We start from the raw sequence: 55,782 nt of genomic DNA on the forward strand, positions 1-55,782 counted from the left end.
ACCTCCACCGGACCCCCGGCATCGGGCCGGGGGTGCCCCTTGAAGGGGATCTTGTCGGTGAGGCTGTTGATGCCGCGGCCGACGCCGGCCCGGCCGATCGCGCCGACGCCGAGTTTCGAAGCCGAGTTGGCGATCTCGCCGGCAGCGACCTCGTTTGGGTCACCGCCCTGGTGGATGCCGACGCCGATCTTCGCTCCGAGGGTGGCGCCCTCTTCGATGATGCTGCCCAGTTGGTCCGATGCCTGCTTGCCGAGGGAGTCGCCGATCGAAGGCTCCTCGGTGTCGCCGAACTGACCGCTCGGATTGCCCCGTGCCTTGCCGACGGCGCCCACCGCGCCCTTGAAGATCGCTCCGGCCACAGCGCCCGCTGCGGCTCCGGCGAACACGCCTTCAGCCGTGACCTTGTCGTGGTTGGCGGCCTTGGCAAGTGCTTCCTGTGCGGAGTCGCCGAGGAACTTTCCCACGACCTCTGTTGCGGTCTTGCCCACGGGATGGCTGAGGAAGCCTCCGACGACCTTGTTGTTGGTGAGGGACTCGCCGATCTTCGCGATGGTGCCGGTGGTCTGCTTGATCAGGCCGGAGTTCTTCACCGCGGACACGAGGGCGGGGCTGATCGCCTCGGCTGCCCGACCGCCCAGCTTGAGCAGCGAGCCGCCGGGGATGATGCCCAGCAGGCCGGTGATGAAGTCGCCAACTTTGATCCCGCCCGTTTGGCTGGCCACGACTTGGTTGAAGACGAACAGCAGTCCGCCCAGCAGGGCGCCGACCACTGGGAAGAACACGGCCACCACCGCGATGAGCAGGGACAGCAGGATCTGCACGAACGGGAAGTCCTTGAAGAAGTCGCCGATCTTCTGGAAGACGTTCCGCTCCGGGATCGCCTCCTCCGCCGCCCGGTCCAGCACCTCGGCGCACCGACGCTGCGCGCTCTCGCGCAGTGTTCTCGCCTGCTCCGCGAGACTTCTGGCCGCGCTCAACTCGGCCTGGCCCGTGTCGATGGCGTCCTGGGTCGCTCGCGCCTGTGCCCGTTCGTCGTCGGTCGGGGTCGCGCTCAGCTGCTTCGGGGTCTGGTTCGCCTGCGGTGCGGCGGCCCGCGCCCGGTCCACGGCCTGGTCGAAGGAGCCCTGCGCCTCCAACAGCCGCGGTATGTACTCGTTGTAGGCCTGGGCCGCGTCGTGGTACGACGTCCTCGTCTTGGTCAGCTTGTCCGGCAGATCGTCACCGATCTTCGAATTGAGCTGGTCCATCGCGTCACCGGAGCCCTTGGATATGGCTCCGTCCTTCTTCACGACGTTGAACGCCCTCTCGGCGGCGTCGCCGATGTCTTGGTAGCGCTTGACGATGCCCTGGATGAGTTCCGGGTCGCCGGGCGTCGGGTCAGAGTCCATGCCCAGGAGCCGGAAGTCCTCTGGACTCGAGTGCCGACGTGCCATGGCGATCCCCCCGGTCCTGTGCGTGTGGCGTGCGATCCCGAGGTACACGGCACCGGGCTCACGAAGGGTTCAATGAATTTCGCGTCCGCGTCGAACGTTTCTGCCCGGCGGCCCCGTGTAGTCGGTGCAAGCAACGACGGACGACAGGGTGGACACGATGAGCAACGGCGCGGGCCGAGTGCCCGAGCACCGGGCGAGAACTGCCGCGGGGCACCGCATCCCGCAGACGCTGTTGTACGCCCTGACAGCTCTGCTGGCGGCGTGCCTTGTCGTCCTCGGCACAACCCGCTCCGCCGAGGCGGCGCCGTCCGCCGACGATCTCATCAAGGTGTTCGTGGTCCAGGACCCCGCGCAGACCGGCGGGCAGCTCGCCACCCTGCAGTCGATCGCCGCCGCGACGCTGGGCGGCGCGGGACGGGCCGACGAGATCTTCGAACTCAACCGCGGGCAGGCACAGAAGGACGGGGCCGTCCTCAACAGCCTCGGCGACCAACTGCATCCGGGCTGGATCCTGCGCCTGCCGCAGGACGCGTCCGGCCCCGGCGTTCAACTGGCCAGAGACACCGGAGGCGGAAACAGCGCCTCCGCTCCCCCGGCCTCGGGGACGGCCTCGTCGGGGACGGGCGATGCGCAGTCCACAGTGCTCACCATCCCCCTGACCGCGGCGGTCGCGCTGTTCGGTGCGGTCCTGCTCGCCCTGATCACCGCGGGCATCGTGGGCCGTCGTAAGGTGCGGGCCGCATCCGGCGCCGTCGGGCGGGGGGTCCGCGCGCTCGGCGCGCCCATACGCCGGCGCCGGCGGCTGGCGCAGCGGCAGGAGACGAGTCGCCGCTTCGAGGCGGACGGCGATTCGGTGCAGCGGGCCTACAACACCCTCGGCGAGTTCGCGGGGACGGACCGGGAACCGGAGAAGCCGGTGCACGCGCTCAGCGTGGACGACGCCGGTGTGACGGTGTGGCTGTCCGCCTCCGATGCTGCCGACGCCCCGTGGGCGAGCGTCGACAGCACTCGCTGGCGTCGTACCGCCGGTGCACCTGGTCTCCGGGCGGCGGGCGGCGATGACGGCGTGACCTCACGGTCCGCACTCACCACCGCGTGCCTGGTCCGGGCGGGCACGGACGAGGCGGACCGGCCCGTGTTCGTGGACCTCAGCCGCCTGGACGGCGTCCTGAGTGTCAGCGGCGATCGGGGCGTTGCCCGTGACGTCGTGCAGAACCTGCTGGCGGAGATCGCCCGCTCTCGGCCGAACATGCCGGTGACGGTGCTGCGCGGCTCGGCCGACGCGCCGCCGCTCGCCGTGCCGCCGAACCTCCGGCAGATGCCGCAGGCCGCCACATCCTCGGTGACGAAGCCGTTCGCGTCGCACGGCACGGTGCGCGCGGCCGCGTCACGCCGACCTGTGCGAGGGCTGGTGGTGGTGTCGGGCACGCCGGGTCCGCAGGAGGAGGCCGAACTGGCCGCTCTGTGCAGTGTGGGCTGGACGGGGCTTGTCTGCGGCGAGACGCAGGAGGCCCACTGGCGCTGGTACACCGACGGTGAAGGCCGCGTCGGCATCCCGGTGCTGGACTTGCGGTTGACGGTTCCGGCCTGAGTTCCGTGCCTGACGCTGCCGGAGGGATCCTGTGGTTCTTCCGGCAGCTGCTCTACATCGATGTACGGACTCGGCCGTGACCGCAACGAACGGAGGCCCGCTCCACAGGCACCAGCACTGCCCGGGGAGCGGGCCCTCCTTCACCTTCCGCCGAGAGGGAAGAAAGGAAGAGAACCCGGCACGCTGGGGCCAAGATGCCGGGTCCCGTCCTGCTCACGGGTCTTGCCCCCAGGGCGAAAGCGGGAGCGCGAGGTCTGCGGGCGGCAGTCCGTGCGCATCGGCATCGCTGCCCACTCGTGTCCCGGCGTCGTCCAGCGGTACGGCGACGGGTTTTCTCGTCACGCCGGAGGGGTCGTCGGTGTGGCGGCCCGCAGCGCCCCAAGTCTCCGCGGGGGAGCAAAGAGTCGGAGAACGCTACGGGGAACTGACTCGCACGATCAGCTGCTCCGCCTGTCCCCCCGACCGGCGTCTCCACTCGCTGCCGATCGGGCGGGCTCATGGAGCCTCGCAGCGGAACAGCCGCACCGGCAAAGCCGGGTCGGTGGATCTTGCCCTCTGATGCCGTGCATGACCGGTCAGGCAAGCGGGGCCCTCAATGAGGGGCAGTCAGGCCGGCAGTCGGCCAGGTGACTCGCGGGTCAAGGCCCTCGTCTACGTCGACGCATTCGCGCCGGACAAGGGCGAGAGCCTCGCCGAGCTGGTGTCGAGGCCGGAGCCCGACCGGATCCCGCCGTTGCCTGTCCAGACGCTGACCTACCCGAAGCCCGACGGTTCCCAGGGGATCGATCTCTGTCTGGATCCGGCGCAGTACCCGAGCGTCTTCCTGGACAACCGGCTACCCAGGGCGCAGGCGGACGCCATGGCCGCTGAGCAACGACCGGTTCACCGAGGAGATCATCAAGGTTGCCCGGAAGAAGAAGATTCCTTCGTGACATCTGGTCGTCAAGAACGACCGGGCAATCGGTCCCGGATCTCGAGCGCTTCACGGCCGCCCGGGCGCACGGCCGCACCGTCGAGGTGAACGCCCCGCACCTGGCGATGGTGACCGACCCGAAGCCGGTGACGGCCTTGATCGAGCGCGCCGTGCGGGCCACGCACTGAGCGCCGAGCACGGTCGGTGGTCCCCCGGTGGGCCGGCTACGGATGATGTCGTCCGTAGCCGACCGGTCCGCTTTGCTGCTGCGCCTTCCCGTGCAACGGGCGTCGTCCGGCGCCGCCCCGGGGGCGCGGGATGCCGCGGAGGTTTCCGCCGGGCGACGGTTTCAGGGAATCTTGTCTGTGATTGTGCATCTCACAGGCCCGCGCGAACGTCCCCGGAATCGTCGTCCCCAAGTCCGGTCACTGGATCCGGGAGGCGCAGCCCGCCTACATGATCAATCACTTCGAGAGCTTCCTCGGCATCTGACCGGCGCCCCCACCACGCGGTGCCACGGCCGGACCGGATCACTCCGACCGTGGCACCGCCCCCTACCCCTACGCGGCAGGCCCCATAGTTGATTGACTACTCCATAAAGCGCGCTACCCTGTCGGCATGGCTCGCACCAGGGAGTTCGACATCGACCAGGCGGTCGACCGCGCCATGGACCTGTTCTGGCGCCGCGGCTACGCAGAGACGTCACTGCCGGACCTGCTGAAGGAGCTGTCGATCGGCAGCGGCAGCTTCTACGCGGCCTTCGGCTCCAAGGAACAGCTCTATCTCCGCTCCCTCGAGCGCTACACCACTCTCCAGGGCAGCGGCCTGGAGAAGATCTTCGAGGAGACCGCCGAGCTCAGGCCCGCGGTCCGCCTGATGCTCGCCTCCATGATCGAGGCGGACCTGGCCGAGCCCACGCGCGGCTGTCTGGTGGTCAATGCCTCCACGCAGTGCGGCGACCAGCCCGCGGCGGCCGAGCGCGTCAACACCGCGATCCGGCAGATCGAGTCCTTCCTGGCCGACGCCCTCGAACGGGCACAGGTGCGGGGCGAACTTCCTCCCGAGAAGGACCCGCGGGAGCTGGCCCGGTTCTTGACCACGTTCATCCAAGGCATCCGCATCGTCGGCCAGGCCCGCATGGGACGGCAGTTCGTCGAAGACGCCCTGACCGCCGCGCTGCGAGTACTGGACTGAGCACCGCACCAGCGCCTGCGCTCCACCGCGCCTCCGCCCCAGGCTCGGCCTATCACAATTTTGTATCGATCACTCCAGAAAGGACCCGTTCCTCACCTCGCCCGTGTCCGCCAACATCACGGGAACACAGAACGGCGGCGGCCGGACGAAGACTCTCTGGCCCCACCCCGGCGGGGGCCTCACGCCGAGGCATCACGACACACGCTCCGTGACGCCACGAAGGCACGAGCCGGTACGTCGGCCGCGCGCCCACAACCTCCGCCAAGCGGCGTGAGGCGCGCGAGAGGTCTGCCCGTTCGGGCACGCGCGACCGACCGATCGCGCAAGAGGGCACCACAGACGGCCGGACCGGGAACGCCTACGGCTCCCCCGGTGTCATACGACATGGCGCCTGACATCCGTCCGGCCCCACTCGCTCGAATCGCCCCTCCAAGGCGGCACCTTCACAGCAGCCGCCCAGACAGGCACGCTCTAAAAAATGTTTATGCTTCAACTTCCAGAATCAAGTGGAGAACACAACATGTCGGTCGACGACCCGATCACCCCCGAGCCGCTCCTCCAGCTCGGCCTGGGCTTCATGGCCTCCAAGACCCTTCTGAGCGCGGTGGAGCTGGGAGTCTTCACCGTGCTGGCCCAGGGCGGCCGCGACCGCGCCTCTCTCGCCGCCAAGGTGGGCCTGCACTCCCGGTCCGCCGCGGACTTCCTCGATTCGCTCGTGTCGCTCGGGGTGCTGACCCGTGACGAGGCCGGCGCCTACGCCAACACCCCCGCCGCGGACCTCTTCCTGGACCGCGCCAAGTCGTCGTACGTCGGCGGAATCCTGGAGATGGCCAACGCCCGTCTCTTCGGCTTCTGGAACAACCTCACCGACGCCCTGAAGACCGGCGCCCTCCAGAACGAGGTCGCCCACAGCGGCGCCCCGTTCTTCGCCACCCTCAGCCAGGACCCGGTCGCCTGGCGCAACTTCCTCAACGGCATGAACGGCGTCAGCACCCCGCTGGCCGGCGCCCTCGCGGCCGACTTCGACTGGACCGGCCGCCGCCACGTCATCGACCTCGGCGGAGCCCTCGGCGCCGTCCCGGCCGCCGTGCTGCGCAGCAACCCGGACATCACCGGCGCCGTCTTCGAACTCCCCCCCCGTCCAGCCCGTGTTCGAGGAGTTCGTCGCCGCACACGGCCTGGCCGACCGCCTCGCCTTCCACGGCGGCGACTTCTTCGCCGACCCGCTACCCGAGGCCGACGTCTACGTCATGGGCCAGATCCTCCACGACTGGAACCTGGAGCAGCGCCTGTTCCTGCTCCAGAAGGCCTACGATGCCCTGCCCGAGGGCGGCACCCTGATCGTCTACGACGCCATGATCGACGACGAGCGCCGCCAGAACTCCTACGGCCTGCTGCTGTCGCTGAACATGCTCATCGACACCGAGGGCGGCTCCGAATACACCGTCGCCGACGCCACCCAGTGGCTCCAGTCGGTCGGCTTCGCCAAGGTGGAGGCACACCACCTCATCGGCGGCTACTCCGCCGTGTACGCCACCAAGTGAGCGCAATGACCGGCACCTTGCGGTGATACGGGGTATGGGGAGCCGCTCGGCCGGGCCACTCCCCATACCTTCCGCCGGGCCGTGGGCGACTCATGCCCTGCCGCGGCGGACCGCCTTACCTTCGGAGGCGAGGCCGTGAGCGCGCCGTGAGTACGGCACTCCGGCCGCTGGCAGCCCGGCGCGGAGCGCCCGGCGAACGAGAACGCCAGCACCGCTCCGACGACGAGCGCCCCCGCGCAGATCGGCATGGCCTTGCGGCACGACGCGTTGAAGGCATCCTCGTTCTGATAGGCGTCCGAGCCCATCCCGGTCAGCACGGGCAGCGCCGCCATCGCGATCAGACCCGCCCGCGACACGTCGACAGACCCGAGCACGCCCCCGCGAACACCGGCCGGCACCCTGCCGACAACCGCTCGGCCTCGCCCTCGGCGGGCCGCCGAGTCCCCACCGACTGTCAGGGCGCCCGCTCGGCCTTCGCCAAGACGGGCCCCGGCCCCTGAGGGTATGTCAACTTAACCGCTGATCTTGGTTGTTGAGTGGTCAGTTATCGCTCGGTGTCAGACGGCCCTCGAAAGCGATCTGGAACGCGTTGAGAGGGGCTTTCCCATGCATGGTCCACCGCTTGCGGCCCTTCCGGTCTGGTCCAGTCTCATCAGTGCGATGTAGATGCACTTGAGGACGGCGGCTTCGTTGGGGAAGCGCCCACGGGCACGAACAGCCCTGCGGATGCGGGCGTTGACGCTCTCGATCGCGTTGGTGCTGCAGATGACCCTGCGGATCTCGACGTCGAAGGAGAGGAAGGGCACGAACTCGGCCCAGGCGTCCGACCACAGCTTCACGATCGCCGGATACTTCCGGCCCCGCACTTCCTGGAACTCCAGGAACCGCTCCGTCGCCGCGTCCTCGCTGGGCAGTTCCGTATGCGGGCAGAGCCCAACGACGACATGGTCGGCACCGGCGACGGGCCGCTCGACATGACCATCACCTTCCTCGACATCAATCAGCTGTGACCATCAAAGCGCCGCCGCCGTTGGACGAGCACACCGTCACCGTTCCGGCCACCGAGGCCACCGCGCTGATCGTCCCGACCCTGGCCGGATCCCTGACCGCAGTCCTTGACCAGCGAAGTTCTGGCCGGGCGGATCGAGGAACTCCTGGAGGCCCAGCCTCTTTCGAAGGTCCTGACGTCCATGCCGGGAATCGGCGTCAGGACCGGAGCCAGGATCCTGATCGAGGTCGGTGATGGCAGCACCTTCCGGGGGCGAGGGCCGTCCGAGCGTCCCTGGCCCCGCAGGCGGCGGCCGGCAGCGTGTCGGCCGCCGCCTGGCGGAAGGGATTCAGGTTCCCGTGCGTAAGTGGGGTGGCGTCAATTGGATGCGCTGCCCGAGACCCACTTGCTCCACGGCATGTTCCAGTCGCTGAGGCCGTTGTCCGGGGCCACCGTGGACTTGCCTCCGGAGTTCTTGACGATCACGACGTCACCGGTCATCGAGTGGTCGAAGAACCACGCGGCGGGCTGCTTGCCGTCGTCTGCGTTCCTGACGTCCTTCAGGCCCACGCAGCCGTGGCTGGTGTTGACCTTGCCGAAGACGGAGTCGGCACCCCAGTAGTTGCCGTGGATGAACGTGCCCGAGTCGGTCAGACGCATGGCGTGCGGTACGGCCTTGATGTCGTATGAAGGCTTGCCGTTCTTCTCCGTGAGGCCGACGGTCGCACCGTTCATGTGGATGTGCCTGAACTTCTCCGAAATGACCATCCGACCGTTGTACGTCGGGTGCTCAAGGCTGCCGGACGAGATCGGGATGGTCTTGATCGTCTTGCCGTCCCGTACGACGGTCATCTGCTTCGTCCTGGCGTCCACGGTGCTGATCTGGCTTCGGCCGATCTTGAACGTGGCCGTCTTCTGGATGCCGTGCAATCTGACCTTGACGGTGATGGTGGAGCCGGGCTTCCAGTAGTGCTCGGGACGGAAGTCCAGGCGGCTGTTGTTGAGCCAATGACCGACAACCTGCTCGCCACTGCTGGCGCTGACCTGGATCTTCGACGCCACGGCGGCCTTGTCGCCGATCGCCTTGTCGAAGGTGAAGGACACCGGCATACCCACACCGACGGTCGAGCCGTCCTCAGGGGAGAGGTGCCCGAGGAAGTCGTTGGCCGGGGAGACCGTGGAGATCGCGGCGTTCACGATGGCGGAGCGCCCCTGTGCGTCCTCGGCCTCTGCGGCAACCTGATATCTGGTGGCCCGCTCCAGCGGGCCGTTCGGCTTCCAGGACGTGCCGTCCGCGGAGGCGGTGCCCGGAATCTCGGTACCCGTCGCGACGGCGGTCATGGTGACCTTGGTGAGCCTGCCGTTGCTGACAGTGACCTTTACGGGGTCGTTGATCCCGACGCCGTGGACTCCTTGCCCAGGCGTGATGTCTATTCGGGCGTCGGAAGCGTCTTGGACGCCCGCCTGGGGCGTCTGTGCCTGCGTTCCCGGGTGAGCCCCGGTGTCGTTGGTGGCGGCGTAGCTGGTGCCGCCCAGCGCCGTGAGTGCGAGTGCGCCGGCCGTAGCCATCAGCCCGACGTGTCGCTTGCGTACGGTGATCAAACGCTTCTCCCATGCCGCTGGTCATCGAATCCCTGGAGCTGGTTACCGGAAGGGGTAATCGGCCCCAAGGAAGCATTTTTACGCTTTAGTCCGTTTCAGGGGTCGGTTTGTGGCGGGTTTCACGCGTAATGGCCCTACCTGTCGGCGATCCCGGAGAGCCATGCCGTGCGCTCCGGGCCGGGCGCTTCGCGGCCGGGTGCGGCGAGCCGGCGGACCTCGCCCGCGCCCAGGGCGATCGTGGCGCGCGGCTGCATCGATCCATGGCCCCTGCGCGAGAGCAGGACGAGTTCCCAGACGGTCGCCGTCAGGCGTCGAGCCGGGTGGCGCAGTCGGTGCTGACGCGCCGCGGATCCCCGGCCCGACCCAGGGACGGATGCGGAGCGAAGTTCCTGGCGGACCCGCGACAGAGCGGGAACCGCTGCTGCAGCACGTGGTGCAGGTCCTCCCACGGCGCCTTGCCGGGCACCGCCGGATCGAGCGACAGGGCGGGGTAAGCCCCGCGGCGGAAGGTCCGCACCCCGTCCAGCCGGGCGGCGAAGACCGGCGTCCCGGCCGTCGCTGCGCCGTCGCACCTCCTCCAGGGTGCCGTGCGGCCCGGCGCCCGCGCGTGTTTCCGTGACGTTAAACGTGATGTTGAATACGGAAACAATTTTGACATGAACACTTCCATCAAGTGATTGCCTGTTGTACCAAATGAGGGCCAGCTTTCCCGCTCAGGGAGGTCCTGTGAGACGCGTCAAATTGAGATCCACCCTTGTCGCCTTCGGTCTCGCGATGATGTTCGGCCTGCTGCTGGCCGGTCCGGCGAACGCCGCCGGACCGGCCTACGTCGCGCTGGGTGACTCGTACTCGGCCGGCAACGGCGCAGGGAACTACGACAGTTCGAGCGGAGACTGCCACCGCAGCCTCAGTGCCTACCCCTACCTGTGGAAAAACGCCCACGCCCCGTCATCGTTCGCCGACACCTCCTGTTCCGGCGCGGTCACTACGGACGTGACGAACAGCCAGCTCTCCCCGCTGAACTCCTCCACCGGCCTCGTCTCTCTCACCATCGGCGGCAACGACGCCGGGTTCTCGGACGTCATGACCACCTGCGTGACCGGCTCGGACACCGGCTGCGTCAACCGCGTGAACACGGCCGAGAGCTATGCCCAGAACACGCTCCCCGCCCGCCTCGACGCCACCTACGACGCCATCCGCGCCAAGGCGCCCAACGCCAAGGTGGTCGTGCTCGGCTACCCGCACATGTATACGCTCAACGTCGCCTGTGTCGGCCTCAGCGCCACCAAGCACAGCAAGATCGACGAGGCTTCGGACGTCATCGACAGCGTCATCGCCGCCCGTGCCGCCGCCCACGGCTTCGTCTTCGGAGACGTCCGCACCGCGTTCGGCGGCCATGAGCTGTGCTCCAGCGACAGCTGGCTGCATTCCCTGGTGATCTCGCCGAGCTGGGAGTCGTACCACCCCACCGCCACCGGCCACGCCAGTGGCTACTACCCCGTCCTCAACGCCAACAGCTGACCTGCCCTGGGGGCGAGCCGGCCTGGCTCGCCCCCAGACCTACCTCTGATCTTGCGAGAGTGCCCCGGCCTTCAGGCCGGGGGTGAATCGCATCTCTGGACTGCTCTAACCTCGGCCGTGGGCACGGGTCCGCACTATCCACCCGCGCCCACGGATACCCGCGCTCAGTCCGGACGCTTCTGCTGTGTGATGTAGTCCTTGACCACCTGGAGCGGAGCGCCGCCGCATGGGCCGGCGAAGTACGAGGGTGACCAGAACCGACCGTGCATGATCGCCTGGTTGACCCGGCCGGTGAACTCCGCGCACAGGCGGCGTGAGGAGACGCCTTTGAGGCTGTTGACCAGGCTGGCCAGGGCGACCTTCGGCGGGTAGTGGACGAGCAGGTGGACGTGGTCCGTTTCGCCGTTGAACTCCTTCAGCTCCGCGTCGAAGTCCTTACACACCTTGCGCATGACCTCTTCGCAGCGCGTCAGCATCTCGTCGTTCATGACGCCGCGCCGGTACTTGGTGGCGAACACCAAAGTGTGAGTGCAGGTTGTAGACGACTGTTCGACCCGTGCGGATATCGGGGTTTGGTTCCCATCGTGGCGACATGGGCCAACGCTAAGGTGGCCGCTGTGCAGCTCCGGTACTCGTTCCGCGTGTATCCGAGCGCCGGTCAGCGCATGGCGAGGGCGTTCGGGTGTGCGCGGGTCGTCTTCAACGACGCGCTGCGCGTGCGCGAGGAGGCCCGCGCCGCGGGGGCGCCGTTCGTCACCTCGGCGGAACTGTCCAAGAACCTGACGGCCTTGAAGAAGACGCCGGAACGGGCCTGGCTCGGCGAGGTCTCGGCGGTGATCCTCCAGCAGTCCCTGCGCGACCTGGACACCGCGTACCGGAACTTCTTCGACGGCCTCAAGGGCAAGCGCCCGCGCATGGGCGTGCCACGTTTCAAATCGAAGCGGGACAACCGGCACTCGATCCGCTTCACCGCCAACGCCTCGTGGCGGATCACGCCAGGCGGGAAACTGAGACTGCCGAAGGTCGGCGACGTTCCCGTGCGCTGGTCCCGGACGCTGCCGTCCACCCCGTCCACCGTGACCGTCGTCAAGGACGCGGCCGGCCGGTACTTCGCGAGCTTCGTCATCGAGACGGACGCCTGCGAGGTACTGCCCGAGACGACACCAGAGATCGGCATCGACCTCGGCCTCGGGCACTTCGCCGTCCTCTCCGACGGCCGGAAGATCGACAGCCCCCGCTTCCTGCGCCGGGCCGAGAAGCGCCTGAAGAAGATGCAGCGGGACCTGTCCCGCAAACAGAAGGGCTCCAACAACCGTGGCAAGGCCCGGCTGAAGGTCGCCCGCGCACACGCGCAGGTCACCGACGCACGCCGCGAGTTCCACCACCGGCTCTCCACCCGGCTGATCCGCGAGAACCAAGCGATCGCCGTCGAGGACCTGTGTGTCAAAGGACTCGCCCGCACGCGTCTGGCCAAATCCGTCCATGACGCGAAGATGGTCCGCGTTCGTGACCATGCTGGAGTACAAAGCCGCCCGGTACGGACGCACCCTCGTGAAGATCGGCCGGTTCGAACCGACCTCCCAGGTGTGCTCCGCATGTGGCGTCAAGGACGGACCCAAACCGCTGAACGTCCGGGAGTGGACGTGTTCGGCGTGCGGGACCGTCCTCGACCGGGACGTCAACGCGGCGGTCAACATCGCCAAGGCCGCCGGACTGGCGGCGTCAGCCTGTGGAGCGCAGGTAAGACCGGCACCCGTGCCCGCACAGCGCAGCGAAACAGGAACCCACCAAGAGCAACCCACCGCGTCACCGCGGTGGGAGCAGATGGGAATCCCGGGCCTTCAGGCCCGGGAGGATGTCAAGTCATCAAACGTCCGGCCGGACCAAACTCCTGGTCGGACGGTGGAGCGGCCGCACCAGCATCCTCGACCCCCACAAGCCCTACCTCCCCCAGCGGTGGGCCGAGGGCTGCACCGTCGCCCGTCGCCTGTCGCCTGTCGCCTGTCGCCTGTCGCCTGTTCGAAGAAATACGCGAGCACGGCTACACCGGCGGCGGGAAGGTCGTGAAGAAATACGTGGCCCGGCTCCACGAGCCTTCCCCCTCGATCCGCCACGCAAGGCACCGTCGGTGCGGGACGTGACCGGCTGGCTCACCCGCCACCCCGAACGTCTCGCCATCGACCAGGCCCAGCGACTCAGAGCGATCCTGGCCCGCCGCCCTGCACGCGACCGCACCGCCGACCACGTCTGCGCGTTCGCCGAACTCATGCACAACCGTCAGGGCCGGGACCTGGACCAATGGATCACCGGCGTCCAGGCCGACGACCTACCTGCCCTGCACACCCTCATCACCGGCCTCGGCCAAGACCTCGACGCCGTCGTCGCCGGCCTCAGCCTGCCTAACAGCTCCGACGCCGTCGAAGGCCACAACAACAAGATCAAGATGGCGAAGCACCAGATGTTCGGCCGCGCCAACTTCGACCTGCTCCGCAAACGGGTCCTCCTCGCCCCGCGAGCCCGTTCATGATCGCGATTTCGGTGACCCTCCGTGGCCCCGGCACTGATAGGCCTCTGCCGGGGATCTTGGATGGTGGGTTTTCGGTTGTCCTCGGTAGCGGAGTGGCGCATGCCGTGTCCGTGGGCGACTCGTTGATGGTGCTGCCCTCGACTCCGGAGCGGACCGCGTGGCGCGGGTCTTCCAGCCGGGGGTCTGCTGCTCGGCGCGGACGCACAGGTGCAGGTCGCGGGGTTTTCGTTGGGGAAAGCCCACGTTCCGGGCGCCTTCGCGGGTGGTGGTGCAGCGGGTGCGGACCGGACACGGCCGGCACTGGCCTTGGGTGAACTTGGCGACGATCAGGACGCGGCCCACCCGGATCTTGCCGACCCCCGCGTCCTTACGGGCGAGCAGGTCCCTGAGGGGCACGGTTGTCGAGTTCACCGCGTGGTGGGTGAGTGCGCGTGCCGCAGGCGTGGTGCCGGCGGCAGGGTGGTGGGCGCGCCCGTCTCCGGTGCGGCGCGGAACGCCTCGATCACGTAGGCGGCGAAGCGGCGGGAGGCCGTGAGCCGGGCCGGGAGGGGTGCGTGCTGGAGGCCCTGGTGCGCGGTGAGCATGAGGATCAGGTCGTCGACGATGAAGCCGGGGCGGAGCTCGCCGGTCTCCTGGGCACGGCGGGCCAGTTCGGCGATCGCGCGGATGGTCCGCTCGCGGTCGGCGGTGAAGTCCATGGACTCGGGGAAGGCCGTCATGAAAGCGTCGGCGAATCCGCGGCTGTGTGCGTGGAGTTCGCAGATCCGCTCGATCAGACTCTGGAATCCGTGCCAGGGGTCCGCGTCCGTGAGGGCGTCGCGGACGGCCGCGTGACAGGCTCGGCGCTGCTCGGTGAAGGTCTGCGCGATCAGTGCCTGCTTGGTCGGGAAGTGCCGGTACAGCGTCGCGGGGGCGAGGTCCGCGTGCCGGGCGATGTCGCGCATGGGTGCGCTCAGACCCTCCTCGCCGAACACCGAGCGGGCGGCGTCCAGGATGCGGGCCCGATTGTCGCGGGCGTCGGAGCGCACGGTCTGAGGCAAGTGGCCGGCCATCGTCTCTCACTTCAGTCGGACGGACGGGGGCGTCCGTTACGGTCCGATGGCGGTGCCGCCGCCCCGCCCCGGAGATCCGCCGGTGGCCCCGACGGTGGGGCCGATTCGATACCCACGGTCGCAGCAGTTGTGTCCGTCCGTCCACCGACCCGAGGAGCAGAGATGAAAGCCGTCGTCATCAGGACGTTCGGAGACCCTGAGGGCCTGGAGGTCATCGATGTCCCCGTGCCGGTTCCTGCTCCGGGGCAGGTGCGGATCGCCACGGAGGCGATCGGTGTGGGCGGTGTGGACGCCGTGATCCGCCGGGGAACGCTCGCCGCCTACGGCTTCCGGGCGGGCCATCTCCTCGGCAGCGAGGTCGCGGGAAGCGTCACCGCGGTGGGAGAGGGCGTGGACGCCTCGTGGATCGGGCAGCGAGTTTGGGCGTTCACCGGCCTGTCCGGTGGGTATGCCGAGCAGGCCGTCGCCTCGGTCGATGATGTGCTGCCGCTGCCCCAGGGCCTGACCGGCACCGACGCGGTCGCCCTCGGCGGCTCCGGCGTGGTCGCCCACTTCGCCCTGGAGCGAGCCCGTTTCGCACCCCGGGAGACGGTGCTCGTGCGCGGTGCGGCGGGCAGCATCGGGATCACGGCGGTCCAGCTCGCAGCCAGGAACGGCGCGGGCTCGGTGGCGGTCACCACCTCATCGGCCGAGCGTGGTGCCCGCCTGAAGGAGCTGGGCGCCACGCATGTCCTGGACCGCTCCGGTGAGGGCGGCCAGGACGCACCGGCGGGCTTCGACGTGGTGATCGATGTCGTGGGGGGTCCCCAGCTTCCCCTCTTCCTGGACAGGTTGAACTCCAACGGGCGGTACGTGGCAGTCGGTGTGGTCGGTGGGCAGCCGCCGGCGGACTTCGGCATGCGGCTGATGGACGCCTTCCGCAGATCGCTGTCGTTCGCCACCTTCAGCTCCGACGCCGTGCCCGGCCCCGACCGGCAGGCCGTGCGGTCGTCCCAGTTCGCCGATGCCGCGGTCGGGGACCTGCGCACGATGGTGCACGAGGTACTGGCCTTGGACCAGGCGGCGCTGGCCCACCGCAAGATGGACGCGGGAGAGGTGTTCGGGAGGGTCGTGCTGGTGCCCTGAGCGGGGCGGAGACGGCGTTCGCTGCTTCGGGCAACAAAAAATGGGGCCACTCGGGCGCACGGGGTGTTCCGTCGCATGGCATGGAGCCCGCCCGGCGACGCTCCGTGGGTTGTCGTACGGACCGCTGCAGCCCTTCGCCAGGGAGTGACGCCACCGTGGGCACGCCGGCTTTTTTCACCCTTGCGGGCTGATCCCCCGTACCGCCAGGGCGAGCAGTCGGTTCGCTTCGGCGGCAGGGTCCGGATGATGCTCCGTGGCGAGTGCGAGGCCCGTGACCAGTGAGACCAGGTCGGCGGTGGTCACCTCTGGTGCCACCGCGCCGGCCCGTGCGGCGCGGTGCAGCAGTGGATCGACCGCGCCGCCGAGGCGCACCGCGCAGGCATTGACGTGGTCCGCGTCGTCCGTCGCGGCCTGGACCAGCGCATCGGCCATGCCGCGTGCGGTAGTTGCGTACGTGGTGAGCGCGCTCAGCCAGTCCAGCAGCGCGGCGCGGGGGTCGTCCGCATCGGCGAGATCGACGGCACGGGCGCAGAGGGCGTCGATCCGGTGGCTGAACACGGCCTCCAGCAGGGCCCGGCGGCTGGGGAAGTGGCGGCGCACGGTGGCCGATCCGACTCCGGCGGTGCGAGCGATCTGCTCCAGGGAGGCGTCGGCGCCGTGCGCCGCGACCTCCTCCTCCGCCACGGCGAGGATCCGTGCGTAGTTGCGCCGGGCGTCCGCGCGCTGGACCGTCATGGCGTCTCCGTGCTTGCTAAGTGGCGGGGCCCTCCGTATCGTACTCGAGGTAAATGGCGGCCCCCGCCGTTTGTATCAGGATGCGATCCGAGGAGCAGCATGAGCACCCACTCCGCCCCTGTTCTGGTCGTCGGCGCCACCGGTCAACAAGGTGGTGCCACTGCTCGCGCCCTGCTCACCGCGGGGATTCCCGTTCGGGCTCTGGTCCGCAACCCCTCGACCGCCCGGGCCAAGGCCGTCGAGGCGCTGGGCGCCGAGCTGGTCACCGGCGACCTCGACGACCGCGGCTCCGTGAGCCGGGCCGCCGCGGGAGTGCGCGCCGTCTTCTCCGTACAGATGCCCGACATGGATGGCCGCGGTTTCGAGGGCGAGGTCGCGCAGGCCGGCAACCTGATCGACGGCGCGCTGGCCGCCGGGGTCCCGCAGTTCGTGCACACCTCCGTCTCCGGTGCGGGGCAGCACGTCGGCCGACTCAAGGGCCGGTGGGCCTGGATGGAGCCGTACTACACCGCCAAGGCAGGGATCCAGGACCGGGTCCGCGAGGCGGGCTTCACGCACTGGACGCTCATCAAGCCGGGCTTCTTCATGGAGAACTTCCGCCCCCGCGCGCAGATCATGTTCCCCCGCGGCGTCGAGGGCGGCCTGGTAAGCCTGCTGAAGCCCGCGACCCGGCTGTCCCTGATCGCCGTCGACGACATCGGCACGGCAGCCGCCGCGGCCATCGCCGCGCCCGAGCGATTCGACAGGATCGAGCTCGAACTGGCCGGCGACTTCCTGACCATGACAGACATCGCCGCTATCCTCTCCCGAACCCTGGGCACCGAGCTGCCCGCGCCCGACATGACCGCAGACGAGGCGACCGCTGCCGGGATGCCCGGCATGGGCTTCGCACAGGCCCGCATCAACGAAGAATCCCAGCCCGCCCGCCCCGAGTTCGCACGAGATCTGGGTCTGCCCCTCACCACCTTCGAGACCTGGGCACGAGACCACCTCGGGGACACCAGGTGACACCGATCCGCGCTGGGTGGGAGACCTGCCCCCAGCCGACGCCCCGGCCCGGCCGTATCAGGAGGAGTGCGCTCCGAACCGCCCGAGGCCACCCCCACGGACAGGAGCGGCTGCACCAAGTTCGGGGCCAGATACGGGAAATCCCCGCGCCGCGCGTGCACCACCATGGCGCCGACCAGAGTGCGCGCCCACTCTGACGGGGTGGGCTGTGGCACAGAAGGGCGGAACTACCGCCGCCAGGGCATCGGTCGCGGCTGGGCTCGCTCCGCGTCGCGGTCTTGGTCAGCCTTGTCCGGGATGGTGCAACGGATCCCGCGGCGGCGCAGGCAGGCGCGGTTCTTGCGGGGGGCGTACGCCTTGTCAGCGCGCACGCGATGGGGGCGGACGCGCGGCCGGCCAGGCCCGATGCGGGGCACGCGGACCTTCTCCAGCAGGGGTTCGAACTGCCGCGAGTCCCCGCGCTGTCCTGCCGTGACCACGATCGACGTGGGCTTTCGGCGCCGCTCGACGGCCAGGTGCAGCTTGGTGGTGAACCCGCCACCCGGGCGTCCCAGCCCGTCATCACCGGGCTCCATGAACACGCCACCCGGTACTTCCTTCTGTAGATCACCCTGCTTCCGGGCCCCAGCCGCATGCTGATGGACGCGGCACACCGTCGAGTCAGCGCTCAGGTCCCACGTAATCGCACCCTTCGGCAGCACCGGTTCCAGCGCCGCCCGCTGCTCGTCTGTGAGATCTCCCCGCCCCATGAACCGAGATCATTCATCGCTCAAGATCCATTTTCGATACACGGCCTGGGACCCCTTACAGTCCGGGAGCAGCGAATCCGTTGAGGGCCCACAGCGCGCCGGTGTACCACAGCACTCCGACGGCGCAGACGAGGACGCTGCCGGTGACCGGGAGCATCCAGCCCGGCAGGCGACGGCTGCGGACCACGAGCACCTTGGCGACGAACGCGCCGTACAGCACACAGCCGGCAACGGAGTGCAGGAAGACTCGCGTGCTTGTGGTCTCCACCCCGTAGGTGCGGACGCAGTGGTACGCGATGGGCAGCGACAGCAGGAAGGCGATCCACCCCAGCACGCGGTGTCCGGCACGCACCGGGCGAGGCGCGGCCGCGAGGCCGGGAAGGCGGTGGTACATCCACAGAGCCAGCAGGAGCTGGACGAGCGCAAGGCCGAACAGAGCGCTGCCCAGACGGGCCTTGAGGTCGACCGCGTCGGTGCCGTGGGCGCCGAACAGTCCCATCCCGTACTGGGGGCTGTGATGCCGCCCCGTCACCCAGATCGCCACCGCCACGGCCACGGCGGCGCCCACAACCAGCGCGACGGCACCCCCGGCGGAGCGCCGCCCGGGAGCACGGTGTTCTTCGGTCATCGTCGCGTCCGCTGCTCGGTCACGAATACGGCGGCGGTCAGCTCAGATCCACTTTTTGGCCGCTGGTGTTGAGCACGTACCAGGCGGCGCCGAACTGGTTGAGGCCTTGGCCGTTGGTGTCACCCGGCTTGGAGTCTCCGGCGTACCCGTACAGCGGATGCCCGTTGTAGGTGACCTGCATCTTGCCGTCGGACCGCTTCGTCGTCCCCAGCAGTGCCGACTTGGCCGAGCCGCTCGACGTCGGGTTGCCGGACGTCAGCAGCGGTGGCCACGCCGCGGCGCACGAATCGTTGCAGGTCGACTGCGTCGACTTGTCCGCCTCGAACAGGTACAGGGTGTTGCCCTTCGCGTCGACCAGGATCGTGCCGAGCTTGCCCGCCGTGGCGGTCATGACCGCGGCCTGAGCGCCGGCCGAGGCACTGCTCGCCGCTGCGGACGGGCTTTGAGTGTTTCCGGACGCACTGCTGGTGGCCCCGTTCGACGGCGTCGCCGACGACGAGGACGACGACGAACCACCACCGCTGGAGCAGCCACTGGTGCCGACGGCGAGCACCATAGCGGCAGCGGTCCAGGCAACAACAGTCAGGCGGGTGCGCCTCATCACAGCTCCACAGCATCGGTAGTGCCCAGGACGGCTGACCAGCGCACTGGTGCCATGCTCCGCGCAACTCCCGGCCTCCGTGCTCCACGGCGCCGCAGCACCTGGAGATTTCGCCCAGATGGATGACCCCGGCACCACCCGATCCGGCGCGGCCGCCCAAGCAGGCGGGCGCCGAGCGAGCCTGGTACTGCGCGCACGTGCCGCTGCGCGCGGACCGGTCTCCGGCCTAGGCTTGCGGTGGGAGCCGTGGAGCGGACGGTGGCGTGGCTGGTCGGGTGCCGCCGCCTGCACCGCCCTTACGGGCGCAAGGCGGAACACTTCCTGGCCTTCGCCGGGATCGGCGCAGCGTTCGCGCTGGGCATCGGTGGCACAGGAGTCGCCGACGCCAGGATTCAGCCGGTGGACACCCGGCGCACGAACAGCGGCGGCAACCAGCCCGGCGGTCAGCAGCCGAGTTGGACAGGCTGAGGGCTCACGCAGGAGACCGAGAGCGGGAATCCCGCGGGCCAGGCCCGGCCAGGACAGAACTGATCACAGCGCGAGAGGACGATTCTGCGTGGCGGCGGGCCGCACCGGCCCGCCGCTTCCAGCGCCGGGAGCGTTGCGTGCTGTTCGCGGCCGCCGATCGGGTCCGCCGCGAAATCTCCCTGGAATGGATATAACAGCCGAGGTGCGCCGAAAGACCCGGAAAACCCGGGCCGAGAGGCCCGCAGACTGGGGACCATCTCCTGTGATAAAACGCCGGTGCGGCGCATAGCGTCGTTACCGTGCCAATGACAATTCCCGCGACCATTGCCGAATCCACTGATCTAGCCGTCAAGAAATCCCGGCTTGTCCGCTCGCCGGCCCGTTATCTGGTCTCCGCGATGCTCGCCGGCATCTACATCGGCGTCGGCGAGATTCTGCTGCTCAGCGTTGCGGGGCCGTTGGAGGCAGGCCATTCGGGCGCCGTCAGGCTGGTGGAGGGCGCGGTGTTCCCCATCGCCCTGCTGCTGGTTCTGTTCGCCGGTGCCGATCTGTTCACGAGCCAGTGCATGACCATGACGTTCGGCGTGCTCAGCCGCCGAACCAGCTGGGCGGACCTGGCGCGGATCTGGGTGATGTCGCTGCTCGGCAACCTGGCGGGCGCCGTGGTCTTCGCCTTGTTCATAGGCATGGCCGGGACTCTCAAGTCCGGACCCTCTTCCAGCCTGCTGGGCTCTCTGCTGGCGGCGAAGGAAGCCGAGCCGGGCGGACAGCTGTTCGCACGCGCCGTCCTCTGCAACATGCTGGTGTGCCTGGCCGTGTGGATGTTCACCCGGGTCTCGGGCGACGGCGCGAAGGCCACCATGGTGTGGTGGCCGGTGTTCGCCTTCGTCGCCAGCGGATTCGAGCACAGCATCGCCAACATGGCGCTGTTCTCGCTCGGCATCGTCAACGGTCAGGCGGAGGTCGCCGACCTCGCCCGCAACCTCGCCTTCACCGTTCCGGGCAACATCGTGGGCGGAGCGGTGCTGGTCGCCGCCGCGTACTGGTTCGCGAACGACGGCGGCCGTACGGCCGTCACCAAGGCGCCCGTCGAACCGTCCGTCCCGGCCCAGGACACCACCCCCCGCACCTCCGCTACGGTCTGACCCCCGGTCTCTGAACGGCGCCACGACATCACTGTCGTTGGCGCCGTTCCGTTTCCCACTCCCCCGTCAACAGCGTTCGCAGCGCGGCGAAGGGCATGCTGTCACCGACCGATGGGCACAAAAGCAACCGATCGGCTGCGCTGCCGAGCGATCGCCATACGAGCCAGGCGGTCGCTCGGCAGCGCAGCGCGTATCGAGTACCTCACCGAGACCGAAGCCCGCCTCCGGAGTGAGCCGGTCCCGGTCGCTCAGGGTGAAGGAGACGCTGCCGGATGACCACGAGTTGTCCTTGGTCCAGCCGTAAAGGGCGTACGTGGTCTTGGTGGTGAGCGGATGGAGAGATCTGGTCGCGGTCCAGCCGGCGGCAGGAGAATCGAGGGTCCAGGTGGCGAGACCGGGCTTGAGGGGGTGGGCGGCGGTCCACGAACCGACCGTGACCGTCTTGTCGACGTCGTCGCTGTCCACGTAGAGGGTCGCGCCATCGATCTGATGTCCGCAGACCATCATGACGCCGAGCAGATGGCCGTCGCCGGTCACGGAGATGCCGGCGACGGCATCGACGGGAACCGTGCATCCTGAGGTCGTGGCCAAGGCCACGCCGGCCGCGGCTGCACCGATGAAGCGACGGAACACCAGCCGTGAAGCGCGGTCGACCACATGATTAGGCACTGTCCGGCGGATCATGTGGCCGTGTTGGCACCAAGTTCGTTTTTGCGGGCCGGACTGCGCCCGGTTGCGAGGCGTTTCTGCCCCTCAGGCACGGGCAGGACTGCCAGTGCGGTATCTGCAATATTCCGCAGCGTCTCCGGGGCCAGGCCGGCCTTGCCTACCGCCTCGATACCCCGGACCACCGTCAGCAGCAGTGCCGCCAACCGCTCCGGATCCGCAGCGCTATCGATGTCGCCGTGGCGCTGGGCTGCGCTGATCTCCGTCCGCAGCAAGGTCAGCAGTGCCGTCATGGTCTCGGCCGACCGTCCGGCGACCGTCGGATCGTGCTGGGCCAATTCCGCCGCGCCCTTGGCCAACAGGCACCCGCGGCGCTCGGTGTCGGAGGCGGTGTTCTCCGCCATTAGGTGCACGTATCCCGACAGCCGGACCAAGGCCTCTGCGTCCGGGCCACCTGCCAGCCGCCCTTCGGCCACCTCAACGACTGCGGTGCACCAGTCGCCAAACACGCGGTGGAACAGCTTGCCCTTGTCGCCGAATGCGCCGTACAGGCTGCCCTTGCCCAGGCCGGTCGCCTGGGCGATGTCGTCCATCCGGGTTCCTGCATAGCCGGTCGCCCAGAACTGTTCCCGGGCCCGCTCCAGGACTTGGCGTTCGTCGAATGCGCGTGGTCTCGGCATGGTTTCAGCCTAACCATTCTTGACTCGATCGTCCATTACTGGCTACGTTATGGACGATCCATTCCACAACTGAAGGGGTTCGACATGCCAGGCGTGCTGCAGGAGAAGGTGGCCGTGATCACCGGAGGGACCAGCGGGATCGGGCTGGCCATCGCCCACCGCTTCGTCCGGGAGGGCGCACGGGTCTTCGTGACCGGCCGGGACATCGACCGCCTCGAAGCGGCAGTCAAGGAGATGGGTCCTGCGGCCACCGGCGTACGATCCGACGTCTCGGTCCTGGCCGACCTGGACGCGCTCTACGCGCGAGTCCGCGAGGAGGCCGGACGCATCGACGTGCTGGTGGCCAACGCGGGAATCGTCGCGGACGCCGCGCTCGGCGCCCACACCGAGGCGAACGTCGACCTGACGCTCGCCGTCAACGTCAAGGGCCCACTATTCACCGTCCAGAAGGCGCTTCCGCTGCTGGTGGAGAACGCCTCCATCCTGGTCATCGGCTCAAGCAACAGCGTGCGCCCCAATGAGCACCTCGAGGTCTACAGCGCCTCGAAGGCAGCGTTGAGCAACCTCGTGCACAACTGGGCCCGGCAATCGCGAGAGCGTCGATTCCGGGTCAACGTCCTCAGCCCGGGACCCACGCGGACCCCTGCCCTGCTGCGCGCCGCGGGGCCGGACGTCGACCGGTTCGCCGAGGCCGTCGTGCCACTGGGGCGGCTGGCCGACGCCGAGGAAATCGCCGAGGCCGCCCTCTTCCTGGCTTCGGCCGCCTCGTCGTTCGTCACCGGCGCCGAACTCTTCGTCGACGGCGGCTACACCCGGGCCTGAACGACGGCCGGTGGTGCGCATCCGGTTCCCTCGAAGCGATGGGGCGCACTCCCGGCCGCGCGTGTGTGTCGTACGAGGCCCAGTGCGCTCGAAGCAACGAGATCGTGGCCGCGGCCGCTTTGGATGACGTCTGCCGCCACCCCGACTGCCGCTCCGGCAACGCCGACCTCCGCTGGGTGCTCATCCATCTCGTCGAGGAGACCGGACGGCGCGCGGGGCACGCGGACATCGTGAGGGAGCTGCCTGACGGGGCGAAGGGGTACTACTAGGTCTCTCCGGTGGGTCACGACCGGAGCCAAAGTCGGATCGAGGCAACGGTGACGGTGCCGTAGAAGACGTAGGCGCGTTTGTCGAACCTCGTCGCCACAGCCCGGAAGCTCTTGAGGGCATTGATCGTCCGCTCCACCTCGTTCCTGCGTTTGCAGATCGTCCTGTCGAAGCCAGCGGGCCGACCGCCCTTGCTGCCTTTGTGCTGTCGGTTGGCCCGCTGGTTCTTCGGTTCGGGGATCGTGTGCTTGGTCTGGCGTCGCCGCAGGTAGCGGCGGTTGCGGCGGGATGAGTAAGCCTTGTCTCCGCCGAGGTGGCCAGGCCGAGTCCGCGGTCGCCCGCCATCCCGGCGGGCGACACGGACACGCTCCATGACCGGGATGAGTTGCGGAGCGTCGCCCCACTGCCCCGGGGTGATCAGCAAGGCGAGTGGGCGGCGTCCGCCCTCACCGGCAAGGTGGATCTTGATGGTCAGGCCGCCCCGTAAGCGTCCCAGGCCCTCATCGGGGCGGTGCTGCAGGGGCGTGTGTCTTTTCCCGGAAGCCGCGGGGGTTTCTTACGTGCTCCCGCAGCGTGTTGGTGGGCCCGGCAGGAGGTGGAGTCGACGCTCACCATGGACCAGTCGATGCGGCCTTCCGAGTCAGCATCGGCGAGGACAGCCGCGAAGAGCTTGTCCCATGTGCCATCCGCTGACCACCGCCGATGCCGCTCGTACACGGTCTTCCACCGACCGAAACGCGCAGGCAGATCCCGCCACGGTACCCCGGTGCGCTGCCGGAACAGAATCCCGTTGATCACCCTGCGATGGCTCTCCCAACGGCCCCCGCGCTGACTGGACTTCGGCAGACGCGGCTTCAGCCGGGCCCATTCTTCATTTGTGAGATCTCCGCGCCCCATGAGCATGCCAACGAACCAAGGCTGCGGCAGTCACAAGATCCGCCGGACACGGCCTAGTACTCCAGTGTGACTTCGTGATTGACGGAGGATCGTGCTGGTCAGTGAGCCGTTGCGTCGAGACGAAGCCGTGCGGGGATGACGGGGCGCTCGCCGGGTCCGAGGTTGCGATTGGCGTTCCCTGGGGTCCGGGGCGCTTCGAAGGAGAACCCGAGTTCGGCCAGGAACCCTGTGCCTGGCTGCCAGCCTTCAACTGCCGAAGCAACCACTTGGGTGTAGTCCTGTGCGGCGAGTTCACGGAGGAGGGAGGAGGCCACCAGACGGCCCAGCCCCTGGCGCCGATATGCAGGGTGGATGAGGAACAGGCCGAGCGAGCAACCGTCTGGCGTCGGATACCGGAGCACGGCGTCGATCACGCCGACGATTCGGCCGTCGACGGTGATGACGATGAGAGCCTTGTCCTGGAAGGCCGCACCCTCAGGCAAGGCGTAGTACAGGCTTTGGACATCGCCGGGCGCGGCAGGTTGGCCCGTGGTGGCCGTGAACCAGTCTTCAGCCCCGTCGAACAGTGCGAGCACGTCCTGCTCGTCAGCCGGTTCCAGATCTCTGATTTGGACTTTTCGGTCACCGAGTGCAAGGTCCAGCAACATGGCGGCAGCCTAATTCCAGCGTCGCCGTCTGCGCTGGGCCCAGTGGCAACAGGAACGGCCACCGCGTGATCATCGGGGGTTGTGTGGACTCCTGAAGATCGTGCGGTGGCCGCTGGCCATAGCGTAGACCCTGCCCGCTGGCGGGCGATGTTCGACCAGGTCACGGCCAGAATCGCGGGCCACTTCCGGAGAGTCGAACCCCGCGCCACCGCCCGCGCCTATCTCCTTGGACTGCTCTCCGGCGTCGAGCGCAAAAACTGCTGGCGCCTGGCCGAACACGCCGGCCACGCCCGCCCGGGACCGATGCAACGCCTGCTGCGAAGCGCCCGCTGGGAGGCCGCCGCGATGCGCGACGACGTCCGCACCTACGTCCAGGAACACCTCGGCGCCGACGAAGGCGTGCTCATCGTCGACGAAACCGGCTTCCTGAAGAAGGGCCGCGCCTCCGCGGGAGTGCAGCGGCAGTACACCGGCACGGCAGGACGGATCGAGAACAGCCAGGTCGGCGTCTTCCTCGCCTACGCCTCCAGCCGCGGGCGGGCCCTGATCGACCGTCGCCTCTACCTGCCCGAACACACCTGGTGCCACGACCAAGAACGCCGGACCCAGGCCGGCATCCCCGACGAGCTGGAGTTCGCGACCAAGCCCCGCCTGGCCGCCCAGATGATCGCCGCGGCTCTCGACGCCGGGGTCACCGCCTCCTGGGTCACCGGCGACGAGGCCTACGGCCAGGACCCGCACCTGCGAGCGGCCCTGGAGGCCCGCAAGGTCGGCTACGTCCTCGCGGTCGCATGCACCACGAGGGTACGCATCAACCACGGCCGCACTCCGGTCCAGGCACAGGTCGTTGCCGATCGGCTGCCTGCCTCTGCCTGGCACCGGCAATCCGCGGGAGCAGGCGCGAAAGGCCCGCGCTACTACGACTGGGTCTGGATCCACATCGGCGAGGACGATCACCGCTACCTGCTCATCCGCCGCAACCCCAGCACCCGTGAACTGGCCTTCTACCTATGCTGGTCACCGACCCCGGTGGCGCTGTCCGAGCTGGTCCGTGTCGCCGGCATCCGCTGGAGCATAGAGGAATGCTTCCAGGCCGCCAAAGGCCAGACCGGCCTGGACCACTACCAGCTCAGGCACTGGACCGCCTGGCACCGGCACATCACCCTCGGCATGCTCGCCCTCGCCTTCCTCGCCGCAGTCGCCGCTGCCGCGGCTCCACGTCGCCCTGCCGACGCCAACCGCCACGCCCGCAACAGCGACCCGATCAGCCTGACCGTCCCGGAGATCCGCCACCTACTCGCAGCGATCCTCAGGCCACTACTGCCCTCACCCGGTCTCCTGCTGCACTGGTCGGCCTGGCGGAGACAGCATCAAGCAACTGCACGCCGCAGCCACTACCGACGACGACTCCTCAAACACATAGATCACGAAGTCGCACTGGAGTACCAGCCCCCTGCTCGGCGCGTAGGCCCGTGCCCCCGGATGGCAGGGGTTATGCGGAACGGACGCGGCCAACGGTGATCATCGGTGTGTGACGACAGAGGATCAGGGGGTGGCCGCAGGCCACAGCATAGGTCCCGCCTGGCAGGACTTGTTCGAGGTCCTGATGGGCCGCATCGCGGGACGGTTCACCCGCAAGGAAGTCGAAAGCCTCGCAGTCGTGACCGGTCGTTGCGTTGAACGCCTCGATCGCCTCGTCAGCCTCTCCTGTGCCGACGGCCACCCGTTCGGCAGCTGTCGGCTACGGGCGGTGGCAACAACTCCGGTCTCAGGTCCACTGACCAAGTTATGTCCCTCGGTGTCGACGCGCCCCGTCCGGGTTCCTGGGCGCCGCCAGTTCCCAGCCACAAGCATCCATGTCGTCACCTCGCCGGGAGCCTTCGCTCACGTGGTGCTCGGGCCCCCGGCGCACAGTGCGTGGTCGATCAGGGCGCTGGCCGTGTTCTCCTGTTCCAGGATGTGCTCCCGGGTGTCGCCGCGTGCCTCGGACATGGAGACCACGACGCTTCGTCTGCCGTTGTCGGTGACGCCGTTGAGGGTGATGTAGCCGCCGTCCCCGCCCTCGTGGCTCCAGTAGGTTCCTCCGCAGCTCAGGGGTCGTTCGGCCAGGCCGAGCCCGTATCGGCCGCCGGGCCACAGCTGTTGGACCTCCGCACTCACGGGGACGGTCTGCTTCATTTCGGCCAGTTGCCGTGTCGGTAGCAGGCGGCCCGTGAGCAGCGCGCGGAGGAAGTCGTTCTCGTCCCGCGTGGTCGTGACGAACGAAAGGTTCTCGTAGTCCACCGGTCTCTGGTCGGTGACGTCCACCACGGAATCGGGGACGAAGAGCTGGTAGGCCTTGGCGTGCGGCCGGGGAAGGGGGGGCGAGGTGCCCATCCATCGGGTCTGGTCGAGGCCAAGCGGGTGCAGGACGCGGTCTTCGATCTCCTGGTGGGCGGGCTGACCGGTGGCCTTCTGGATGATCATGTCGAGCAGGACGTAACCAGTGTTGGAGTACTCCCAACCCCAGCGCGGCGTCGTTCAGATGATCTGTCCGGTTTGATCGCGTGATGCCCAGCGTGGTGAGCGGTCCGGTGGTGTCGCGGGCGTGGTGGCGGAGGCCTGCGGCGATGTTGGTGTGACTGGTGAGTCGGAGGGCTCCGATGGCGAGGTTGCGTAGGGCGGCCATGGCCCGGGGGGCGGTGCCGGTGCGCACGCGAGAGGCGTCCTCGGTCCAGGAGGTGTCGCGGACATGATAGATCTTGTTCTCAATGCCCCAGTGTTCGCGGACGCGGCGGGCGATTTCAGGGGCGTCGGCCTGTTCGGCCGTCAGGTCGGTGACCGCGTAGACGCGTTCCAGAGTCACCTTGCCGGTGGTGACGGTGCGGCGCCGGCGCACGATCTGCACGGCCTGTGCCGCGTGCGGGAATGCGAGGCCGCGGGTGACGGTGGCGGTCTTGACGCGGCGGATCTCGTCGCGGCCGTGCGTGGTGGCACGGGTCTTGCCCAGCAGCGGCACGTCCCGCCAGGGCAGGTTCTTCAGGTGCTGGTGCAGCAGTGGCTGGTTTGCCTTGATCACTGCGATGTAGTGGGCCTCCTTGCCTTCCACCAGGAAGCGTGCGTGGGCGGTTTGGGAGTGCAGGGCGTCGAAGGTGACCACGGTGTCGGCCAGGTCGATGCTGGAGAGCATCGGCCGGAAGACGGTGATTTCGTTCGTCTTGCCGTCGACCTCGCGCTGGGCGATGACCAGGCCGGTGCCGGTCATCGCGGCGAGCAGGTGGACCTGGGTGCCGTCGGTGCGGCGGGCGCCGCGCACGGTCTTGCCGTCTACGGCCAGCGAGCGGCGGCCTCGCTCGGCTGTGTTCTGGCCAGGTGGTGGGCGGTCGGGATCGCGGGCTGCGAGCCAGGTGCCGATCGCGGTATCGAGGGCGTCGCCGTCGACGCGCCGTAGGACCCGGCGGACGGTGGCCTCGCCCGGAGCTGTGGGGCCGGTCGGTTCGCGGAAGCGGCCGCCGAGGGCGGTGAGGACGGCGGGCGGCGCGTCGGCGGCCCACTCTGGGATCGTGGCCAGCGACTTCGCCCCGGCCAGCACCGCGCACGCGGCGAGCGCGAGGACAAGGACGAGAGGATGGCGGCGGCCCTTGGCCCGGCGCGGATCGGGCACCGCCGCCAGAGAGTCCAGCAGACCCGGGTGTTCCTCGGACTTGGGAGGCCGGGCAGCAGCGAGCTGGCCCAGGCCGACAGGGATGAGCGATGACGAGCGGGCAGGCACGGTCTTCCATCGTGGTGATCAGGGACTCGACACCTCTGAGCGCGCGAGCTCGTACCCTGACACCCGGCCCGCCTCGTCCGAGGGAAGCGCCGCCGACGCCTACGGCTTCCGCCTCCTGGCCCTGGGCCGACGCTATCGACCGCACCTTCCACTGGATCCAGGCCTTACCCAGACCCACCTGTCGGCGTACTCCTGTCCACTTATACGCCGACACCACCTGACCCGCACGCATCACCCCGCCGAAGTTCGAGAGGAGGACAATCAGCACGCCCCGGTCCCGTGGAACCCGGAGTCCCCGGCACGACAGCCCTACCCGGCATCACCCACCTAAACCAGCGAAAGCGACATCACGGGCACACGCTCAGCCCATGATCGCCGTGAAACAACGAGGCCGGGGCGACAGCCGGAGGCCGGCCTACCTCTGGTACTTCCAGAACCGTCCCTTGCCCTCCGCGATCCACTCCAGTGCCTCTTCCATGCGCCGCTGACGAGTGGAATCGGTCTTCGCGGTGTCAAGCCACAGGACATAGTTCTTACGGAACGACGGCGACTGGCTTTCGAAAACTTCCCTGGCGGCAGGGTTCGCCGACAGCGCTGCAAAGAAGTAGTCAGGTGTCTCCACCGGATTTTCGCCCGCTGCGGCCTTGGCCGTCTTGTCGAGCTTGACACCCCGGTCGTTCAGGTCCATCGCTTCCTTGATGAAACCCGCCAACTCCTCGTCCGACGGCAGCTCGGACATGCTGGTGATCCTGCTCATGAACCGCTGGCCCGGCTTTACCTTCTTGCCGCCGGCGAACCTCGGGTCGGTCATGAACTCGGACTTGATGAACGTGAGCGAGCAGTGGTTCTTCGCCGCTGCCAGGACGCACATGAAGTCCTTTTTGTAGTCGAAGTGTGGATTCCCCCACTTGATCGACTCGACGACGCCGGGGCAGTTCTTGTGGATCTGCTCTCTGAGGTGCTCGAGGACCAGCCTGGCGAATCCCTCGGCATCCTCGATGTACTTGCTGACTTCCGCACTCTCGTTCTTGAGCGTCATATGAAAAGCGCCTTTCCTGGAGATCCTCACATCAAGGCAGCGCTGCGGCTCATGACAGCGCCGCAGCCTTCCGCAGCAGCACGGACCGCTCGCGGTCGTTGCGGCACAGCCGGGCGGCGAGCTCCAGCTCGGCCCGGGCCTCGCTGGTCCGGCCGAGCCGGGCCAGCAGTTCGCCGCGCACCCCCGGCAGCAGATGCGACCCCGACAAGCGTCCGGTGGTGACCAGCTCGTCGACCATGGACAGCGCCTGCCGCGGGCCGCGCGCCATCGCCACGGCCACCGCCCGGTTGAGCTCGACGACGGGCGAGGGCGCCAGCCGGCCGAGCGCTTCGTACAGGAGAACGATCTGTTCCCAGTCGGTCTCCTGCACCGTGGGCGCGGTCGCGTGGCAGGCGGCGATGGAGGCCTGGAGACCGTACGGCCCGAGGCCGCGCCCGGCGGCCGAGGCCCGGCCGAGCACGGCCAGGCCCCGACGGATCGCCGACCGGTCCCACAGCCGCCGGTCCTGGTCCTCCAGCAGCACCGCCTCCCCGTCGGGCCCGGTGCGTGCCGGGAATCGCGCACCGGTGAGCTCGAACAGGGCGAGCAGCCCGTGCACCTCCGGCTCGCCGGGCAGCAGCGCGGCCAGCATGCGGGTCAGCCGCACGGCCTCATAGGCGAGATCGGTGCGCAACAGGCGGTCGCCGGCCGTCGCCGTCGATCCCTCCGTGAAGATCACGTACAGCACGCTCAGTACCCCGCCGAGGCGCGCCGACCGCTCCTGGGCGGAAGGCAGCTCGAACGGCACCCGCGCGGCGGCGATCGTCTTCTTCGCCCGGGTAATTCGGGCCTGGACGGTCGCCGTGGGCACGAGGAACGCCCGAGCGATCTCGTCGCTGGACAGACCGCCCACCACGCGCAGCGTGAGCGCCACCCGGGCCTCGGGCGAGAGCACCGGGTGGCAGGCAGTGAACATCAGTGCCAGGACGTCGTCGCCGACCCGGTCGGGGTCCCAGGGCAGGTCGTGCGACCGGTCCGACCCGACGTCCGCCGCACCCGAGTAGAACTCACCGTCCGTCAACTGGCCCGCGAGCGCGCTGTAGCGCTCGTCGAGCGCCGACTTGCGGCGGAAGCCGTCGATGGCACGCCGCCGTGCGGTCGCCAGCAGCCACCCCACCGGGCTGGTCGGCACACCCTGCGCCGCCCAGGAGGTCAACGCTTCCGCCAGTGCCTCCTGGGCGACGTCCTCGGCGAGCGCGAAGTCCCCCGTGTAGCGGGCCAGCGCACCGACGATCCGGGCCGACTCGATCCGCCAGACCGCCTCGATGGCCCGCCGGGCCGAGGCGTCGCCCGGCGGGCTTCCGGCAGCCTCGGGCATCAGATCTGACCGGTCCGCTCACGCCACACCCGCTCCTTGGCGATCCACTCGTTGTCCTGCGGGAACTCCTCGATGCCGGGCACCCGTCGCACCTCGACCTTCGAGCCGGGGAAAGCCGGGATCCGCTTGGCCCACTCGACAGCCTCTTCCTTTGAGGCGACGTCAAGCAGGTAGAAGCCGCCGAACAGCTCCTTCGTCTCCCCGTAGGGGCCGTCAGTGACCACCGGGGCCTCGGCGCTGAAGTCGACCACCACCCCCTGGGAGGGGTCGTCCAGACCCTCGGCCGCGACGAGCACGCCTGCCCGGATCATCTCCTCGTTGAAGCGGCCCACCATCTCCAGCATCTCCTCGAACGGCGTCTCCATCATCTTCGCCAGGGACTCGTTCGTGCCCCGCATGATCAGCATGTATTTGGCCATCGTCGTCTCCTCTGTCGCGGGCTGCTTCTCAGCCCTCTCCATCACAGGTCGAACGGCATCGCCGCGGATCGACACGGCAGGCACACGTATCCAACATCTTTCGACCGAACGCCCCCGACCCCCGCCTACCTGCGGGGACCGCCCGCCAGCAGCCATCGTCCGCAGGTTTCCACATACCCACGGCGTCAGCGACTGCGGAGCGTGCAAGCTCGGTCACAGCACCCTCCCCGACGAGAGAGGTACAGCCCCTCCTGGACCGAGGACGCCTCTCGCGTGCGCACCGGCACCGCCCCCGGGCCATGGCCGCCCTACGCAACCTCGCCATCGGAGCCCTCCGACTCACCAGTCACACCAACATCGCCGCAGGCCTCCGCCACCACGCCCGCGACACCACCCGACCGCTCACCACGCTGGGCATCACGCGATCAAACCGGATAGATCCTCTGAACGACGCCGCCCCGCTCCCAACCCTCGCCGGGCGGGAAGTCCGGCGCCTGGGCCATGGCGCGGTCAACCAACTGTTCCGGGGGTGCCGCCGTCGTCGACCGCTGGCGGCCACACGTGGGTCACGCGCTCGACCGGATCAAGCCTCGGAGCTGAGCAGGCTCACATCATGGGGGACTGTGGCTCGCAGTTCCCTCACCAAGGCGCGCACGACGGCGGATCTGGCCAGTTCGGAGGTGGTGACATAGCCGACCTGGCGTGTCGGGCGGTTGGGGCCGAGATCAGTGATACGGACCGAGGTCGGTGCTCCGGCCAGGGAGAGCGCGGGCATGATCGCCATGCCGTGGCCCCCGCTCACCAAAGAGAGCACCGCTCCGTCGTCCTCGGCCTCGACGGTGGCCTTCGGGATCCAGTCCTGTGCGGCCCACCAGCCGCGGGTGTACGAGCCACAGTTTTCGGCCCAGTCGACCAGCGGCAGCGAGCGCGGTGCGGCGTGACCGGGCGCGTGCACCAGGGCGTACGGCTCCTCGAAGAGTTCGCTCGCGACCAGTCCCGGTGGCGGCGCGGCACCGCCCAGCGTGGCGATGGCTATGTCGGCTTTCCCGTCGGCGACTTCGCCGGCCGTGCCGCGCCCCACCTCGCGTACGATCCGCACCCGCGGCTCGATCGCGGGATGCCGGGCGCGCAGCCGCTCGAGCACGGGCGGCAGCAGGTGCAGAGCCGCGCTGCGGAAGGCCGCGATCCGTAGCGGCCCTTCCACGGCGTCGGGCCGGGCCGCACCGCGCGCCTCAGCGGTCAGGACGTCCAGCAGGCGCAGGATGCGGCGGGCGTGCGCGACGGCCTTCTCTCCGGCAGGCGTGGGGCGGGCACCGGTGCGGCCGCGTTCGAAGAGGACGGCACCGATCTTGCGCTCGCTGCCGCGAACCGAGTGGGAGACCGCGGACTGCGTCAGACCGAGTGTCCCGGCCGCGGCTGAGAAGCCACCGGTGTCCGCGGCCGCCACCAGGACGCGCAGTTCGTGCGGGGCGAGATCGGAGTCGGTCGTGCGGGCCATGGGGTGCTCACCTCAACGTATGAGAACTGCTCATGGAACGGGGTGTCACATGAGCCCAACCGGCTCCCCACCAGGCACATTCCCGCCCTACGGTCCGGTCATGAACGAGACCACGCTCACCGTGCACCAGACCGCCCGCCCCCACGGCTTCCCCACCGCCGAGCACTTCGCCTTCGTTGAGTCCACGCTTCCCGAACCCGCAGCCGGCAGCGCGCTCGTGGAAAACCTCTACTGGTCCGTCGACCCCTACCACCGCGAGATGATGGACGAGGTGCCCGGCGGCTTCGCGCTCGGCGCACCGCTGGAGGGGCGCACCATCGGGCGGGTCATCGCCTCGCGCACGCCTCGGCTGGTCGAGGGCGAGATCGTGTTCCACCGGCAGGGCTGGCGCACGCACGCAGTGGTCACGCCCGAGGAGATCCGGCAGCTGCCCCGCTTCGACGGGGTGCCCCTGACCGCGTACCTGAGCATCCTCGGTGGCACCGGTCTGACCGCCTATGTGGGCCTGACCCGGATCGCCCGGCTCCAGGAGGGCGAGGACCTGTTCGTGTCGGCCGCCGCGGGCGGGGTCGGCACCGCGACCGGGCGGTTCGCCCGGCTGCTCGGCGCCGGACGGCTCGTGGGCAGTACGGGTTCGGCGGCGAAGGCCGACCATCTCACGCGGGAGGTCGGCTACGACGCCGTCTTCGACTACCGCGAGGCGCCCGCCGCCGATCTGCTCGGCAAGGCCGCGCCTGACGGCATCGACGTGTTCGTCGACAACGTCGGCGGCGAGCAACTGGCCGCGGCGGTAGGAGCGTTGCGCGAATTCGGACGCGTCGTCCGCATCGGCACGATCAGCCAGTACAACAACCCCGACGCGTCGCCACCACGCTTCAACCACGCGGACATCGTGGAGAAGAGCATCCGCATGGAGGGCTTTTTGGTGAGCAACTACCGTGACATGCAGGACGAGTTGTACGAATTTGCGATACCGCATCTACAGAGCGGACGGCTCGCCCTGGACGAGACGGTCGTTGACGGGTTCGAGCACATCGTGGACGCGTTCCTGGGAATGCTGCACGGCCAGAACACCGGCAAGATCATCGTGCGGGACCGCACACAGATCCCGTCCGTGAACGAAGTCACCGATGTCCGACTTCCCGCAGGTCACCCAGGGCCGGTGCGGAGTGTAGGGAACCGCCGCCGAAGCGGGCCGATGAGTGGGAGGTTCTCACCTCTCTTCGCTCCGGAACCGCACCTAAGGTGACGTGCGGCGCGTAGCCGATGCCGGGTCGAAAAGACACTCATGAACACGGATCACACCTGTTGTCACCTGAAGGCTTCCATTTCCCCGAAAGAGGCCGCCGGCACGATCGTCGGCCCTGGTTCTCCAGCATGTTCAACCGCGAGTTCATCCGCGTCCGTGGGGATAAGGATGCGGTGCCGCAGGGCCGTCACCTGCATCGACGGCCGATGGCTTCCGCGCTGAATCAGACGATGGCGTCCGGCTCTGGTTCACCGCAGCCAGCCGCTCGCCCGCGTCGTCGCCGACGGCGAGGCCACGGGCATCGTCGATCCGCTCGAACAGCATCGGGCCGACTACTTGCTCGGCGGCGCCGACGGGCACGCCCCTTTCCGCTCACCTCCCCGTCAGCTCACAGACGCTGACGCGCAGCAGGGCCGGACCGAGGCCGACCGAGCCGCAATTCCCGGCCCGTACCAGCCCGCAGCCTCACATCCCTCGCACGCCTCTGGACCCGTGCCCGTCTTCTGGGGCGGACCCGCTGACCGAAAGAGAAGACACATGTCTGATCAGTCCCGCGTCGCGACCGTCACCGGAGCCGCTGGAGCCGCTGGAGCCGCCGGGGTCGACCGGCCAGACCCCACACGCCGCGACGAGCTACCGGCGCCGGCGGCGGCCGGGGCCATCGACGTCATGGACGGGCTGATGCAGCCACGGCCGCTCACCATCGCACACATCCTGGAGCGCGCCGAGAGACTCCATGCGCACAAGCACGTCACGACTGCCGGCGCCGGGCGGCTCACCTACGCCGACGTGGCCGACCACACCAGGCGCCTGGCCACAGCACTGGACCGCCTCGGCGTCCCGACCGGTGCCCGTGTCGCGACGTTCGCCGGCAACAACCGACGCCATCTTGAGCTCTGTCTCGCGGTGCCGGCCACCAAGCGAGTGCTGCATACGATCAACATCCGGCTCTCCTCGGAGCACCTTGAATACATTGTCAACCACGCCGAGGACGACGTGGTGTTCGTCGATCGCGGGCTGCTCCCCCGAATCTGGCCGAGCGCAGACCGGATGCCACGGGTGCGGCACTGGGTGGTGATGCCCGACGGCAGCGACGCGGCGATCCCGGCAGACCCCCGCTTCCTGGATCACGACGAGGTGATTTCCAGTAGTGATCCGTTTACGGGCTCGTTCGAGGACACGTTCGCACTCGCGGACGAGAACCTGGCCTCGGGACTGTGCTACACCTCCGGGACGACCGGCCCGCCCAAAGGCGTTCTCTACAGCCACCGGTCGACGGTTCTGCACTGTCTGGGGACGCTCGCGGCCGGCCTCATCGGCCTCAGCGAGAGCGACGTTGTGATGCCGATCGTGCCCCTGTTCCACGCCAACGCCTGGGGCCTTCCCTACGGCGCGATGATGGCGGGCGCCTCCTTGGTCCTCCCCGGCAACTCCATGGATCCGGCCCATCTGCTGCAGTTGATGGAGGCCGAGCGGGTGACGGTCGCCGGTGCCGTTCCCACGGTGTGGAAGAGCCTGGTCCCCGAGTTGCGGGCTCACGACCTGAGCGCCACGCGGCTGCTGCTCGGTGGTGGCTCCGCGGTTCCCCCGGCGCTGTCCGAGACCTACCGCGCCGAACTCGGCGTACCCATCACCCATTCATGGGGGATGACGGAGGTCAGCCCCGTCGGGGCCATCGGCGGCACGCGCACCCGGCACCGGAAAGCAACCGCGGAGCAGCAGGTGGCCGTGCGGGCCGCCCAGGGACAGCCCATGCCACTGGTGAACCTGCGGATCGTCGATGTCGAGACAGGCCGGGAGCTCCCGCGCGACGGCCACGCCGTCGGTGAGCTCCAGGTGGCGGGCCCCTGGGTGGCGGGTGGCTACTTCCGGGCGGACGGGGAGGACAGTTTCACCGGCGATGGCTGGCTGCGTACCGGCGACCTGGCCACCGTCGACGCCGACGGCTACCTGCGGCTCGTGGACCGGATGAAGGACCTGATCAAGTCCGGGGGCGAGTGGATCTCCTCGATCGAGCTCGAGGCCGTCATCGCGTCTCACCCGGACGTCGTCGAAGTCGCTGTGATCGCCCGCCCGGATCCGCTATGGGCGGAGCGGCCCGTCGCGTACGTCGTCCTGCGCGACGGCAGCGCCACCACGGCCGAGGGGCTCCTGCGGCACATCACGCCGATGGTCGCCAAGTGGTGGCTGCCCGACGAGTTCTTCTTCATGACCGCACTGCCCAGGACGGGCACCGGCAAGCTGTCGAAGAGCGCCCTGCGGGACTCGGCGCGTACCACCTGAGCCACGCTCCGTCACATTCGGCGCTCCCACCCCGTGAGCGGCGCCACGCGGAGCACGGTCCCCTCGGTGAAGCACCCCACATGACCCACGTCACCTACTAAGAAGGCCAGTAGGAACAAATGGGGCGTATGTGAGGGCACCCACCACTCCTGACCTGCGGATTGAGACCCGGCTCACATGAGCCGCCGCCCTGGCCGGTGCGGCCACGACTAGTAAAAGGGGTCATTGCGGACGGCCTCCGATCCTGTTTCTCTGGAGCAGTCGCCAGGCGCCACGAGCCCCCAGGGGCCGCGGCGCCGACGTACGCCGCCCCTTCCACACACCGCGTGGTCACGGCGCACCAGCGACTCCATGTCCCCGAAGAAACAGGTTCTCCGTGTCCGTCTCTGTCATCCGCCGCATCGTCTCCTCCCCGAAGAAGGCCCTCGCCACTACCGCTGTGGCCGCCGCCACCGCCGGTATGGTCCTGGTCGCGGCGCCCGCCCAGGCCGCCACGCCGACCGCCGCCTCCTCCGCGAAGTCGATCGCCCACGCGATGATTCCGGACGCCTCGCAGTTCAACGCCTTCAGCAAGATCGTCGAGCACGAGAGCGGCTGGAACATCAGCGCCACGAACTCCTCGTCCGGCGCGTACGGCCTGGTCCAGGCTCTGCCCGGTTCCAAGATGGCCGCCGCCGGCTCCGACTGGAAGACCAACCCCAAGACGCAGATCAAGTGGGGTCTGGACTACATGAACTCCCGCTACGGCAGCCCGGCCGGCGCCTGGAACTTCTGGCAGGCCAACGGCTGGTACTGATCAGCCCCAGAGCCTCACAGCACACGCGAGGCGGCACCCCGATCCCCGCGGCCGCGATGACCGACCTGACGACCGTGTGAAGGGCCCGTCGCCACGGTGCGTACCACTGCCGCCGCCCGCCGGAGCACCACGAGGCCGAGTCCACAACGTCGTTCACGGTCCTCGACTCGGATTCGCCGCGCTGCCCGCGGAGCGGAATTCCGGCCGGTGTCGGGGAACCTGGTGTGCGATACCGGCCGACGGCGCTTCGACAGCGCACGCGGAAGCCGGATTCGCACGGCGCGGCGCCTCACGACGGGGTGGTCGCCATCGCCCTGAGCTGGTGCAGTCGAAGCCCGAACTGCAGTTGCAGGTCGTTCTCCTGGCGCCAGTTGAGGCCGAGCACGTGGTCGGCGCGGTCCAGTCGCTTGAGCAGCGTGTTGACGTGCACGTACAACGCTCGGGCGGTCGCCGCGACATTGGCGCGATGGACGTAGTAGGCGCTGAGGGTGTCCACGAGGTCGGTACCACGCCGCTCGTCGTAGTCCAGGAGCGGGCCGATGGAGTCGAAGATGAAACGGTCGAGCTCACGGACCCGTTCGGTGTCGAAGATCATGGCGTAGAGGGCGTATCGGCCTGTGGTGGCGCCGAGATCGGTGTGTCCGATCGCCCGCATGACGTCGCCGCAGCGGCTGGCCAGGGAGAAAGCGCGTGACCAGTCGTGATGGACCACCCGTTCTCCGGTGACGGCGACGGGCTTGCCCAGCGTGCGACGCAGCCGACGGTGAACCTCCTCGACGGTGTGGTCGTCGTCGGCGCTCGGGACGATCAGCGTGGCCTTGCCCAGATGTTCGCCGGCCAGTCCGCGGCAGTCCCGGGCGATGTCGTGCAGGTGGCGCGAGAGGTCGGTTGACGACAACGTGGGGGACTCCGCCACGAGGACCAGGTCCAGGCGATCGACGTCGATGTCGCGGGCCCTGGTGCGGGCGCGCTGGGCGGGGCTGATCCCGGGACTGCCGACCATGAGCTCGGTCAGGAGCTCTCCGCTCAATCGCTCGCCGGCCTCGGCGACAGCCCGCTCCTTGAGGATGAGCAGCCCCAGGATGTGGGTGGCCCGCTCGAGGGTTCGCACGTCCGTGTCGTTCGGGGCTCCGTGGCCGGCGGCTGCCTCCCGGCTCCACGCCAGCGCGCCGAGATAACTGTCGCCTGCCTGGATCGAGGCCACACTGCGGGCCACTCCGAGGTGGTCGACGGAGGTCAAGCAGCGGCCCGAGCGGTGTGCGTTCTCGACGGACTCGGCCAGGCCGGTGTCCGTTGGGGTCCGGCACGGACTCGACGCCGAGTCCCGGCGAACGAGAGCGGCGCCGGCTCTGTCGAGGAGCGTGACGCTTCCGCCCAGTTGGTCTGCGAGAAGCTGCGTGACGTCGTCCGGTGTCCCGCCCCCCAGTACAACTCCGGTCAAGGCTTCGTGGATCGCTTGCGCCCGCTCCACGACGGCCATGTGTTCCTCGATCCTCCGGTACGCGATCTGCAGCTCGTGCAGGGCGGTGCGGCTCGCCTCGTAGAGACGGGCATTGTCGAGGGCGACCGCGGCATGGTCGGCGAACGCGCGCAGCAGCGCGATCTCGTCGGTCTGGAAGGCTCGTTCGGAACGGTCCGCGGCGAACAGGGCGCCCACCGCTTCACCTCGTATGACCAGTGGCACGCCGAGAAGTGCGACGAGCCCTTCGGCGGTGACCAGGCGGTCGAAATCCGGATCGTGGTCGATGAGGGTCGTGGCGGCGTAGTCCTGCACCCAGTGCGGGCTCCGGGAGGCCAGCACTTTGCCGCCGAGCCCCACATCGGCCGGTATGCACGCCGCGAGAAAAGAGGCGGAGATCGTTCCCTCCGACGCCCTGACCGACAGTCTGGAGTCCGCGCCGACCAGGGAGAGATAGGTGAAGTCCGTGCGGATCAGGTCGTGGGCGTGATGGACGATCGACTGCAACACCTCGTCGAGCCCGCCCAGCGCGGTGAGCGACTTGGCGGTCGCATACAACGACGCCAGTTCGCGCTGTCGGCGCGCGAGCGAGCGCAACCTCGCCTCGCCACCGAGGTCGCTGACCACAGCGCCATCCTCCTCGGCATCAGGTGGGGGGAAGCCCCACCGAATCGACGCGAGGTGTGGGTGATGCACACCTCAACCACACAGCAACGGCGCCTTAATGTAACCGCCATCACCCCCCTGCGCTATGGACGAAGGCGGCATCTATGGCAACTCCGCTCGCCCAACCCGAAGGACGGTCCGGCAGTCGCCCGGGCGCCGACCTCTCCACGACCCGGAGCCGTTCCTCGCGCAAGCTGATGGCCGCGGGACTCGTCGCGAGTGCGCTCGAGTGGTACGACTTCTTCCTCTACGGCACCGCGGCCGCGCTGGTCTTCCCCCATGTGTTCTTTCCGCACTCCTCGGCTCTGATGGGGACCCTCCTCGCCTTCAGCACGTTCTGGGCAGGCTTCGTGGCCCGTCCCATCGGCGGGGTGCTCGCCGGACACCTCGGCGACACCTACGGACGCAAGCCGGTCGTCGTCACCTGCCTGGCGGTCATGGGGGCCGCGACCTTCCTGATCGGCTGCCTTCCCAGCGCGGGGACCGTCGGTGTGCTGGCTCCGACGCTGCTGGTCGTTCTGCGCTTCGTACAGGGGCTCGCGGCCGGCGGCCAGTGGGGTGGCATCATGCTCCTGCTCACCGAGTCCGCCGGCCCCAAACGGCGTGGTTTCGCCGGAACCTTCGGGCAGACCAGCGTCCCCGTCGCGGTGATCATCTCGAACCTGATCTTCGTGGCCGCCAGCGGCCTGATGCCGGACGACGCCTTCCTCAGCTGGGGATGGCGCATCCCCTTCCTGGTCAGCGTCGTGATGTTCGTGGTGGTCCTCTACATCCAGGCCAAGGTGGAGGACACGCCGGAGTTCCGCGCGCTGCAGCGGGAGGTGTCGCGGCCGGAGAGCGCGGTGGTCCCGGCTCCACTGGCGCACGTCGTACGCAACAAGTGGCGAACCGTCCTTCTCGGCTGCGGACTCCTCTCGGCGACCAACAGCCTCTTCTACGTCAGCATCTCCGGGCTCCTCAGCTACGGCACCCACACGCTGGGACTCGAACGCAACCCCCTGCTCGCGGTCGTGCTGGTCAGTTCCGTGGCGATGCTCTTCGTCCTGCCCTGGTCCGGCCACCTGTCGGACAAGGTGGGCCGTCGGCCGCTGATCCTGGTCGGTGGTCTGGGTGTCGCCGTCTGGGCCTTCCCGTACTTCCGGCTCGTCGGCACCGCTTCACTGCCGCTGATCTTCCTCGCGGTGACGGTGGGCTTCGTCTTCCAGTGCCTCACCTACGGCCCCATCGCGAGCTTCCTCGGCGAGCTTTTCGCACCCGGCGTCCGCTACTCGGGCGCGTCCCTTGCCTACCAGCTCTCCGCGATCATCGTCAGCGGCGGCACGCCGTTCCTCATGACAGCGCTGATCGCCAAGACCGGGAGCACCATGCCGGTCGCCGCCTACATCATGGTCATGGGCCTGATCACCACGGCCAGCGCATGGTTCCTGCCCGAGACGAACCCCGCCGAGGTCCGGGACGATCCGCACGCGATCCCAGGCACGCACCTCTACCGCTGAGGGGTCCGGCGCCGAGCGGGTCCACGGCCGGCCCGCCTGTCGGCGAGAGACCGGACAGTCCGCCACCGCGCAGCCCCCGAGGCCGCTCCAGGGCCCGGCTTCGGCCACCTGAAGCGACCTGAGCGGCGCCCGTCCCACCTCATGAGGAGGCCGTGGAAACCGCGGCGCTCCATCCCTACGAGATTCGGGAAAGAGGCCAGAGTGAGCAGAACACCGGCAAGGGGCGCAAGCATTCGTCGGCTCACCGTGCCGACGGCCATGGTCCTGCTGGCAGGCGCCATCCAGGTGTTCGGGGCCGAACCCACGACCGCGCCGAACTCGACCGAAGTCGGCGTCCCGGTCGAGGCCGACTACTCGACCACGGTGCCGCAGTGCGCCGGGCTGGAACAGATGCGGATCCCGGCATCGGTCATGAGCCTGCCGACAACCGGCGGTCGCGTCGAGTCGGTCTCGGTCATGACCAGTCTCCTGAATGGCGAAACGATCAAGTACTGCCAGGTCGACGCCGACATCTCTCCCGTCGACCCGTCCGCGCCCGCTGTCAAGATGCGCCTCGACCTGCCGTACGACTGGAATCGTAAGGCGATGATGTTCGGTGGCGGGGGCTACAACGGAACCGTTCCCGACCTGGCGGAGAACGTGCCGTTCGGACCCGCGGACCAGCCGGTGCCTCTGGCCCGGCGCTATGCGACCTTCGCCAGTGACTCGGGCCACCAGCAGAGCCCGGTCGCCCCGCCGTCACTGGACGGGTCGTTCGGCGTGAACGACGAGGCTCTGGACAACTTCGCCGCCGGTGACGCACTCAAGAAGACGCGCGACGCGAGCCTGTTCCTCATCCGGCACGCCTACGGGACGAACCCTGCCGAGGTCTACTTCTCGGGAGGCTCGACAGGCGGTCGTGAAGCCCTCGTAGTCGCCCAGCGATGGCCGACGGCCTTCGACGGCGTGATCTCGGCTTTTCCTGCCTGGAACAATCTCAGCGAGGGCCTGGACCTGGGGCACCTGGCGCAGGTCCTGTCCCGCCCCGGCGCCTTCCCGGGACCCGCGAAGCAGACGCTCCTCTACGACACCGTCATCGAAGCGTGTGACGGTCTGGACGGTGTCGAGGACCATGTCATCTCGAACCCGTCCGGCTGTCACTTCGATCCTCACGTGCTTCGCTGCCCGGGTGGTGCCGACACCGGTCCGACCTGTCTGTCGGATCCTCAGATCGGTGCCGTGATCGCCATGTCCTCTCCGTTCAGGTGGGCGTACCGGATCGCCAGTGGGGAGACCGCATACCCGGGCTTCCCGTTCCTCTCAGGGGCGGACATGAGGACCCCGTTCCTCGGATTCGGCACAACTGCGCCGGCCGATCCGATGCCGGTGACGAGCGGCTACGGGCTGCAGTACTGGGACCAGTGGGTCAAGTACTTCCTGACACGGGACCCGCACCACAGCTCCTTGGACGTGGACCCCCTGCATCCCGGGAAGTGGCTCGACCGGATCAGCCGGCTGTCCACGATCGAGGATCGCAACGACGCGGATCTCCGCCCGTTCGCCCGCTCCGGCGGCAAGCTGATCCTGCTCCACGGCGCTGCGGACGAGCTGGTCTCCTCCAGCTCGACGAGCGACTACTACGGGCGGGTACGCGACCTGCTGGGCTCGCGGTCGACCCGCGGATTCATGCGGTACTACGTCGTGCCCGGGGCGAACCACGCGAACTTCGGCACTCCGGCGTTCGCCGCCGGCTGGGACTCGCTCTCCGCGCTCGAACGCTGGGCCGAGAAGGGGCAAGCGCCCACGCGTCCGATCGTGGCCGACAGGCTCCACGACCGCACTCGTCCGCTGTGCGCATATCCGGACTGGCCGCGGTATCGAGACGGTGATCCGGACAACGCCTCGAGCTTCGTCTGTACACACTGACGGGGCGGGCCGCCTCGGCCGCCGTAGCGCCCCGGCTCAGCGATGCCCAGGTGGAGTGGTCGCCGTCCGGATGATGTCCGGGGCCACTGCCGGGAGTTGGGGGACTTTGGTCGTGGCGGGCCGTCGCGAGGGCACCCATGCCGACCTCCGCGTTGGTGTTGTCGTCGTGCTGCTCGGCCAGAGATCGCCGCAGGGCCGTTTCGGCGCGCGCGTACGTCGCCGGGTCCGGGTTGGTGCGGATCTGCTGGCCGCAGGCCCTGCCCAGGCCGGGCCCAGGCGTCCTCGGGGACATGGCGCACCCGATTTTGTGGGGCACCGAGTGAGCCTCGGGCCGGTGCCGGGTGTCCGGAGGGTTCTGTTGTGGTGTTTGCGTCGGGGGCAAGGCCGTGGCGCCGCTGCTGAACATGACCGCGCCCAGGGCCAGGGCGACGACGGCACGGCGAACTCGGCCGCTGGCCCCCGGTGAGGCGGGTGTGGAGGCTTGGGCCTGCATGAGGTGCTCCCAGCTGATGAAGCCTGTGCCCTGCCCGCGGTGGCTGGGGTGGGCACCGGCGAAATGCCACCGCATCGCCCGCGAGGCCGTCGAGACCCCCCAGCGGCTGGGAGGTCACTGCTGGACCATCGACGCCACTATGGCCTGGCTCTCGGAGATCGGCCTTCCCGCGGCCCGGGACGGTTGCTTGCCGACGGCCTGGAAGCGGGACCGGATGACATTAGTCATCAAGCAGCGTTCACAGACTCCTGCGTGGTCGGCCGGGGAAAGGGGCCTGCGCGGCTCTCAGAGGCCGGCTGGGTGGCTGGAAAGCCAGTCGGCGTGTCGGTCACGCACACGATCACGCTCTGCTGGCGTGGCAAGGATGACGTCTGCGCCGCCGTCGTAAGGGTGGTGGATGCGTCGCAGTTCCCTGTCGGCGATGAAGACCTCGACGAGCGCCTCGTCCACGACGGCTCGCAACAGCCCGTCGAGGCAGCCGCTGTTCCACCGGCGCCGGTCGGCGTAGAGCCGTGTGTGGGTGTGGAACACCGGGTCGGGGTCGTCCTGGTCCGACTCGGTCCACCAGCGGATGCTGTCGGGGTGCAGTGTCTGTCGTGGTGTCGGGTAGGCCTCGGGCCCGGTTGGTGTGTCCGACCAGTCCATGGTCACCACGAACACATCCGTGTCCGCGAACAACTCGTCCAGGATCGTGTTGTACCGGTCCAGCACGATCGCGTACTCGTCCTCGGACTCGGGGTAGCGCTTCGAGCCGGGGAGGCGGTGGAAGCGCACCCAGCGATCCGCGTACCTGGTGCGGAACGTGTGAGCGATGGGCGGGCCCGACGGACGCCGTTCCCTCCACAAAGCCGCCAGGAGAGCAGGGTCGATGGCGAAACCCACCCCTTGGTTTGGAGCCACGCCGATCGGACAGGAAACGCCGGTTCACCGTGGCCGTTGATCTTGCGGTCAAGATGCTGCTGGTAGTAGCGGTCCGCCGGGTAGAACGTACAGCCCGCCGAGCAAGGCAGGCGCCCATCCCGCTCACGGTGGATGCGAACTGCGCCTGCGCGGTGGACCGGGGGTCACCTTCGGGACCGGCCCGCTGGGGCGTGGATCATGGTCCCGTGATGAAGTGGACGAAGGAGACGCCTCCGGTCGGGCAGTCCCAGCATGAGCCGGAACTCTCCGCCTACCAGCGGGCGATGCGCAACCGGCTTCTCGCGGCCCTTGTGGTGCCCGCGCCCGAACCCTGGCGGCCCGTCTTCGAGTACGAGTACGGCGTCCCTGTCGGCGGACTGCTCGGGATCGGCTTCGCGACGGACCCCGATACCGGCCACGATCTGGTGATGGTCGTCTCGCAAGAAGGGCACGGTCTCTTCGACGCCGTCACCGGCGAGAAGATCGCAAGGGACCGCGACCCGGCTCCCGAGGACAGCACCCCCGACGCAGTCGCCGACTTGTCCTGCCCCGGGCTGGGGCCGATCACCGGAAGCCGCGTACGCATCGCCGGGCTCTTCGGCGGCGGGCTGCACGCCACCACCGAGGACGGCTGGACCTTGGAAGTCGTCACCCCGGCCTGGCCGAACGATCGGGTCCTGCTGTCCCGCGACGGCGGGCTCCCCCACGCGGGCCCGCACGGAGAGGAGTGGTGGCACATCTTCCACTCGAACTACTCCACATTCCGCGCAGCCGGCTTCTCGCCCTCCGGCCGGACGATCGCCGTGGCGACGAGCAGCGACCTCTCCCTGTGGACCCGTGGTACGGACGACCGTCACGCCGACGGCTGAGACATGCCCGAGTTCGGGTGGAAGAGCAGAAGGAGTCGGAGTTGAGCGTCACAGGTGTGTGGATCGTCGGCGCGGTGCCTGACCAGGAGGTACGGAATGTGCAGAGCGTTTCGGTTCAGAACGCGGCGCCGGCGCCGGAACCGGTGCACTGTGACGTGCCTGGGGAGCTGGCTTGGTGGCGAAGCAAGGCGCAGGCGTCCATGTTCACGCCGTCGACGAGCTCTGTCGGCGATTGGAGTGCCGACGAGGACGCCCTCCGGCTCGGCGCGTTCTTCAACGCCTGCCGCGACGACTCTGACCACGCGCAGGAGTTGCGTGACACGGTCATGGATCAGTTTCCCCCCGATATCGGGCAGGGCTTGTTCGTGGCCACTGCGCGCAAGGCCGACCCGTTCTCCGCGCTGGCTTACGCCCTGGGTACTGACGCGACGCTTCGGCTGCCGGGCCGGTTCGGGGACTTCCTTCTCGACGCCGAGCAAGTCCGGGCTCAACTGCCTGCGGCCGAGGAGACCCTCGTCCTGACCGGAACCCCACGTCGCGACGCGATCGAGCGAATCCACGCGTGGATGACCGGCTTGGGTGACGACCCCGCCCACGACGCGGACGAACTTCTTGACGGCCCGCTCCGCGTTCTCCGCCACGCCGCCCGCACGGGCCATGGGGCAGCCGGCCAAGTCCGCTGGTACTGACGTGGCCGAACACAGCACGTACCCCGCCACGGTGTGCCCGCCGGAGTTAGACAGTGACCACGAGGCCCTGTGCACAGGCTCCGCTACCTCGCGGGAAAAGTCTGTGAGCGAGGCTTGACATGGATCGTCAAGCCGCGTTCACAGACCTGCGCCACCATGTGCCCCATGGGTGATGCCGGCAGTTGTGCCCGGATTGCCGGTCAGGGACGCAGGTGGGCCAGGAGTTCTGCGTTGGCGGGGTATTCCTGCTCCTGGGGGAGCAGTCGGGTGGCTGAGTCCAGTTCGCGGTCCCTGACGAGTCTGTGGATCTCGTGGGCGAGCGGGGTCACGTCCTTGATGGACACGATCCACTCGTCCGCGTAACGCGACGATGCCTCACCCGAGAGCCCCAGTTGCAGCGAGCGGTGTGGCAGGGGATGCAGGTGCAGATCGCGTTCGGGGTCCCACTGGACACGGGCCGGTGCGCGCTTGAGGTCACGCTGCCAAGCGTCGCGATCGGGATGCAGGCCGCGAACGTAACTCGACAGGCAGGCATGACGCAGCGCCCAGTCGAAGCCGTCGCGAGTGATCTCCACGGCGAGGACGGTCTCCTGACCCTCCTTCGTGCCCCAGCCGGAGCGGTACATCATCCACATGAAACTGGGTTTGATCCACGTCATGCGGCCAGGCTTCCACGCGGCGGGGAAACGACCCTTGCGGGCGGCGGGTCCGCCGATCTCCGGGCGGTACGCCTGGTAGACGGTGATCGTGGATGCCGTGTGGAGCGCGCGGATCCTGCGGTGCGGTTCTTCCATGGCGTACAGGGTGGGGTCGGCCGGCTCAGGTGGCCACCGATTTTCGACTGCCGCTCGCGCTGCAACAAAGCACGCCAGCCGCAGCACCGTGAGAGTGCCGAGGCGATCCCCATCGGGCAAGACACTCCCAGTTCGTTCCAACCAGGGCAATCAGCTACGTGTGGCCCGTCAGATGCCCTGGAGATGTGAACACTGCTTGACAGGGGCAGCAAGCCTCGTTCACAGCCTCTTCCATGCTGCGGGCAGCCACCGGCCGAGGCTGCTCTGCTCCACGTCGATGCCGTCTCGTGGCAGACGTGCGCAGGGCCGTGTGTCCGGGCCGGCGGCCGCCGTTCGGATCACCCAAGGCGGCCCTTCAGGTGACTGCAGGACGCCTCATGAGCCAGGCAGCCGTCGCAGGGGTACTACGTCAGAGAACGAACCCGGAACGCCGTGAGGAGCTTGGCGATGTACGCAGTAGTCCGGCGGTACGAAGGGGTGACCGATTCGGCCGAGGCGGCACGTCTCGTGGACGAGGGGTTCGTGGCGCTCATGCGCCAGGTCTCCGGCTTCGTGGCCTACTACTGGATCGATGCCGGGGACGGAGTGATGGTCTCGACCAGCGTCTTCCAGGACCAGGCCGGTGCCGAGGAATCGATCTCGAGGGCTGCGGACTTCGTGCGGGACAACCTTGCGTCACTGCTTCCCAACCCTCCCCAGGTCATGGCCGGCGAGGTGGTGGCTTCCGCATGACAGCGTTCGGACCAGCCACATGAGATGGCCTCCAAGGCTGTACTGGCCCGCTTGGTCGCCCTTCACAGCGTTGATCCCGCGAGGTGCGTCGGCCGCAAAGAGGACTGTGAACACGGCTTGACATGGATCACCAAGCCGCGTTCACAGCCCCATCCGTGGTCGTGAGATCTCCCGCTGGTGGTCAACACATTTGCGGGGGGCGGACATGGAGAGACCGGGCGGCCGCATTGCATCCGTCCTGCGCTTCGCCGCAGAAGTCGTCGCCTGGGTGGCCACTCCCTGGGCCCTGTCCAAGTACTCATGGCTGCTTGCCGTCTTGGCGGTGGCGGTACTGATCGGCCTCCCGACCGTCTTCTCCACTCCGGGAGACAAGACGCAGGTGATCATCCCTGCATACCGGGTGAGCTACGAAGGGCATGAAAGTGGGTTGGCCCTCCGGGCAGGCTCGCCACTTCACGGCCGCTCCCTACTCTTCAGCGAAGTAGGCATACGGCGCCACCGAGGCTCCTTCGGAGACCGCGCGTTTGTCGTGCTCGCCGGCTTCCGGGTCGAGGTCGCGCGCCCCCAACGAATGCATGGACCACACGGAGAAGCCGCATCGGGCAGCCGATCTGGAGGAGGCTGCTGGCCAGTGGTAAGACTGGGTGACTTTGGTTGTAGAGCCATGGCTTGTTGGTGCTGAGGAGGCGGGCATGTTCGATGAGGCCGGCGAGAACGAGCTCCTGCTCGACGCGACGATGCAACTCGGTGCGAAGGGCGGCTCGATAGGAGCTGCCGTTGGAGGGGCGGCCACCGGAACGCACGGTTTGGGCAGAGCAGGGGCACGAGGCGGTGCGCGTGGAGCCGCTCGAGGCTTCAAATGGACAAAGAAGGACGTCAGTACCACTCTTGTCGAGTTGTCCGGAACGGTGACGGCAGTCTCCCAGCTGGTCCACACGACTCTGGCCGCCATAGGGAATCCGCTAGGAACAGAGGTCCGAGACAACGGGGGCGTCGCCGTACGAGCGATGGTCGGTGTAGGGATGGGTGGCCTGAACCCCACTGTTGTGACCGCTGTTTTGGCCGCAGGTCCCGAAGGCGTAGCGGTGGTGGAGCTCCGCGCCGCGGGTCGTGAAGGGCTCATCAAACAGCACCCCGCCGAAAAGGCTCTGGCCAAAGTCATCGCTCAGCTCAAAGCGGCCTCGCGGTAACGACGGTCGTACGGACCCTGCCCAGCGGGCGCCCCAACGTGTGCCCGGCTCTCTACGCCACGTAACGCAGCTGGGTCGCCCGCGTATGGGGTGTTACCACCCGGAGGCGGTAACACCCCAGGCCTTCATGCGTGCTGGGAGGGCGTGATGTCCACCAGGACTTTGCCGACCGCGCCGCTTTCCACTGCCCGGTGTGCGTCGGCGGTGCGGTGGAGCGGGAGGCGTAGCAGTGGCAGGCCGTGTTCTTCGCCGACCGGCAGGGCGCCGTTGCGGACCGCGGCGGCGACGTCCTCGACGGCCGCGTCGCGTGCCTCCGGGCCGGCCGTGTAGAGCACCAGGAACTGAAGGCGCGTGTTGAGCACCATGTTCTGCAGTACGTTCAGCTCGACCGGCTTGCCGCCGTGGTTGGCGTAGGTCGCGATCGTGCCGCGCGTCCGCAGCACGGCCAGGTCCAGTGCGAGGTTCGTGCCGAGCGCCACCTCGGCGATGATGTCGACGCCGTCCGGGGCGATCTTGCGGATCTCGGTGGCCGGGTCGCCTTTGCGGTAGTTGATCACGTGGTGGGCGCCGGCGGCGGTGGCCAGCCTGGCTTTCTCCGGGCTGCTGACCGTGCTGATCACGGTGGCGCCGGCCCAGCGGGCGAGCTGGATCACGGCGTGCCCGACCGCCCCGGCCCCGCCCGCGGCGAGCACGACCTGGTCGTCGAGTGCCCCGGGATGGAGACGGCCGGGCCCGTCCTCGGCGACGGTGAGCGCGCGGTGAGCGGTCAGCGCGGGGACGCCGAGTGAGGCACCGAGGTCGAAGCCGGCGTCGTCGGGCAGCGGCACGGCCCGCTCGGCGGGTACGACGGTGTACTCGGCGGCGGTGCCGGTGGGCCGCCCGGCGGCGGCCATGTACAGCCAGACCCGCTGGCCGGCCCGGCTCTGCTCGACGCCCTCGCCCACCGCGTCGATCACGCCGGCACCGTCCAGGTGCGGGGTGACCTCGGCGAACAGCTTGGCATGGGCGACGCCTGAGCGGGCTTGCCAGTCGGTCGGGTTGACTCCGGACACGGCGACCCGGACACGGACCTCGCCGGGGCCAGGCACGGGCAGGTCGCGGTCGACCAGCTGAAGAACCTCGGGGCCGCCGCTGTCGCGGTAGATGATGGCTTTCATGATCTGTCCTTAGATCCTTGGCGGATACGGGCTGTATGCCGTGGCCGGGGGCCCGGGCTGCGACCGCGAGCCGGGCCTGGTTGGTTCCGGTCAGCCGATGGGGACTTCGTTGGAGCGGGACTTGATGGCATCGAGGGTGGCGAGCGTCGCGGCGTCGAAGGTGATCTCCCCGGCCGCGATGTTGGCCTCCAGGTGGGCGGCGTTGGCGGTGCCGGGGATGAGCAGCACGTTCGGGGCGTGGTGCAGCAGCCAGGCGAGGCCGACCTGGGAGGGTGTGACGCCCAGGGACTCGGCCACGGCGTGCACCGTCGGTTCGTCGGTTGCTTTCGGCAGGCTCGGGAAGGCCCCGCCGAGCGGGAAGAACGGCACCCAGGCGATGCCCTCGGCCGTGCACAGCCGCAGCATGTCCTCGTCGTCGCGGGAGACGACGCTGTAGGCGTTCTGGACGCAGACGACGCCGGCGGGCAGGGCGCGGCGCAGGCCGTCAAGGGTGACGCTGCTCAGGCCGATCGCGCCGATCTTGCCCTCGTCGCGCAGGGCGGTCATCACCGCGAGCTGGTCGTCGAGGTCGACGACTTGATCGCCGTCAGGGCGCAGGCCGGGGCCGGAGTCGAGGCGGCGCAGGTTGACCACCGGGAGCTGGTCGGTGCCGAGGCTTCGCAGGTTGTCCTCGACGCTGGCGCGCAGTTGTTCGGGCCGCTGCGCGAGACGCAGCGGCAGCGGCCCGCCCGGGTCGGGATCGGCACCGACCTTCGTGACGACCAGGACGCCGTCCTCGGGGCGCAGCGCCTCGCGGATCACGTCGTTGGCGAAACCGAAGCCGTAGAACTCGGCGGTGTCCACGTGGTCGACGCCCAGTTCGACCGCGCGGCGCAGCAGCGCGACGGCGTCGCGGCGGCGGTCGTGCAGGCGCTCGAGCTGCAAGGCGCCGTAGCCGATCCGGAAAACGGTGCGGGCGGCTAACGAAGCGGTCGCGGTGGTCATGACGTTGTCTCCTCGGTCGGTGATCGCAAGGCGGCGTGCAGCAGTTCGGCCAGGTAGAGCGCCATCACCCGGTCGGCAATCGGGATGACCCGCTCCTGGGCCTCGGCCGGGTCGAGGTGCTCGACCTTGACCAGGTGGGCCAGGACGCAGTCGTGCACCATGGCGCGCATCCGGTCGATCGTGTCGACGACGATGCCGTGGATGGCCGGGTTGGTGGTCGCCTCGCCCCAGGTCTGCACGCCGACGCGGGCCTCGGCGGGGTCGATCGCGGCGATCAGGCGGGCGAGCAGTTCGTCGGGGTCGGGCGGGGTGTCGCTCGCGGCGTAGTCGCCGAGGGCTTCGGCGCGCTTGTCGAGCACCGCGTGGGCGGAGGCCTGGACCACGTCGGCCTTGCTGCGGTAGTGGGTATAGATCGAGCCGTTCGAGAGGCCGGACTCGGCCGTGATGTCGGCGATCGAGGTCCGCTCCAGGCCGTTGCGACTGAAGCAGCGTACGGCCGCCTCGGTGATCTGGGCGCGCCGAAGTTCCTTGCGTTCGTCGGTAAGCCGCGGCACTGCACCCTCCAGCAAAAGGAATCGCTGCTCTGCTTGCAGCCCCACCATACAGAGTCATCGCTCTGTTTGGATTGGGGTGGGTGTCGGGCCAGCACGCCGGCCGCACCGGCATTCCGCTGGCTGACGCGGGTGCGGCCGCGGCCAATTCGCTCGCTCCGAGGCTTGCCCGACGCCATCTGGTCGCCGTGTTGAGCAGCCCGCTGAGCCGCGCTCCGCGGACGGCCGAGTTGGCGGGCCTTACCGGCGTCCGGGCCGATTCCGACCTGATGGAGTGGGACTACGGCGGCTGTGAGAGCCTGACCGCGGCGCAGCCCAGGAGACGAGGCCGGGCTGGGACCTGTGCCGGGACGGCGTCATTCCCTGCGACGCCGGCCATCCTGGCGAGCAGCTCCAGCAGGTGGCCGCGCGCGGACGCGGCGCTGGACCGGATCCGGCCACTGTTGAACGACGGCGACGTTGCCGTTGTCGCCCACGGTCATCTGGCACGCGTGCTCACCGTGCGCCGGCTCGGCCTCGACGTGTCCGCCGGCCGGCTGCTCGGCCACCCACATCCAGGCACTCTCAGCTTCCTGGCCACCGAGGACGAGCAGCCCCTCATCGCCGCCTGGAACGTCCCGTAGCGGCAGCCCGCTTCGCACCTGCCGCTACGGGGGCGTCAAGTCCGTTTCTGGTAGATGCCTCGTCCGGGTTGGGTGAGGAAGCCTTGGCGGGCGAGGCGGGCGGACGACGGTGACGAATCCGCCGCCACCGTCCCCATAACGGAGTTCAAAGCCAGGGCCTGCCAGAACGGGTGACCTGGAGGCGCCTCCGGTCAGGTCGAGGCGCTCTCTCCATCGGGAGGCACGCGCTCAGCCTTCGCCGACACAAGGGGCAAGATCACGGTCTGCAACTGGAGTATTAGCCGAGTGGATTCCAGTTGAACCAGCCTCGGGAAGTGTCGTAGACGTTCGTGGGTTCATCGCAAGTCTGGGATGTCGAGATCTGCAGGGCGACGGCATCCGCGCGCGCCGCATAGTCGTCCGCCATAACCACCGAGATCAGAACCGAAGACACCATAAGCACAGGAAGAACTCGTCCGTGGCGTACGCGTGAGATGAACAGGGCTGCCACGGACAGCACGAGGCCGGCCAGCAGGAGCCACCGGTTCACGCTTGCTTCCCGGTCGAGTCGTTCGGACAGCTCTACAAGGTCATCGCAGAGTATGTACGTCTCCGGACCACCGAACAGCGACAGACAGCGTTCCAGTACTGCGGCCAGCACGATGAACATCCCAAGGGCCGGCAGCAGACTCGGATCTCTCTTCGCCCCCGGCCCCGATCCCGTCCTGACCTGCCGCGCAACCCCCATGGCCCCCTACCTTCGACTGCCCGGCGGAACATCCAGCGGAGTGCAGAGATTACCGCCCCGTGCGAGTCGGGGTGCGGTTACCCGAGTTGGTGAACGTATGCGGTCAGAGCACTGGCGAAGCAGGAACGCGCCGCGCCGTGAAATTCCCATCGCCCGCAGCGCGGGCGCAGCCTCCCCGACCGCCCTTTGACCGCCGGGCGACCCGCGGGCTTGCCCCGCCTCCCTGGAGAACGGCATGCCGGGTCAGCGGGCAACCGCCTCCAGGTAACGCTCCCCGCGGCTGTCCGGGTCGTCGACATCGACCACGGCTCACCGCATTGCAGCGCGGGCAGCGTGACGGCCGGCGCATGGACGGAGATGCTGCGCACGGCGCCGGCGAGCGCCCTCGCATCAGCCCGAACATCCCATGTCCAGTCACCCTTGGCGTGCGCGCCGTTGTGGTCGGCGCTGCTCGATGGTGTGCTCGGAATTGGGGAGTTGGGGCGGGAAGTGCCGCTCCAGGATCTCCGCCCACTGATGCAGCACGACGAAGCCGGTGTCGGCCTGCGCCTGGACCAGCTCCGTCAGGGCGTCGACGAACGTCTGTGGTGCCGTACCCGGTGGACTTGCGACGGCGGCCACGGCGCGGTCGTGGGGACCGGTGCTGCGTCAGGCGGCACGGTGTCCGGGGTGGCCGTGTGTTGCCGCTCCGAGTGACTGCCCACCTGCCGAGGCTTACGAGAGGTGGTATACGCTCCACCTCCCGATCATCAGGTCGATCATCGACAGCCGCACTGACCTGCGCAGTTGCCGGGTTCAACACAAAGGACCGCACGACATGGCACGACCCGTACGCTCTCTCACCGCGCTTGCCGGTTCTGTCGGCCTGGCGGCTCTCGTTGTGGTCCTTCCCGGTTCCGCCGACGCCGCGGACGCGACGCCCGCTGTCACCATCGACAGTGTGACGTCCGATTACGACGCCTCGGGTGCCGAGAACCCCGACCGGACGGTGACGGGGACCGCTGACGTGACGTTCACCGTGCACGCCGCCGATACGGGCGCCGAGCCCTACGCCGCCGTGGTGAGCATTTCCGGGTACGGCGCGGGAACGGGTGAGGTCAGCCGGCGGTTCGATCTCGCCCCCGGTGACTGTCTGCCGTCGTGCACGCTCCATGCCGCTCTCGACACCGCCGCGACCAAGCCTTTTCCGGGCGCCGAAACGATCGCGGCACCTCTTGTCGAGGACGGCGCCAACGACATCCGCGTCGAGGTCCTGACGGCCCGTCCTTCGACCACCACGGCCACTGCCGACGTCACCGTGGACAACCACCGGCCCACGGTCGCGCTTCCCGATCTGCCGGGTGACGACGCGTGGACCCACAACAAGCCGGTGGGCCTCACCGCGGACCGTGAACTGAAGCTGCGGGCCGTCGCCCAGGACGGTGGTGGCGGTGTCTCCCGCGTGGAGTTCTTCTCCGACCACCCGGCCTGGCCCGCACCGTCCGAGCTGAGCGAGCAAGGCGACGGCACGTGGACGGGCACTGTCGACACCAGCAAGATCTACTCGACCTTGTGGATGTCCCAGTACGTGGTCGCCTTCGACAAGGAGGGCCACGCCGGCGTACCCGTCCGGGCGGAGGTCCTCGTCGACCACGGTTTCACCATCACACCGGTGATCGACTCCGTGACCCACAGCATGCCGTCCGTGATCCAACTGAACTACAAGTACCCCGGCAGCCTTGCTCAGGCGTTCCCGCGCAACCTCAACTACGCCTACCCGGTCTCCACCCGGGTCCTGCTGGACGACAAGTTCCTGGCCACGTCCCAGGTCACCGACTTCACCTACGCGGGCTACCCGGACCGCCTCTGCGCGAGTCTCGGCGACAACGGCCTCCCGTACGGCAAGCACACGCTCACCTTCGACGTCACCGACAACCGAGGTGCCCACGGCACGGCGCAGACCTCGGTGAACGTCGTCTCCGGAGTCGACGCGAGCTGGGTCGCCGGTTTCAGCGAGTTCCCGGTCGCCGGCAAGACATGGACCGTCGAGGCCACGACCACGGCCGACGACGGCGTCAGCCGCGCACAGACCTGGACGATGACCGTCGACGGGAAGACGATCAGCACCGGGTCCTACCCCGCGCGGCCGTACGGGACCTGGAAAGCGGACACGCCCGGCATCCACGAGTTCGTCCTGACCACGGTCTCGCAGTTCGGGGACACCTCCGTCACCACACAGCCGCTGCGCGTCCTCGCGGCGTCGACGACCAAGCTCAGCGGCCCCGCCCTGACGACCTACGGCGCCCAGCAGGCCCTGACCGCGACCGTGACCCAGAGCGGTGACAAGCCGGCCACCGGGGCCGCGGTCTCCCTGCAGTTCCGGCCGGAGGGCAGCACGACCTGGAGCACGGTCGCGAAGGCCACGACGGACAGCAAGGGAACCGCCCGCTTCACCACCACGGCCAAGCGCAACGGGATCTGGCGCGCGGTCACCGCCGCGAAGAACCTCACCTGGACGACCTCGACGAGCGCCACGGTGACGGGCAAGGTCAAGGCGACGCTCACCGTGAAGAGCCCGGCGACCGGCGTCCACCACGGTCAGAGCGTCACCTACCACGCCACCAGCACGCCGTACGTGTCCGGAACCACGATCCACTTCCAGATCCGGAAGAGCGACGGCACCTGGACCACCGTCACCGCCGCCAAGCTCAACTCCGACGGGTCCGCTGCCGGCAAGCTGACGTTCTCCCGCGCGGGCACCTACACCGTGCGCGCCTACCGTCCCGCAAGCACCACCCTGACCGGCTCGTACTCCACGACCTGGACTCTTCACGTCAGTTGAGCCGGTGCCGACTCCGTACCCGCAGGCACGGGTACGGGTACGGGTACGGGTACGGGTACTTATCTGGACAACCTTGAGTTGTGCGGGGGTGGGTTCCTTCGATCAGGTGTCACCCCTCTGGGGACGACGTCATCGGTTCCTTGCCGGGCGGTGCTCGGCGCCCTCGTCGGCGAAGACGCAGAGCTGGCCGATGGCCTCGCGATAGTTGTCTGGCGTGCCGTGGTGCTCCTTGCGGGGCGGTCCGTCGATCCACTGATGCCAGAGGCCGTCCGCGGTCAGGAACCGGGCTGCTTGATCGGCACGGAGCTTGGCGTCGAGGTGGAGGAGCGCGCCCATGGCGGCCGGCTGGTCGTAGTAGAGGTCGGGGCGTCGCAGGTAGCGATCGAGGTAGGCAGCCAGCAGATCCGCGTCGGCGGGAGTCGCGAACGTGGCGAAGGTGACGCAGTAGGCCGAGCCTGCGAAGCAGACCTCGCTGGCGAGCAGCATTTCGCCGAGTCGTTCGCGGAACTCGGTTCTGCGGGCGACGGCGAT

Annotated in this window: 49 protein-coding genes and 9 pseudogenes (1 of these 58 cut by a window edge); 28 read left to right on the forward strand and 30 right to left on the reverse strand. The window is 68.7% G+C overall.

The features are described from left to right. Nucleotides 1–1,388, reverse strand: a 1,388-nt coding sequence (locus ACIQRL_RS36545) for a putative T7SS-secreted protein (protein ID WP_401339776.1), incomplete at its 3' end; no start/stop codon positions are given. Between the two features lie 202 nt (nt 1,389–1,590). Here ACIQRL_RS36545 and ACIQRL_RS36550 point away from each other — a divergent pair. From ACIQRL_RS36550 to ACIQRL_RS36570, 5 genes and pseudogenes are all read left to right on the forward strand, one after another. Then, complete coding sequence (locus ACIQRL_RS36550) at nt 1,591–3,024, forward strand: hypothetical protein (RefSeq protein ID WP_401339779.1); 1,434 nt, start codon at nt 1,591–1,593, stop codon at nt 3,022–3,024. A gap of 1,282 nt (nt 3,025–4,306) precedes the next feature. Further along, a complete protein-coding gene (locus ACIQRL_RS36555) occupies nt 4,307–4,429 on the forward strand; it encodes a hypothetical protein (protein ID WP_401339782.1) in 123 nt (40 codons plus the stop codon). 126 nt (nt 4,430–4,555) lie between these two features. Next, nucleotides 4,556–5,131, forward strand: a complete 576-nt coding sequence (locus ACIQRL_RS36560) for a TetR/AcrR family transcriptional regulator (RefSeq protein WP_401339784.1) — start codon at nt 4,556–4,558, stop codon at nt 5,129–5,131. 577 nt (nt 5,132–5,708) lie between these two features. Next, a pseudogene (locus tag ACIQRL_RS36565) lies at nt 5,709–6,206 on the forward strand (methyltransferase dimerization domain-containing protein); the annotation flags it as partial. 73 nt (nt 6,207–6,279) lie between these two features. Next, on the forward strand, nt 6,280–6,675 hold the full coding sequence (locus ACIQRL_RS36570; protein ID WP_401339787.1) for a methyltransferase: 396 nt from the start codon (nt 6,280–6,282) through the stop codon (nt 6,673–6,675). Between the two features lie 540 nt (nt 6,676–7,215). On the opposite strand, the pseudogene ACIQRL_RS36575 reads toward ACIQRL_RS36570, so the two are convergent. Further along, nucleotides 7,216–7,592, reverse strand: a pseudogene (locus ACIQRL_RS36575) (transposase); the annotation flags it as partial. Between the two features lie 273 nt (nt 7,593–7,865). Here ACIQRL_RS36575 and ACIQRL_RS36580 point away from each other — a divergent pair. Further along, nucleotides 7,866–8,030, forward strand: coding sequence for a hypothetical protein (locus ACIQRL_RS36580; RefSeq protein WP_401339943.1), 165 nt, complete (start codon nt 7,866–7,868; stop codon nt 8,028–8,030). An 11-nt stretch (nt 8,031–8,041) separates the two neighbouring features. Here the strand turns inward: ACIQRL_RS36580 and ACIQRL_RS36585 are convergent, their stop codons facing one another. Continuing rightward, nucleotides 8,042–9,265: an Ig-like domain-containing protein gene (locus ACIQRL_RS36585; RefSeq protein WP_401339789.1), complete on the reverse strand. Its 1,224-nt coding sequence runs from the start codon at nt 9,263–9,265 to the stop codon at nt 8,042–8,044. A gap of 304 nt (nt 9,266–9,569) precedes the next feature. After that, entirely contained in the window at nt 9,570–9,935 is a 366-nt protein-coding gene (locus ACIQRL_RS36590; RefSeq protein WP_401339791.1) for a 2'-5' RNA ligase family protein, read from the reverse strand. A 104-nt stretch (nt 9,936–10,039) separates the two neighbouring features. Between ACIQRL_RS36590 and ACIQRL_RS36595 the strand changes: the two genes are divergently transcribed. Beyond that, nucleotides 10,040–10,786 (forward strand): SGNH/GDSL hydrolase family protein, encoded by a 747-nt coding sequence (locus ACIQRL_RS36595; protein ID WP_401339945.1) that lies wholly within the window; start codon nt 10,040–10,042, stop codon nt 10,784–10,786. Nucleotides 10,787–10,950: 164 nt separating this feature from the next. Here the strand turns inward: ACIQRL_RS36595 and tnpA are convergent. Further along, nucleotides 10,951–11,380, reverse strand: a pseudogene (tnpA, locus tag ACIQRL_RS36600) (IS200/IS605 family transposase). A 23-nt stretch (nt 11,381–11,403) separates the two neighbouring features. Between tnpA and ACIQRL_RS36605 the strand changes: the two are divergent. Both ACIQRL_RS36605 and ACIQRL_RS36610 read left to right on the forward strand, forming a co-directional pair. Further along, nucleotides 11,404–12,628, forward strand: a pseudogene (locus ACIQRL_RS36605) (RNA-guided endonuclease InsQ/TnpB family protein); the annotation flags it as partial. A gap of 13 nt (nt 12,629–12,641) precedes the next feature. Continuing rightward, entirely contained in the window at nt 12,642–13,313 is a 672-nt protein-coding gene (locus ACIQRL_RS36610; protein ID WP_401339793.1) for a transposase, read from the forward strand. On the opposite strand, the gene ACIQRL_RS36615 is transcribed toward ACIQRL_RS36610, so the two are convergent. Together ACIQRL_RS36615 and ACIQRL_RS36620 are read right to left on the reverse strand one after the other, a co-directional pair. Next, complete coding sequence (locus ACIQRL_RS36615; protein ID WP_401339795.1) at nt 13,308–13,724, reverse strand: transposase; 417 nt, start codon at nt 13,722–13,724, stop codon at nt 13,308–13,310. The genes ACIQRL_RS36610 and ACIQRL_RS36615 overlap by 6 nt on opposite strands. Beyond that, on the reverse strand, nt 13,721–14,365 hold the full coding sequence (locus ACIQRL_RS36620; protein ID WP_401339797.1) for a TetR/AcrR family transcriptional regulator: 645 nt from the start codon (nt 14,363–14,365) through the stop codon (nt 13,721–13,723). The genes ACIQRL_RS36615 and ACIQRL_RS36620 overlap by 4 nt, the downstream gene beginning before the upstream one ends. 162 nt (nt 14,366–14,527) lie before the next feature. Between ACIQRL_RS36620 and ACIQRL_RS36625 the strand changes: the two genes are divergently transcribed. Beyond that, nucleotides 14,528–15,490 carry a zinc-dependent alcohol dehydrogenase family protein gene (locus tag ACIQRL_RS36625; protein WP_401339800.1) on the forward strand — a complete coding sequence of 321 codons (963 nt, stop codon included), beginning with the start codon at nt 14,528–14,530 and terminating at the stop codon, nt 15,488–15,490. A 174-nt stretch (nt 15,491–15,664) separates the two neighbouring features. On the opposite strand, the gene ACIQRL_RS36630 is transcribed toward ACIQRL_RS36625, so the two are convergent. Further along, nucleotides 15,665–16,225, reverse strand: coding sequence for a TetR/AcrR family transcriptional regulator (locus ACIQRL_RS36630; protein WP_401339802.1), 561 nt, complete (start codon nt 16,223–16,225; stop codon nt 15,665–15,667). A 99-nt stretch (nt 16,226–16,324) separates the two neighbouring features. Between ACIQRL_RS36630 and ACIQRL_RS36635 the strand changes: the two genes are divergently transcribed. Beyond that, on the forward strand, nt 16,325–17,233 hold the full coding sequence (locus tag ACIQRL_RS36635) for an NmrA/HSCARG family protein (RefSeq protein ID WP_401339804.1): 909 nt from the start codon (nt 16,325–16,327) through the stop codon (nt 17,231–17,233). A 227-nt stretch (nt 17,234–17,460) separates the two neighbouring features. Here the strand turns inward: ACIQRL_RS36635 and ACIQRL_RS36640 are convergent, their stop codons facing one another. Genes ACIQRL_RS36640 through ACIQRL_RS36650 form a run of 3 tightly spaced genes read right to left on the reverse strand, consistent with a single transcriptional unit; the run spans nt 17,461 to nt 19,001 of the window. Continuing rightward, the gene (locus ACIQRL_RS36640; protein ID WP_401339806.1) at nt 17,461–17,982 is read right to left on the reverse strand and encodes a transposase; all 522 of its coding nucleotides are present in this window, start codon (nt 17,980–17,982) and stop codon (nt 17,461–17,463) included. 55 nt (nt 17,983–18,037) lie between these two features. Further along, on the reverse strand, nt 18,038–18,610 hold the full coding sequence (locus tag ACIQRL_RS36645; RefSeq protein WP_401339808.1) for a DUF6529 family protein: 573 nt from the start codon (nt 18,608–18,610) through the stop codon (nt 18,038–18,040). 37 nt (nt 18,611–18,647) lie between these two features. Next, the gene (locus tag ACIQRL_RS36650; protein WP_401339809.1) at nt 18,648–19,001 is read right to left on the reverse strand and encodes a hypothetical protein; all 354 of its coding nucleotides are present in this window, start codon (nt 18,999–19,001) and stop codon (nt 18,648–18,650) included. 468 nt (nt 19,002–19,469) lie between these two features. Here ACIQRL_RS36650 and ACIQRL_RS36655 point away from each other — a divergent pair, with 468 nt between their 5' ends. Together ACIQRL_RS36655 and ACIQRL_RS36660 are read left to right on the forward strand one after the other, a co-directional pair. Beyond that, nucleotides 19,470–19,679: a hypothetical protein gene (locus ACIQRL_RS36655; RefSeq protein ID WP_401339811.1), complete on the forward strand. Its 210-nt coding sequence runs from the start codon at nt 19,470–19,472 to the stop codon at nt 19,677–19,679. 305 nt (nt 19,680–19,984) lie between these two features. Next, the gene (locus tag ACIQRL_RS36660; protein ID WP_401339813.1) at nt 19,985–20,824 is read left to right on the forward strand and encodes a formate/nitrite transporter family protein; all 840 of its coding nucleotides are present in this window, start codon (nt 19,985–19,987) and stop codon (nt 20,822–20,824) included. A 66-nt stretch (nt 20,825–20,890) separates the two neighbouring features. On the opposite strand, the gene ACIQRL_RS36665 is transcribed toward ACIQRL_RS36660, so the two are convergent. Together ACIQRL_RS36665 and ACIQRL_RS36670 are read right to left on the reverse strand one after the other, a co-directional pair. Next, nucleotides 20,891–21,481, reverse strand: a complete 591-nt coding sequence (locus ACIQRL_RS36665; protein ID WP_401339815.1) for a hypothetical protein — start codon at nt 21,479–21,481, stop codon at nt 20,891–20,893. Between the two features lie 23 nt (nt 21,482–21,504). Continuing rightward, nucleotides 21,505–22,170, reverse strand: a complete 666-nt coding sequence (locus tag ACIQRL_RS36670) for a TetR/AcrR family transcriptional regulator (RefSeq protein WP_401339818.1) — start codon at nt 22,168–22,170, stop codon at nt 21,505–21,507. Between the two features lie 84 nt (nt 22,171–22,254). On the opposite strand from ACIQRL_RS36670, the gene ACIQRL_RS36675 reads away from it, so the two are divergent. Both ACIQRL_RS36675 and ACIQRL_RS36680 read left to right on the forward strand, forming a co-directional pair. Then, complete coding sequence (locus ACIQRL_RS36675) at nt 22,255–22,992, forward strand: SDR family NAD(P)-dependent oxidoreductase (protein WP_401339820.1); 738 nt, start codon at nt 22,255–22,257, stop codon at nt 22,990–22,992. A 32-nt stretch (nt 22,993–23,024) separates the two neighbouring features. Beyond that, nucleotides 23,025–23,261, forward strand: a pseudogene (locus ACIQRL_RS36680) (DUF664 domain-containing protein); the annotation flags it as partial. 14 nt (nt 23,262–23,275) lie between these two features. Here ACIQRL_RS36680 and ACIQRL_RS36685 read toward each other — a convergent pair. Both ACIQRL_RS36685 and ACIQRL_RS36690 read right to left on the reverse strand, forming a co-directional pair. Further along, a protein-coding gene (locus ACIQRL_RS36685; RefSeq protein WP_401339947.1) for an IS5 family transposase occupies nt 23,276–24,156 on the reverse strand; the annotation gives its coding sequence in 2 pieces (ribosomal slippage) (nt 23,276–23,796 and nt 23,796–24,156; 882 coding nt in all). A 98-nt stretch (nt 24,157–24,254) separates the two neighbouring features. Then, nucleotides 24,255–24,803 carry a GNAT family N-acetyltransferase gene (locus ACIQRL_RS36690; protein WP_401339822.1) on the reverse strand — a complete coding sequence of 183 codons (549 nt, stop codon included), beginning with the start codon at nt 24,801–24,803 and terminating at the stop codon, nt 24,255–24,257. 147 nt (nt 24,804–24,950) lie between these two features. Here ACIQRL_RS36690 and ACIQRL_RS36695 point away from each other — a divergent pair. Further along, nucleotides 24,951–26,015, forward strand: a pseudogene (locus ACIQRL_RS36695) (IS701 family transposase); the annotation flags it as partial. Between the two features lie 672 nt (nt 26,016–26,687). Here the strand turns inward: ACIQRL_RS36695 and ACIQRL_RS36700 are convergent. The 6 genes and pseudogenes from ACIQRL_RS36700 to ACIQRL_RS36725 form a co-directional block, all read right to left on the reverse strand. Beyond that, a pseudogene (locus tag ACIQRL_RS36700) lies at nt 26,688–27,305 on the reverse strand (serine hydrolase domain-containing protein); the annotation flags it as partial. 199 nt (nt 27,306–27,504) lie between these two features. Further along, nucleotides 27,505–28,554: pseudogene (locus ACIQRL_RS36705) on the reverse strand (ISAs1 family transposase); the annotation flags it as partial. A gap of 415 nt (nt 28,555–28,969) precedes the next feature. Further along, nucleotides 28,970–29,593 (reverse strand): YdeI family protein, encoded by a 624-nt coding sequence (locus ACIQRL_RS36710; RefSeq protein ID WP_401339823.1) that lies wholly within the window; start codon nt 29,591–29,593, stop codon nt 28,970–28,972. Nucleotides 29,594–29,642: 49 nt separating this feature from the next. Beyond that, the gene (locus tag ACIQRL_RS36715; protein ID WP_401339825.1) at nt 29,643–30,950 is read right to left on the reverse strand and encodes an RNA polymerase sigma factor; all 1,308 of its coding nucleotides are present in this window, start codon (nt 30,948–30,950) and stop codon (nt 29,643–29,645) included. Then, on the reverse strand, nt 30,950–31,369 hold the full coding sequence (locus tag ACIQRL_RS36720) for a YciI family protein (RefSeq protein WP_401339827.1): 420 nt from the start codon (nt 31,367–31,369) through the stop codon (nt 30,950–30,952). Before ACIQRL_RS36720 ends, ACIQRL_RS36715 begins: the two co-directional genes overlap by 1 nt. Nucleotides 31,370–31,952: 583 nt before the next feature. Continuing rightward, entirely contained in the window at nt 31,953–32,867 is a 915-nt protein-coding gene (locus tag ACIQRL_RS36725; RefSeq protein WP_401339829.1) for a LysR family transcriptional regulator, read from the reverse strand. Between the two features lie 100 nt (nt 32,868–32,967). Here ACIQRL_RS36725 and ACIQRL_RS36730 point away from each other — a divergent pair, with 100 nt between their 5' ends. The 3 genes from ACIQRL_RS36730 (at nt 32,968) to ACIQRL_RS36740 (ending at nt 37,195) form a co-directional block, all read left to right on the forward strand. Further along, nucleotides 32,968–34,116, forward strand: a complete 1,149-nt coding sequence (locus tag ACIQRL_RS36730; RefSeq protein ID WP_401339831.1) for an NADP-dependent oxidoreductase — start codon at nt 32,968–32,970, stop codon at nt 34,114–34,116. A gap of 537 nt (nt 34,117–34,653) precedes the next feature. Beyond that, nucleotides 34,654–36,399 carry a long-chain fatty acid--CoA ligase gene (locus ACIQRL_RS36735; protein ID WP_401339833.1) on the forward strand — a complete coding sequence of 582 codons (1,746 nt, stop codon included), beginning with the start codon at nt 34,654–34,656 and terminating at the stop codon, nt 36,397–36,399. 376 nt (nt 36,400–36,775) lie between these two features. Next, a complete protein-coding gene (locus ACIQRL_RS36740) occupies nt 36,776–37,195 on the forward strand; it encodes a transglycosylase SLT domain-containing protein (protein WP_401339836.1) in 420 nt (139 codons plus the stop codon). Nucleotides 37,196–37,484: 289 nt separating this feature from the next. Here ACIQRL_RS36740 and ACIQRL_RS36745 read toward each other — a convergent pair whose 3' ends face one another. Continuing rightward, a complete protein-coding gene (locus ACIQRL_RS36745; protein WP_401339839.1) occupies nt 37,485–39,281 on the reverse strand; it encodes a helix-turn-helix domain-containing protein in 1,797 nt (598 codons plus the stop codon). A gap of 143 nt (nt 39,282–39,424) precedes the next feature. Between ACIQRL_RS36745 and ACIQRL_RS36750 the strand changes: the two genes are divergently transcribed. Both ACIQRL_RS36750 and ACIQRL_RS36755 read left to right on the forward strand, forming a co-directional pair. Continuing rightward, nucleotides 39,425–40,816 (forward strand): MFS transporter, encoded by a 1,392-nt coding sequence (locus tag ACIQRL_RS36750; RefSeq protein ID WP_401339842.1) that lies wholly within the window; start codon nt 39,425–39,427, stop codon nt 40,814–40,816. A 201-nt stretch (nt 40,817–41,017) separates the two neighbouring features. Then, on the forward strand, nt 41,018–42,721 hold the full coding sequence (locus ACIQRL_RS36755; protein WP_401339844.1) for a tannase/feruloyl esterase family alpha/beta hydrolase: 1,704 nt from the start codon (nt 41,018–41,020) through the stop codon (nt 42,719–42,721). A 778-nt stretch (nt 42,722–43,499) separates the two neighbouring features. On the opposite strand, the gene ACIQRL_RS36760 is transcribed toward ACIQRL_RS36755, so the two are convergent. Next, a complete protein-coding gene (locus ACIQRL_RS36760) occupies nt 43,500–43,988 on the reverse strand; it encodes a hypothetical protein (protein ID WP_401339846.1) in 489 nt (162 codons plus the stop codon). 335 nt (nt 43,989–44,323) lie between these two features. On the opposite strand from ACIQRL_RS36760, the gene ACIQRL_RS36765 reads away from it, so the two are divergent. Together ACIQRL_RS36765 and ACIQRL_RS36770 are read left to right on the forward strand one after the other, a co-directional pair. After that, nucleotides 44,324–44,983 carry a hypothetical protein gene (locus ACIQRL_RS36765; protein ID WP_401339848.1) on the forward strand — a complete coding sequence of 220 codons (660 nt, stop codon included), beginning with the start codon at nt 44,324–44,326 and terminating at the stop codon, nt 44,981–44,983. 41 nt (nt 44,984–45,024) lie between these two features. Next, complete coding sequence (locus ACIQRL_RS36770) at nt 45,025–45,672, forward strand: hypothetical protein (protein ID WP_401339851.1); 648 nt, start codon at nt 45,025–45,027, stop codon at nt 45,670–45,672. Between the two features lie 200 nt (nt 45,673–45,872). On the opposite strand, the gene ACIQRL_RS36775 is transcribed toward ACIQRL_RS36770, so the two are convergent. Then, the gene (locus ACIQRL_RS36775; protein ID WP_401339854.1) at nt 45,873–46,466 is read right to left on the reverse strand and encodes a DUF4291 domain-containing protein; all 594 of its coding nucleotides are present in this window, start codon (nt 46,464–46,466) and stop codon (nt 45,873–45,875) included. A gap of 447 nt (nt 46,467–46,913) precedes the next feature. Between ACIQRL_RS36775 and ACIQRL_RS36780 the strand changes: the two genes are divergently transcribed. The 3 genes and pseudogenes from ACIQRL_RS36780 to ACIQRL_RS36790 all read left to right on the forward strand — a co-directional run bounded on the left by ACIQRL_RS36780 (nt 46,914) and on the right by ACIQRL_RS36790 (nt 48,388). Beyond that, nucleotides 46,914–47,198: a hypothetical protein gene (locus tag ACIQRL_RS36780; protein ID WP_401339857.1), complete on the forward strand. Its 285-nt coding sequence runs from the start codon at nt 46,914–46,916 to the stop codon at nt 47,196–47,198. 205 nt (nt 47,199–47,403) lie between these two features. Continuing rightward, nucleotides 47,404–47,586, forward strand: a pseudogene (locus ACIQRL_RS36785) (hypothetical protein); the annotation flags it as partial. 304 nt (nt 47,587–47,890) lie between these two features. After that, nucleotides 47,891–48,388, forward strand: a complete 498-nt coding sequence (locus ACIQRL_RS36790; RefSeq protein ID WP_401339860.1) for a hypothetical protein — start codon at nt 47,891–47,893, stop codon at nt 48,386–48,388. Between the two features lie 125 nt (nt 48,389–48,513). Here ACIQRL_RS36790 and ACIQRL_RS36795 read toward each other — a convergent pair whose 3' ends face one another. The 3 genes from ACIQRL_RS36795 to ACIQRL_RS36805 all read right to left on the reverse strand — a co-directional run bounded on the left by ACIQRL_RS36795 (nt 48,514) and on the right by ACIQRL_RS36805 (nt 51,083). Next, entirely contained in the window at nt 48,514–49,545 is a 1,032-nt protein-coding gene (locus ACIQRL_RS36795) for an NADPH:quinone reductase (RefSeq protein WP_401339863.1), read from the reverse strand. 90 nt (nt 49,546–49,635) lie between these two features. Further along, nucleotides 49,636–50,529: an aldo/keto reductase gene (locus tag ACIQRL_RS36800; protein ID WP_401339866.1), complete on the reverse strand. Its 894-nt coding sequence runs from the start codon at nt 50,527–50,529 to the stop codon at nt 49,636–49,638. After that, nucleotides 50,526–51,083 carry a TetR/AcrR family transcriptional regulator gene (locus ACIQRL_RS36805; RefSeq protein ID WP_401339869.1) on the reverse strand — a complete coding sequence of 186 codons (558 nt, stop codon included), beginning with the start codon at nt 51,081–51,083 and terminating at the stop codon, nt 50,526–50,528. Before ACIQRL_RS36805 ends, ACIQRL_RS36800 begins: the two co-directional genes overlap by 4 nt. Before the next feature lie 80 nt (nt 51,084–51,163). Between ACIQRL_RS36805 and ACIQRL_RS36810 the strand changes: the two genes are divergently transcribed. Continuing rightward, nucleotides 51,164–51,703 (forward strand): histidine phosphatase family protein, encoded by a 540-nt coding sequence (locus tag ACIQRL_RS36810; protein WP_401339872.1) that lies wholly within the window; start codon nt 51,164–51,166, stop codon nt 51,701–51,703. Nucleotides 51,704–51,980: 277 nt separating this feature from the next. Here the strand turns inward: ACIQRL_RS36810 and ACIQRL_RS36815 are convergent, their stop codons facing one another. Together ACIQRL_RS36815 and ACIQRL_RS36820 are read right to left on the reverse strand one after the other, a co-directional pair. Next, complete coding sequence (locus ACIQRL_RS36815; RefSeq protein WP_401339875.1) at nt 51,981–52,352, reverse strand: hypothetical protein; 372 nt, start codon at nt 52,350–52,352, stop codon at nt 51,981–51,983. Between the two features lie 492 nt (nt 52,353–52,844). Further along, nucleotides 52,845–53,051 carry a hypothetical protein gene (locus ACIQRL_RS36820; RefSeq protein ID WP_401339878.1) on the reverse strand — a complete coding sequence of 69 codons (207 nt, stop codon included), beginning with the start codon at nt 53,049–53,051 and terminating at the stop codon, nt 52,845–52,847. A 196-nt stretch (nt 53,052–53,247) separates the two neighbouring features. Here ACIQRL_RS36820 and ACIQRL_RS36825 point away from each other — a divergent pair, with 196 nt between their 5' ends. Next, the gene (locus ACIQRL_RS36825; RefSeq protein WP_401339880.1) at nt 53,248–55,251 is read left to right on the forward strand and encodes a hypothetical protein; all 2,004 of its coding nucleotides are present in this window, start codon (nt 53,248–53,250) and stop codon (nt 55,249–55,251) included. Nucleotides 55,252–55,380: 129 nt separating this feature from the next. On the opposite strand, the gene ACIQRL_RS36830 is transcribed toward ACIQRL_RS36825, so the two are convergent. Beyond that, nucleotides 55,381–55,782 carry the 3' portion of a DUF6000 family protein gene (locus tag ACIQRL_RS36830; protein ID WP_401339883.1) on the reverse strand. The gene runs 225 nt beyond the window's last position, so only the last 402 of its 627 coding nucleotides appear in the window; the start codon falls outside the window, past its right edge — the gene reads right to left on this strand; it ends in the stop codon at nt 55,381–55,383.

The organism is Streptomyces sp. NPDC091209, assembly GCF_044757755.1.
Taxonomy (GTDB): Bacteria; Actinomycetota; Actinomycetes; order Streptomycetales; family Streptomycetaceae; genus Streptomyces.

What these genes read in the sequence shown, in the direction of transcription:
- ACIQRL_RS36550 (WP_401339779.1), top strand. Translation starts at nt 1,591, where the DNA reads ATGAGCAACGGCGCGGGCCGAGTGCCCGAGCACCGGGCGAGAACTGCC.
- ACIQRL_RS36560 (WP_401339784.1), top strand. Translation starts at nt 4,556, where the DNA reads ATGGCTCGCACCAGGGAGTTCGACATCGACCAGGCGGTCGACCGCGCC.
- ACIQRL_RS36580 (WP_401339943.1), top strand. Translation starts at nt 7,866, where the DNA reads ATGCCGGGAATCGGCGTCAGGACCGGAGCCAGGATCCTGATCGAGGTC.
- ACIQRL_RS36590 (WP_401339791.1), bottom strand. Translation starts at nt 9,935, where the DNA reads ATGGAAGTGTTCATGTCAAAATTGTTTCCGTATTCAACATCACGTTTA.
- ACIQRL_RS36595 (WP_401339945.1), top strand. Translation starts at nt 10,040, where the DNA reads ATGATGTTCGGCCTGCTGCTGGCCGGTCCGGCGAACGCCGCCGGACCG.
- ACIQRL_RS36610 (WP_401339793.1), top strand. Translation starts at nt 12,642, where the DNA reads ATGTCAAGTCATCAAACGTCCGGCCGGACCAAACTCCTGGTCGGACGG.
- ACIQRL_RS36620 (WP_401339797.1), bottom strand. Translation starts at nt 14,365, where the DNA reads ATGGCCGGCCACTTGCCTCAGACCGTGCGCTCCGACGCCCGCGACAAT.
- ACIQRL_RS36625 (WP_401339800.1), top strand. Translation starts at nt 14,528, where the DNA reads ATGAAAGCCGTCGTCATCAGGACGTTCGGAGACCCTGAGGGCCTGGAG.
- ACIQRL_RS36630 (WP_401339802.1), bottom strand. Translation starts at nt 16,225, where the DNA reads ATGACGGTCCAGCGCGCGGACGCCCGGCGCAACTACGCACGGATCCTC.
- ACIQRL_RS36635 (WP_401339804.1), top strand. Translation starts at nt 16,325, where the DNA reads ATGAGCACCCACTCCGCCCCTGTTCTGGTCGTCGGCGCCACCGGTCAA.
- ACIQRL_RS36640 (WP_401339806.1), bottom strand. Translation starts at nt 17,982, where the DNA reads ATGGGGCGGGGAGATCTCACAGACGAGCAGCGGGCGGCGCTGGAACCG.
- ACIQRL_RS36645 (WP_401339808.1), bottom strand. Translation starts at nt 18,610, where the DNA reads ATGACCGAAGAACACCGTGCTCCCGGGCGGCGCTCCGCCGGGGGTGCC.
- ACIQRL_RS36650 (WP_401339809.1), bottom strand. Translation starts at nt 19,001, where the DNA reads ATGACCGCCACGGCGGGCAAGCTCGGCACGATCCTGGTCGACGCGAAG.
- ACIQRL_RS36660 (WP_401339813.1), top strand. Translation starts at nt 19,985, where the DNA reads ATGACAATTCCCGCGACCATTGCCGAATCCACTGATCTAGCCGTCAAG.
- ACIQRL_RS36670 (WP_401339818.1), bottom strand. Translation starts at nt 22,170, where the DNA reads ATGCCGAGACCACGCGCATTCGACGAACGCCAAGTCCTGGAGCGGGCC.
- ACIQRL_RS36675 (WP_401339820.1), top strand. Translation starts at nt 22,255, where the DNA reads ATGCCAGGCGTGCTGCAGGAGAAGGTGGCCGTGATCACCGGAGGGACC.
- ACIQRL_RS36690 (WP_401339822.1), bottom strand. Translation starts at nt 24,803, where the DNA reads ATGTTGCTGGACCTTGCACTCGGTGACCGAAAAGTCCAAATCAGAGAT.
- ACIQRL_RS36710 (WP_401339823.1), bottom strand. Translation starts at nt 29,593, where the DNA reads ATGACGCTCAAGAACGAGAGTGCGGAAGTCAGCAAGTACATCGAGGAT.
- ACIQRL_RS36715 (WP_401339825.1), bottom strand. Translation starts at nt 30,950, where the DNA reads ATGCCCGAGGCTGCCGGAAGCCCGCCGGGCGACGCCTCGGCCCGGCGG.
- ACIQRL_RS36720 (WP_401339827.1), bottom strand. Translation starts at nt 31,369, where the DNA reads ATGGCCAAATACATGCTGATCATGCGGGGCACGAACGAGTCCCTGGCG.
- ACIQRL_RS36725 (WP_401339829.1), bottom strand. Translation starts at nt 32,867, where the DNA reads ATGGCCCGCACGACCGACTCCGATCTCGCCCCGCACGAACTGCGCGTC.
- ACIQRL_RS36730 (WP_401339831.1), top strand. Translation starts at nt 32,968, where the DNA reads ATGAACGAGACCACGCTCACCGTGCACCAGACCGCCCGCCCCCACGGC.
- ACIQRL_RS36735 (WP_401339833.1), top strand. Translation starts at nt 34,654, where the DNA reads ATGTCTGATCAGTCCCGCGTCGCGACCGTCACCGGAGCCGCTGGAGCC.
- ACIQRL_RS36750 (WP_401339842.1), top strand. Translation starts at nt 39,425, where the DNA reads ATGGCAACTCCGCTCGCCCAACCCGAAGGACGGTCCGGCAGTCGCCCG.
- ACIQRL_RS36765 (WP_401339848.1), top strand. Translation starts at nt 44,324, where the DNA reads ATGAAGTGGACGAAGGAGACGCCTCCGGTCGGGCAGTCCCAGCATGAG.
- ACIQRL_RS36775 (WP_401339854.1), bottom strand. Translation starts at nt 46,466, where the DNA reads ATGGAAGAACCGCACCGCAGGATCCGCGCGCTCCACACGGCATCCACG.
- ACIQRL_RS36780 (WP_401339857.1), top strand. Translation starts at nt 46,914, where the DNA reads ATGTACGCAGTAGTCCGGCGGTACGAAGGGGTGACCGATTCGGCCGAG.
- ACIQRL_RS36790 (WP_401339860.1), top strand. Translation starts at nt 47,891, where the DNA reads ATGTTCGATGAGGCCGGCGAGAACGAGCTCCTGCTCGACGCGACGATG.
- ACIQRL_RS36795 (WP_401339863.1), bottom strand. Translation starts at nt 49,545, where the DNA reads ATGAAAGCCATCATCTACCGCGACAGCGGCGGCCCCGAGGTTCTTCAG.
- ACIQRL_RS36800 (WP_401339866.1), bottom strand. Translation starts at nt 50,529, where the DNA reads ATGACCACCGCGACCGCTTCGTTAGCCGCCCGCACCGTTTTCCGGATC.
- ACIQRL_RS36815 (WP_401339875.1), bottom strand. Translation starts at nt 52,352, where the DNA reads ATGTTCATCGTGCTGGCCGCAGTACTGGAACGCTGTCTGTCGCTGTTC.
- ACIQRL_RS36825 (WP_401339880.1), top strand. Translation starts at nt 53,248, where the DNA reads ATGGCACGACCCGTACGCTCTCTCACCGCGCTTGCCGGTTCTGTCGGC.